Genomic DNA, 57,671 nt, shown 5'->3' on the forward strand with positions numbered 1-57,671 from the left:
CAGTCGGTGCAACCCTTTCCATGAAACGGGAGGTAACGCCCCCAGTGGCCGTCGACTGAATTGAGAAATATTTTCATTTGCACCATCTTCAGCCTTGTACACCCCTCCTAGGCTGATTAAGCTGTCACAAAATCATCATCTCAACGCTATCTACTGGCAGCAAAAGGACGCGGGAAACACGCAAGGAAGCCTCGAAGCGCTGATGAAAGGCCCGTTCAAGCAGTCGGGTCAGCATAAGGACAGGAATGAAACGTATTTTGCTCATCCTGGCCATCTTGGCCATTGCTGGATGCGCCGCTACAGCCAAGACCGAGGTGAAGCGGGGGAAAAAGGGTCTGCATATCAATTGCTCAGGCCTCTCCTCATCGTGGGAGAAGTGTTACAGCAAGGCTGCCGCATCGTGTGGCAGCAAAGGCTACAAGGTCATTGCTCGCTCTGGTGACAGTGACGAAGAGCCAGGGGATTATGTCTTCGGCATCAACCCCGCCGGCTATACCAGCCGCAGCATGATCGTGATCTGCAAGTAAACAGAAGGGCAGCCAATGGCTGCCCTTTTTCCTGATCGGTCACAGTGGCGCGGTACGTCGCTTCAACCAATCCAGCGCATCGCCCTGAAGCAATGGCGAGATACGCTCGCGGACCGTTTGGTGATAAGCGTTGAGCCAGGCGATGTCGTCCACCCCAAGCTGCTCCGGCAAGAGGCAACGGGTATCGATCGGACACAAGGTCAGCGTCTCGAACGCCAGGAAGTCACCGAACACACTGCTCCCCACCTCACGATTGACCACCAGGTTCTCGATACGCACGCCCCACTCGCCGGGGCGGTAGGTACCCGGTTCGATCGAACTGATCATCCCCGCCTGCATCGCCGTCTGTGGCGCGGTGGCCGCCTGGTAGGCGATGACTTGAGGACCTTCATGCACATTCATGAAGTAGCCCACCCCATGCCCGGTGCCATGACCGTAGTCGACCTGGTCCGCCCAGATCGGTGCCCGGGCAATGGCATCGAGCAGCGGGGAAAGAATGCCGCGCGGAAACTTCGCCCGTGACAGTGCGATCATGCCCTTGAGTACCCGCGTGCAATCCGCCTTCTGCTCCTGGCTGGGTTCACCGATGGGCACCATCCGGGTGATGTCGGTAGTGCCGCCCAAGTACTGTCCCCCCGAGTCGATCAGCAGTAATCCATTACCTTCGATCACCGCGTGAGACTCTTCGGTGGCCCGGTAGTGGGGCATCGCGCCGTTGGCGTTGTAGGCGGCGATGGTAGAGAAACTCAACGAGACAAAGCCTGGGCGTCGGGCACGAGCGGCACTCAGTTGCTCATCAATGGTCAGCTCGGTGATTCGCTCCTGGCCGAGGTGCTGTTCAAACCAGGTGAAGAACTCACACAGCGCCGCGCCGTCCTGCTCCATGGCCTGACGAATATGCTTGAGGTCGCCCTCTTCCTTGCGTGACTTGCTCAACGTGGTCGGGTTGATGCCCTCGACCAGACGCACCTGCTTGTTCAGATGCTCGAGCAGGCCACATGTGACCCGCGCCGGGTCCACCTGAAGGCTGCTGCCCGGAGAGATCGCCGCAAGGGCCGCGCTCACCTCGTCATAGTCACGGACTTCAATGCCATCGGCCGCGAGCACCTTGCGCAGGTGTTCATCGACTTTATCCTTGCCGACGAACAGGTAGGCCTTGTCCTGACTGATCAAGGCGAACGAGACGAACACCGGGTTGTAGGAGACGTCACTGCCACGAAGATTGAACAGCCAGGCGATATCGTCGAGGGTTGCGATGAAATGCCAGTCGGCACCTTTATCCTTCAATGACTGACGCAAGCCCTCGAGCTTGTGCGAGCGACTGACCGTGGCGTGGGGCGGCAGATGCTGGTACACCGGATTGCTTGGCAGCTCAGGACGATCCGCCCAGACCTCCTTGAGCAGGTCGCATTGGGTCTGCAAGCGGACACCACGGGCCTCCAGGCGCTCGCCCAGTTGCCTCGCCGAGGCCAACGCCATGACCGCTCCGTCGACGGCTACAGCGTCCTTGGCATGTTCGCCAAGCCACTCCAGCGCACCCGATTGCCCAGGCCGCAGTTTCATCAACTCGATGCCGCTGCCAGCCAGCTCCTTCTCGGCCTGCTCCCAATAACGGCTATCGACCCACACGCCGGCAAAATCTGCCGTCACCACCAGCGTGCCCACCGAACCGTGGAATCCGGACAACCATTGCCGCCCCTGCCAATACCCCGGCAGGTACTCGGACAGGTGCGGGTCGGCCGACGGTACCAGCAGGGCGCCCACACCCTCCCTGGCCATGGCCTCTCGCACACGTGCCAGACGCGCCGGCACGGTTTCCGGAAGGGGGGACTGACTGTTCATGCGCACTCCTGCGAATTTATCTCGACTGATCCAGGCCAAGGATAATGGTACAGCCCGCAGGCGCCCGCAATCTTCCCGGCGCATACAAGGCACGCTTTGCCCCATGTACCCTGTGACCGCATAGTCGAGCTTATCGCGCTACGGTCCCCACTTGGCAGTGCAGGCCGCCATCAACACCGCGCACCAGGCTGCGCAGGGTCTGGTAGGCGGCGAAGTTGACGCCACGTGCCTGGTGCTGGCTCAACAGCTCCAGAAAAGGCTCCTCGACAAAGCAATCCGCAGCGGCGGTCCACGCCTGGCGCGATTGCCACTGCAAGTACTGCAACACGCGGCAACCATCGTCACTGGCCTGGATGCTCACGCCCTGCAGCCCTTCGCAATGCTGCACCAGATGCTCGCTACGAACGACCAAGGCATGAGCCAACGCTTCCTGCCGCCCAGGCGGCACGTCATATTCGATCATTTGGGTGAACCACAGGGAAGGGGTATGAACCGCCATGGACTGTCTCCTTGATTCCGGCACTTGCAGCCAGTTGCCGCGGAGGGTAAAACCTCCAGTTAACTCAAGGTCAAGGATTTTCTGCATGAAGACGCCCCCTTCCCCGGAGCGACTGCTCAGCGTCGGTCAGCTGGCTGCGCGCAGTGGCGTGGCAGTGACCGCGCTGCACTTCTACGAAACCAAGGGCCTGATCCACAGTACCCGCAATGCCGGCAACCAGCGCCGTTACCCACGCGCCGTACTGCGCCGGGTGGCGGTGATCAAGATGGCGCAGCGCCTGGGCATCCCCCTGGTGGATATCGCCGAGGCATTGGCCACCCTGCCCCGCGACCATACGCCGACGGCTGCGGACTGGCAGCGCCTTTCCGCGCAATGGCGCTCCGATCTCGATCGGCGCATCGACCAGATGATACTGCTGCGCGACCAACTCGATGGCTGCATCGGCTGTGGCTGCATGTCATTGAAAGAGTGTCCGCTGCGCAATCATCACGATCATCTGGCGGAGGATGGACCTGGTCCGCACCCCTCGGCAGCGTGACAGGCTTGTCAGATCACCACATTGCGCACAAAGCGCACTGCCACGTCCCCATCGTTGCGATAGGCATAACGGCAATCGCTGGGGAACACGAAGAATTCACCCGTGTGCAGGCGCTGCTCATACCCCTCGATCACCAGGGTCAAACAACCTTCGGCGACGTAGATCTGCTCGCGCCAGCCCGCAGCATCCGCTTCACTGGCGTAACGCTCGCCGGGCGCCAGGGTCCACTCCCATAGTTCCACCTCGCGCCGCGCGGGACTGCTGCCAAGTAACACCGCCCTGCTGCCAGGGTGCTCACCGGCCCACGCCAACTCGTCGATACGACTGGGGTCGCGCTGGTCGGGCGCCTGGATCAGGGTGCTGAATGCCACGCCAAGGGCCTCGGCGATCAGGTCCAGAGTCGTCAGGCTGACATTCTTCTCGCCCGCCTCGATGGCCACCAGCATCCGCCGACTCACCCCGGAACGCTCCGAGAGGGCGGCCTGGCTCAAGCCTGCATCACTTCGCAAGCGGCGGACATTCTGGCTGACATGCTGCAACACCGACGCGCGGTGTTCGGAATCTTTGTGCACTATATTGCTCACTGATAGAGGTTGCGCAGTATACTGCCCACTTTGCGGCGGATTGTGCGCCGCCCCTTTCGAGCGCGCAAGACCATGAGCCAACCCCCCAGCCACAAACCTGCCGCCACCTTCCGCCTGAGCAAGGCCGAACTGGTGCTGGTGTTCATCACCATGCTTTGGGGTGGCACCTTCCTGATCGTGCACAACGTCATGACCGTCAGCGGCCCGATGTTCTTCGTCGGCCTGCGTTTCGCCGCCGCCGCGCTGTTCGTCGGGCTGGTCTCGGCACGCTCACTGCCGGGGTTGACCTTCACCGAATTGAAGGCCGGCGTGCTCATCGGCGTGTCGATCATGCTGGGTTACGGTCTGCAGACCATGGGCCTGCAAACCATCAGCAGCAGCCAGTCGGCGTTCATCACCGCGCTTTACGTGCCCTTCGTGCCCCTGCTGCAATGGCTGGTGCTGGGGCGCCGCCCAGGCCTGATGCCGAGCCTGGGCATCGCCCTGGCCTTCGCTGGCCTGATGCTGCTGGCCGGCCCCGAAGGCGGCGCGCTGCACTTCAGCGAGGGTGAACTGGTGACCCTGGTCAGTGCCGTGGCGATTGCCGGCGAGATCATCCTGATCAGCCGCTACGCCGGCAAGGTCGATGTGCGCCGGGTGACCGTGGTACAGCTGGCGACCGCCTCGGTGCTGGCATTCCTGATGATCGTCCCCACCCAGGAACGCCTTCCCGACTTTTCCTGGCTGCTATTGGTCAGCGCTGTGGGGCTGGGCGCGATGAGCGCAGTGATCCAGGTAGCGATGAACTGGGCCCAGAAGTCGGTATCGCCCACCCGCGCCACCCTGATCTACGCGGGAGAACCAGTGTGGGCAGGCATCGTCGGGCGTATCGCCGGCGAGCGCCTGCCTGGTGTGGCCCTGCTTGGCGGCTTGCTGATTGTCCTGGCGGTGGTGGTGAGCGAGCTGAAAATTCGCCGCGCGGACGAAGCCGCCATTAGCGAAGACGATGCGCAACGCCAGCGTGAAGCCGGGCTGTAAAGGCGCCAGCACCCGCTATGCTCTGAAAGAAACTGTTATAAAAAAACAGCTTGTCACAGCACATTTGTAGGATTCTGCAACTGCTCGCGTGTTGGTGATCAACGGCCCGGCACGTATGATCCTTGGCAAACTTCTCAGAACAGAACGCTATGTCATTGATTGTGCTATTGCTTCTGCCCTTTATAGGCAGTTGCCTGGCGGCGATCCTGCCGCACAACGCACGCAACGCCGAGTCCATTCTCGCCGGACTCGTGGCCCTGGTCGGCACTGTCCAGGTAGCGTTGCTGTACCCCCAGATCGCCGATGGCGGCGTGATTCGCGAGGAGCTGCTGTGGCTGCCGAGTCTGGGCCTGAACCTGGTCCTGCGCATGGACGGCTTCGCCTGGCTGTTCAGCCTGCTGGTACTCGGCATCGGCACCCTGGTGTCGCTGTATGCCCGCTACTACATGTCGCCACAAGACCCGGTGCCGCGCTTCTTCGCCTTCTTCCTGGCGTTCATGGGCGCCATGCTCGGCCTGGTGATCTCCGGCAACCTGATCCAACTGGTGTTCTTCTGGGAGCTCACCAGCCTGTTCTCGTTCCTGCTGATCGGCTACTGGCATCACCGCGCCGACGCCCGTCGCGGTGCCTACATGGCGCTGATGGTCACTGGCGCGGGGGGCTTGTGCCTGCTGGTCGGGGCCCTGCTGCTCGGCCATGTGGTCGGCAGCTACGACCTGGACAAGGTCCTGGCTGCCGGTAACATCATCCGCCAGCATGCGCTGTACCCGGTGCTGCTGCCTCTCATCCTTGTCGGCGCGCTGAGCAAGAGCGCACAGTTCCCCTTCCAGTTCTGGCTGCCCCACGCCATGGCGGCGCCCACCCCCGTATCGGCCTACCTGCACTCGGCGACCATGGTCAAGGCCGGGGTGTTCCTGCTGGCCCGGCTGTGGCCGGCGCTGTCGGGCAGCGAGGAATGGTTCTGGATCGTCGGCGGCGCCGGCGCCGCCACCCTGCTGCTCGGCGCCTTCGCCGCGATGTTCCAGAACGATCTCAAGGGCCTGCTAGCCTATTCGACCATCAGCCACCTGGGCCTGATCACCCTGCTGCTGGGCCTGAACAGCCCGCTGGCGGCGGTCGCCGCGGTGTTCCACATCCTCAACCACGCCACCTTCAAGGCTTCGCTGTTCATGGCCGCGGGGATCATCGACCATGAAAGCGGCACCCGTGACATCCGCCGCCTGAGCGGCCTGTTCCGCCTGGTGCCGTTCACCGCGACCCTGGCCATGGTCGCCAGTGCCTCGATGGCCGGCGTGCCGTTGATGAACGGCTTCCTATCGAAGGAGATGTTCTTCGCCGAGACCGTGTTCATCACCTCCAGCGCCTGGGTAGAAGCCGCCCTGCCGGTGATCGCCACCCTGGCCGGGACCTTCAGCGTGGCCTACGCGCTGCGCTTCACCGTCGACGTGTTCTTCGGCCCACCCGCCCAGGACCTGCCGCACACGCCCCACGAGCCGCCACGCTGGATGCGCGCGCCGGTCGAGCTGCTGGTGCTCACCTGCCTGGTGGTCGGTATTTTCCCGGCACAATCGGTCGGCCCGCTGCTGGCCGCCGCCGCCACACCGGTGGTAGGCGGCGTCCTGCCGGAATACAGCCTGGCCATCTGGCACGGTTGGAACGCGCCGCTGATGATGAGCCTGATCGCCATGACTGGCGGCATCGTCCTCTACCTGCTGCTGCGCAAGCAGCTGCAACGCGGTCGCTTCCCCTACCCGCCGCTGATCGAGCGCTTCAACGGCAAGCGCCTGTTCGAGCACGGCCTTGTGCGCCTGATGCTGCTGGCTCGGCGCGTCGAGCGCCTGCTGACCACCCGACGCCTGCAGGCCCAGCTGTTCATGCTGGTGCTGGCGGCGTTCGTCGCCGGCCTGGTACCGCTGCTGTACAGCGGCCTGAGCTGGGGTGACCGACCGAAGATCCCGGGCTCCGGAGTTTTCGTCGCACTCTGGCTGATCGCCATTGCCTGCGCCATCGGCGCCGCCTACCAGGCCAAGTACCACCGCCTGGCGGCATTGATCATGGTCGGCGTCTGCGGCCTGATGACCTGCATCACGTTCGTCTGGTTCTCCGCGCCTGACCTGGCACTGACCCAACTGGCGGTCGAAGTGGTCACCACCGTGCTGATCCTGCTTGGCCTGCGCTGGCTGCCACGGCGTATAGAGGGCGTGTCGCCGCTGCCCGGCAGTCAGGACCGCGCGCGCCTTCGGCGCCTGCGCGACCTGGTGCTGGCGGTGTTGGTCGGCGGCGGCATGGCGCTACTATCCTACGCGATGCTGACCCGCCCGACGCCCAACGACATCTCATCGTTCTACCTCAGCCGCGCCCTGCCTCAGGGCGGCGGCAGCAACGTGGTCAATGTGATGCTGGTGGACTTCCGCGGCTTCGACACCCTCGGCGAGGTCACCGTGCTGGTGGCCGTGGCGCTGACCGTGTTCGCCCTGCTGCGCCGCTTCCGCCCACCGAAGGAGAGCATGCAGTTGCCGGCCCAGCAGCGTCAGTTGGCGCCGGACGTGGTCACCGACCTGGTCAACCCGCGCCAAGCCACCGACACCGCGCTCGGGTTCATGATGGTGCCCGCCGCCCTGGTGCGCCTGCTGCTGCCGATTGCCCTGCTCGTGTCGATGTACCTGTTCATGCGCGGCCACAACCAGCCGGGTGGCGGCTTCGTCGCCGGCCTGGTGATGTCGGTGGCGTTCATCCTCCAGTACATGGTCGCCGGCACCCAGTGGGTGGAGGCGCAGATGAGCCTGCGTCCGCTGCGCTGGATGGGCACCGGCCTGCTCTGCGCCACCCTCACCGGCGCCGGGGCGATGCTGCTGGGCTACCCGTTCCTGACCACCCACACCGCGCACCTGCACCTGCCGCTGCTGGGTGACGTGCACGTGGCCAGCGCACTGTTCTTCGACATCGGCGTGTACACCGTGGTGGTCGGCTCGACCCTGCTCATCCTCACCGCCCTGGCCCACCAGTCGGTGCGTGCCTACCGCCCCGCCAAGTCCAGCCAAGCAGGAGCCGCCTGATGGAAGAAGTCATTGCAGTCGCCATCGGCGTCCTGGCCGCCTCCGGGGTCTGGCTGGTCCTGCGCCCACGCACCTACCAGGTGATCATGGGCCTGTGCCTGCTATCCTACGGGGTCAACCTGTTCATCTTCAGCATGGGCAGCCTGTTCATCGGCAAGGAGCCGATCATCAAGGACGGCGTGCCCCATGACCTGCTGCACTACACCGACCCACTGCCCCAGGCGCTGGTGCTCACCGCGATCGTCATCAGCTTCGCCATGACCGCACTGTTCCTGGTGGTGCTCCTGGCCTCCCGCGGGCTGACCGGGACCGACCACGTCGATGGCCGGGAGCGTGAAGAATGAGCGGGATGAACCAACTGATCATCGCACCGATCCTGCTGCCGCTGATCACCGCATCGTTGATGCTGCTGATCGGCGAAAAACACCGCTGGCTCAAGGCGCGCCTGAACCTGCTGTCCACCGCCCTCGGCCTGGGTATCGCCGTCACCCTGCTGATGTGGGTGCGCAGCCAGGGCCAGGCCGAGTCCATCGGCGTCTACCTGCCGGGCAACTGGCCAGCGCCGTTCGGCATCGCCCTGGTGGTCGATCACCTGTCGGCGCTGCTGCTGACCCTGACCGGCATCGTCGGCTTGAGCGCCCTGCTGTTCGCCCGAGCACGCTGGGACGGTGCCGGGGCCAGCTTCCACGCGCTGTTCCAGATCCAGCTGATGGGCCTTTACGGTGCCTTCCTCACCGCTGACCTGTTCAACCTGTTCGTGTTCTTCGAAGTGCTGCTGGCGGCCTCCTACGGCCTGCTGCTGCATGGCTCGGGGCGGGCACGAGTCAAGGCCGGGCTGCACTACATCGCCATCAACTTGTTCGCTTCGTCGCTGTTCCTGGTCGGCGCGGCCATGCTCTATGGCGTGACCGGCACCCTGAACATGGCTGACCTGGCGTTGAAAGTGCCGCTGGTGCCGGAAGCCGACCGCGGCCTGCTGCATGCCGGCGCGGCGATCCTGGCTATCGCCTTCCTGGCCAAGGCCGGGATGTGGCCGTTGAACTTCTGGCTGGTGCCGGCCTATTCGTCGGCCAGCGCGCCGGTGGCCGCGCTGTTCGCGATCATGACCAAGGTCGGCCTGTACGCCATCCTGCGCATGTGGACACTGCTGTTCTCCGGCCAGGCGGGCGCCTCGGCGTTCTTCGGTGGCGACTGGCTGGTGTACGGCGGCCTGGCGACCCTGGCCGTGGCGGCCATGTCGATCCTCGCCGCCCAACGCCTGGAGCGCCTGGCGGCCCTGAGCATCCTGATGTCCGCCGGCACGCTGCTGGCAGCCATCGGCTTCGGCCAGGCGATCCTGACCGGCGCCGCGTTGTTCTACCTGGCAAGCTCCACCCTGGCCCTGTGCGCACTGTTCCTGCTGGCCGAGCTGGTGGAGCGTTCGCGCTCGGCCAACGAAGCGCCGCTGGACGATGAAGAGGACGCAATGCCCTCGCCACTGGAGTCGCTGCATCCACCCAAGGGCATCAACCTGGACGACGAGCAGCAGGTGGTGATCGGCCAAATCATTCCCTGGACCATGGCCTTCCTGGGCCTGAGCTTCATCGCCTGCGCCCTGCTGATCATCGGCATGCCGCCGCTGTCGGGCTTCATCGGCAAACTCAACCTGATCAGCGCGCTGTTCAACCCGCAAGGCCTGGGCGTCGCCCCGGAGCAACCACTGGGCACTGCGGGCTGGACCTTGGTCACCCTGCTGGTACTGTCCGGCATGGCCTCGCTGATCGCCTTCGGCCGCGTCGGCATCCAACGCTTCTGGAAGCCCGAGGAGCGCCCCTCCCCGGTACTGCGCCGCTATGAGTGCGTACCCATCGTCATCCTCCTGGGCCTGTGCATCGTCCTCAGCCTCAAGGCCGAGCCGCTGCTGCGCTACACCCAGGACACCGCCGCCAGCCTGCGCACGCCGGAGGCCTACATCAAGGCGGTGATGGCGACGCGGCCAGTGCCCGGCCCGACCACCGCCAGCCTGGAGGCACAGCCATGAATCGACTGTTCCCCGCGCCGCTGCTGTCCGTTGCGCTGTTCGTGCTGTGGCTGCTGCTCAACCTCTCGGTCAGCCCGGGCAACCTGCTGCTGGGGGCCTTGCTGGGCATCCTCGCACCGATCCTGATGGCTCCGCTGCGCCCGCAACACGCCCATGTGCGTCGGCCCTGGGTGATTGCCAAGCTCATCTGCCGGGTCGGCCTTGACGTGATTCATTCCAACCTGCAGGTCGCCCGTGGCGTGCTGCGCACCAGCGGCAAGCCACCGCACTCGGCATTCGTGCACATCCCGCTGGACCTGCGCGACGCCCATGGCCTGGCGGCGCTGTCGATGATCACCACCGTGGTCCCAGGCACCATCTGGTCGGAGCTGGCCCTGGACCGCAGCGTACTGCTGCTGCACGTGTTCGATCTGGGCGATGAACCGGCGTTCATCGCGCATTTCAAACACACCTATGAACGCCCGCTGATGGAGATCTTCGAATGAGTGGCCTGCTCGCCAACGCCGTCCTCGCCAGCCTGTTCATCTTTGCCCTGGCCATGGGCCTGACGCTGATCCGGCTGTTCCGCGGCCCGTCCGCCCAGGACCGGGTGCTGGCCCTGGACTACCTGTACATCCTCGGCATGCTGATGATGCTGGTGCTGGGAATCCGCTATGCCAGCGATACCTACTTCGAAGGCGCCCTGCTGATCGCTCTGTTCGGCTTCGTCGGTTCGTTCGCCCTGGCCAAGTTCCTCCTGCGTGGCGAGGTGATCGAATGAACGAAACCATGGTATTGCCGTTCTGGCTGGAACTGATCACGGCTGCCCTGCTGCTCATCGGCAGCCTATTCGCCCTGATCGGCGCCATCGGCCTGGTGCGTCTGAAAGAGTACTTCCAGCGCATGCACCCGCCCGCGCTGGCCTCGACCATCGGCGCCTGGTGCGTGGCGCTGGCCTCGATCCTGTACTTCTCGGCGCTCAAGCAGAGCCCGGTGCTGCACGCCTGGCTGATCCCGATCCTGCTGTCGATCACCGTGCCGGTGACCACCCTGCTGCTGGCCAGGGCCGCGCTGTTTCGCAAGCGTAGCTCGGGCGAGGACGTGCCGGAAGAAGTCAGCAGCGGGCGTGATCGCGGGAACTGAAACGCGCACACTCCCACAGGGGGACGCGTAACTCCAATCGCCATGCGAACGCTGGAATTACCGGGCTGATCAGACCTGGCTCAGACGCTGCAACTCACGTCGCACCATGGCAACGAAAGGCGGCGGGCTCATCTGGTAGAGCTCGCTGGCCACCCAGGCCAGCCAGGCCCCCTGCAGGTCATTGCGGCGTGCCAGCAGGCGTTCGGCCTGCTCGACCGCACGGGCCTGATACTGACGATGGAAGTCGGCCCGCGAGGCGGGCGTGTCCTCGTCGCTCACTCGCTGGCCTTGAAGGTGGTCAGCTCGCCCTTGCGCCATTTGGCGACCTTGCCGGTCACCGCCTTGAGCAGTTTGCCCAGGCCTTCCTGGACCTGCTGCTGGGCCGCGAACACCAGCATCACGCCCTGCCCTTCACGGAACACGATGGCCTCGCCTTCCGGCACGGAAACAAAGGCATAGTCGCCCTGCCCGTATACATTGAACTTGATCTCGCGAAAACGCAGTTCGAGCTTGCCGCCTTCGCGGCTGGGCAGCACGGCGGCGCGGAAGTGGTCACCCACTTTCAGCTCCAGGCGCTGTTTGTCATCGACCACCAGGGCGTCGTCGGTATCGATCTCGGCCATGTACAGACCTTCGGGGTTCTGCTCGGTGACATACACGAAGCGCCCCTGGAACAACTTGACCAGCTTGGCGCGCAAATCGCCCAGGGCAAACAACGCATGGGTATCCAGAGTACTGACTGCCAATGAAAAGCTCCTCACATCAATTACAGCAGGCCGCACCGCGCACGCCGCTGGGCATGGGGTGACAGCCACTCAAAGTCGAAGTCCGCTGGACCATGGATTCGGTAAGCGAAGATCCACGCATACGAACGATACGCCAAGCAGGGAATACTTCCCCGCTGGAACATCCGGCGTGCTTCGGCAAACTATCCGCTAATAGGAAACGTAATACCTGACAGCTAAAGGGTCAGGAAAGATGCGACTACTGAGGGCGACACTTCAGCTCAAGTGTGCCCCAACCCTTCATCGCGCATTACAGGTACACGAATATGCACGAAAACACCGAATTCCGTCGAGAGGCACGTAACATTTCTTGTCACCCGGCCGTGCCCGGCACATCCCGATATTGCGTCGTGGCCGCGGGTATCGGTTTCTTCCACATCACTGAAACCCACTCGGGCAAAGTCCACGGATTCCGCCAACGCTACCAGGACGCCTGGGAGCTCGCGCGCCACCTGGAGGGCTGAAGCTTCACGCTGCATGGCTCCTGTCCAGTTGCTGTTGCCACGCAGCCTTGCATTCCAGGGCCTCGCCACGGCTGGCGAAGGCCGTGCCACGGCGCTCGCCGTCAACCAGCACCACCCAGCACGCCCTTTTGCCCAAGGCCTGCAAGGATTGTGGCACACCACTGCCGATCATCACGGCTACATCGACTCGGCTAGTCATCATTCCCTCCGGAATTTAATTAGCAACCTAACGATGTACGTATGATACGACCTGATCATGTCGCAAATAAAGCGCAACGCGGTACAGCAGTGTTGCGCTGCGGGCAACAAACCGCCTCAGTCGAGCCCGGGTTCCGGCCGATATCCCAGGCGCAGGCCGCCCCAGTGGCGCCCAGCGACGAAGATCGGCACCGACAGGTCGTGCATCAGTTCACCGGTGTCCCGCGTGTAGGTCTGCAGCAGCACCCGCTGCTGGTGGCTGCCACAGCGGGCGCCCGTACGGTCGTCGAACATGCGCTTGCTGCGGTTGTGTGCCGTGTCGTGGGCGATATCGCCGGTCAGCGGCTGGTTGAAGGCCTTGTTGTGGGTCGGCACATAGCCCTGCTGGGTGCAGGCGATGGCATACACCAGCCCGTCGTGCTGCAGCAACGGCTCCTGGAGCTGTGGCAGCACGGTATCGGTGTAGTGGTCGAAGCACGTGGTGAAACGCGGTGGCTGCATACCGGCTATCGGCCGGTACTGGCGGTCGAACAGATCGTCCAGGCCGATACGCCCCTGGGCGATGTCCGCCTCGAAACGCTCGCCAATCTGCCGTGCGCCTGCCTGCGCCAGTTCGAACACCCGCTGATGGTAGGCGTCCAGGCCGACCTCGGCCAGTCGTTCGCTGAGGCTTTCCACCTGGCCCTCCATCTGCACCGCCGCCTTGGCCAGGCGCCGGGTCTGCTGGTCGCTGACCTCCAGGTCAGCGCGCACCTGGGCCACGGCCTGAAACAGGGTATCAAGCTGGGCCTGGTTGACCTGGGTCCCTCCGGCGATCTCGCTCACCTGGCCCTCGACACTGGCCGCCAGGCTGGCGATCTGCGCCAGTTGCCCGCCAGCCTGCTCGACCTGGCCGACTCCCCTGCCCAGGTCCTCGGCCAGCGTCCGGATCTGCGCCACCACCTGGGCCGTGCACGCCTGAATGTCCGCGACCATCTGGCCGACCTCTTCAGTGGCGCTGGAGGTACGGCCGGCCAGGCCGCGCACCTCGTCGGCCACCACCGCGAAACCACGACCATGCTCACCGGCCCGCGCCGCTTCGATGGCGGCGTTGAGCGCCAGCAGGTTGGTCTGGCTGGCAATGCCCTGGATCACCAGGGTGACCCGGGCGATATCCTCGCTACGCTGATGCAGGGCCTCGATCAGCTCGCGGCTGGCCGAAGCGCGCGCACTCAGCTCGCGCATGCACAGGATGGACTCGGCCAGCACCTCGCTGCCGACCACGCTGCTGCCGTGGGCGGAACGAGCGGCTTCCAACGCCTGCTGGCTGAGTTGGGCAGCCTGCTCCTCGGTGGTGATCATGATCTCGGCGCTGCCGACGATCTCCTCGGCAGCCCCCAGCTGTGATTGCACCCGAGCCGCCAGTTGCTGCACAGAATGCGCCACCGCGGCGGCCGACAGGGCATTGTGGCTGGTGCCACGGGCCAGTTCCTGGAGCAGCGAGCCGTCCTGGGGCGGCGTCGCTGCCGGCTGCACGGCGGCCACCTTGCGGCCACGCGGCAGCCACAGCGCCAGAAGCGACAGCGGCAAGGCCAGGTACAAGGGCAGCCCGGCGAACGCCATGGCCAGCAACACCGCACACAGCGCGACGCCCTGCAGCAGGGCGACGGCGGCTCCTGCACGGGCTGGGTCGGCCTTTGCTACTTCGCTGGCCGGCAGAGATCCTTCTCGCATCATCGTCGTGGTCCATCCGCATGTCGTTATTGTGACGTCATTAAACGCCACTATAACGCCATTATCCATGATCCCATGGGCGCAAGGCGGTCACGCTTGATGCAAGGCAAGAAAACACGAAGGCCCCAGGGATCGCTCCGTGGGGCCTTGCGCAAGGCGCTGGATCAGATCTGCCGCTGGTGGCGGTCGAGCTGCTCGTGACGCTCCTGGGCTTCGATGCAGTACTTGGTGGTCGGGCTGATCAGCAGGCGCTTCAAGCCGATCGGCTCGCCGCTGTCGTCACACCAGCCGAAGCTTTCGTCAGCAATGCGGTCCAGGGCCATCTCCAACTGCGGCAGCAGGCGCTGGTCGCGGTCGATGGCGTTGACCAGCCAGGTGCGCTCTTCCTCGACCGAAGCCACGTCAGCCGGATCCGATGGGCTGTCCAAGCTTTCGATGGAGGTGCGGCTAAGTTCGATGCGCTCGTGGGTTTCGACTTTCATCGCCTGCAGCAGCGCGGTGAAAAACGCGAGCTGTTCAGCGTTCATGTAGTCATCGGCCGACATGGCCAGCAACTGTTCCTTGGTCATCGATTTCTCTATGAAAAAATGTGCATATGGGCGATTCGGGTGCCGCCGACGCTGCTGCGTCAGCGGCGGAATTCTTCAAGCGCCAAGTGGCACTCTTTTACAGGGGGCGGCAGTCTAAGGTGCCAAGCGGCAGTGGGCAACAGAAATGACAGCCAATTTGACCGAAAGCAGCAGGATTCCGCCCGCTGGTGTCGTATTTCCCCGGTGCTGCGCGCCTGATAGGCGCGAGTAGGCAATATGCCGCAACAAATGCCGCCTTGTCAGGCCAGCAATGGACCCCGTGGAGGCGGGGGTGGTAGTTGGCTAGCGCACGGCAGCGGGTGCAACCGGGCTTGATGGGGCTCCTTCACCCACAGGCCCCTGCCATGAACGACAACCTGCAACAACGCCTGGCACAATTCAGCCGTCTCGACTGCAAGGTCGCCAAGCGCTTCAACGATCGCCCGACCTTGCTGGAGACTGCCGAGTATCTCCTCCTCGACCAATGGCAACAACGCCACCTGAGCCGGCAGTACGATCCGCTCAGCCTGTTCCTGAAGACGCGCCTCCCGCAAACCGAAAACACCTACACCCGACCTCTGGCGCAAGTACTGGTCGAACGTTACTGCAGGCGTCGCACACTTAACCTGACAGTGGGTGCCGACGCCCTGATTGCCCGCCCGGGCGAAGATGCCACGCTGGAAATCGACCTGCACGAGGTCGAGTTGCTCATCAACGAGGCGGGGCCTGTGCTGCTCACCGTTCACCAACAGCAACTGACCAGGTATTGGAGCCTGTTCGACAGCAGCGGCGAAACCCCTTGGCAGTGGTACGCCAACGATCTGCGCCAACAACTGCAAACCGCCATCGATGCTCACCAAACGGCCGGTAGCTTGCCCACATTCGCCCTGGCGACCGCTAAGTTGGTGCATGCCTATCCAGACGCGGCCCAACGCAGTAAATGGCCCAACGCCAAGGGCCTGGTTGTCTCCGGCCTGAGGGTCGATTATGCGAACGACAGCAACCTCGACGTGGATCTGGCCAGTGCTGTGCTGATCGAGCTCGCTGATGGGGAGCCGGCGCGTAACCTGACCCTGCTCTACACCCTCAGCGGCAAACTGCTCAGCTTCGCTTCCCGCCAGGACTTGCTGAAAACCATCGCGCGTTACCACGCCAGCACTACCCGGCAAACCCCGCTGCGCATCGATATCACACCCGTCGCATCGTCAGTGTTCGAGGATCAGGCGCTGGGCCTGCTGAACCAGCAGTTGCGCGTAGTCGAAACCCTCGCCGGGCGCTATCACAGAGCACTCGATGCAATCACCCTGAACCTGGACATGGACCGTTTCACCTCCATGGTCGACTTGTGCAGCGATATCGAGGAGGCCCAGCGCCGCTCGCTCTCAGCGCACCTGCCCGACTGGTTGCGCAACGCTCCGAGCCGTCCCCTGATGCACTACAGCACCCTGCTGGTCGACGTCGCGCAACGCTATCACGAAGCCAAGGGGCGCTCCTGGCTGGACGGCGTGCCCACCGCCGAGACCTACGCCAACCAGCAACTGGCCCAACGCCTGACAGCCGATCATCCCAACGATGCCTGCAAACCGGAGCAGGTGCGTGTCACCAACTACCAGGTCGCCGCGGCCACCGCGCCGGTACAAGGCTCCGTCGTGACCAGTGGCGAGGTAACACCCGTCGAGTTCACCTTGGCACAGCTGGCCATCGGCAACCTGGGTCTGCTAAAGCCTGGGCGAATAACGCTCACGTCCACCACTACCGACCCCCTGCCCACGTGGATGACCGAGCACTACCTGCGCACGCTCATCAGCGAGCTGGATATCGCCACCACGTACCCTGACTTGCTGCGGCGCGAGCTGCTCGATGACATGACACAGCGCCAGCAGCGACAACAACGGCTCAAGGCACAGCTTGAGGCGCAACTGCCGGCGCTGGCGATGGAGTTGCACCTGCAAGGCAAGATCCCCGACAGGCAAATCGTCGACCATATCAGCCAGGTGTTCTCATCCTCCCCCTCGATGACGGATCCCAGGTGGGTCATGCGCCCACTGGGCTTCATCAAATCTGCTGGTGCCACAGTGGATCATCCGCGCAATACCTGGCTTATCGAGGCACAGGCCCCCAATGGCGAGGCTTGCCTGCTGTATCGGCCCCTGCATGAAGAGTCGCTGCTGTATTTCAGCGACCGCCTGGCGCTGTTCGTCGCCATCAGCACACCAGGGGCGTTGCAGGACGACCTGCTGCAGCGCCTGCCGAGCGAGGACCGGCGCTTCTACGCCCATGGTGGCTTCCTCGAGCCGCACCTGTTCGTGCCGCTGGACGACACCAGCGCCGTGCCCTTCGCTACACCTGCGCCGGTCAGCCTGGCACTGGAGCCTGCCGAGGATGACGTGGGCCAGGCGCTCTACCTGGCCTGTGTGAACGAATCCATCGCGCGCTTCGACGCGCAGGCCGTCAGCACCTCGCAAACCCGCTGGAACAGCTGGAAGGAACTCGGCTGGTTGTTGTTCAACACCTTGCTGCCGCTGGCCGGCAGTACCCTGGGCAAGGTCGCCTGGCTGGCACAGATGGAAATTGCCCTGGCTCGGTTCACCACATCCGACAGCGAGCGTGACCCCACCGAACATCGCCTGGCCATGGTCGACCTGCTGGTGAATATCGCCATGCTGCTGTTTTCCCATTCGCTCTTCCGGCTACAGCTGGAGCAGGCGCGAAGCCCTGCCCCCCTTGCGCCGCCTCAACGCCCCATGGCGTCCGACGTGGCTACCCCCGAGGTGACCACTGCCCACGCGACGCTCATAGACTTCAGTTGGTCCCGCCCCAACCGTACGCTCAGCCCAGCACAGCGCCAACAGCTAGAGCGACTCCAGGCCCCGATCCGGGCCGCGGACCTCGGTGCGCCGATACCCGCTGGCGAGCTCCAGGGGCTGTACCTGCACGGCGCCACGCTATACACGGTGTTCGAAGGCCACGTCTACGCAGTCGTGAAAGACCCGGCTCGCCAGCACCTGCGCATTGTCGGTGCAGATCAGACCTTCGGCCCCTGGCTACAGGTAAATGAAGTAGGGGCCTGGCAGCTCGATCTCAGGCTCGGTTTCAAGGGTGGCATGCCGCTGTCGGAGCAACTTCGCAAACTCCAGCTCGAAAAGCAGGACGCCCTGCGTGCCGCCAACGACGTGATCAAGGCCGAAGAAGCGCTCATCCCGGCCAAGCTCCGGGAAATGACCACCCTCGAGAACCTGACAAACGCCACGACCGATGACAGCGTACTGAGCACTTGCCAGGACCGCATCAGCGCGCTCTCCAGCTATTGGGAACATCACCTCGAACACCTGAAGACCCGTAATGCGCTACGGGCGGTCAAGGATTTCAGAAAGGTCCATGCCTACGCCGTGTATAACGTCAGTTTCTGCCAACGTGTCCTGCACAAGATCCTGTACCAGCGCTACCAGCCAAACCGTGCACAGTTGCTGCAGATTGCCCGACAACAGCAGCAAGGCCAGCCACTCAGCGCGGCGGATGTGCGCAGCGCCACGCAGCTCCTGGACAAGCTGGCCCCCCTGCTGGAGCGAATGATCGACAACAACAGGCTCCTGCGCCAATGCCAGGATGAACTGGGCAAGCTGGCTGGCCCGCGCTTTCCTGAGATTAGCCAATGGCGAGACCTGGCCGCGACGGTGACCGCCAATGCCGAGCGAGCACTGGTCCTGCGTTTTCTGCGCCTGGAGGGACTGCTCAATCGCATGACCCTGGTCCACGGCATGCAGGGCGACGCGCCCTACTGGCGCGGCCGGTTCTGGGACAACGTGCAGCTGGGGATCGCCCAGCGCGCCAAACTGTTCAGGTTGGCGCAACCGGACCCTGAGGTCAGCACGCGCCTGCTGCACAGTATCAAGGGGCACTTCGAGCTCGCCAACCGCCAACTGGGCAACCTCATCGACCTGACCGAAGGCGATGCCGCCCGGCAAACCGCCCAGCAGTTGCAAGGCGAACTGGATGAAATCCTCGCTGACGTCACGCGAGACCTGAAGGAGCTGCCGGACTACCCACCCGTGCGCACCTTGGCGCAACTGCGCAGCAAGGTGCCTGGGCTGATCGAAACTGCCGAACACGGGGTACTGCTGGCAGAACCCCGCGCAGAAGATGCCAATACCGTCGACCTGCCAGGCCCGGACAGCAAGAGCCTGACGCGAACCTATCATCTCAAGCAGGGCAATTGGGTGGAACTCAAACCCACCAAGGTCGCACCACCCTACAGCGAACGTAGCCTCAAACGCCTGTTGAGGGACAGCTCGGGGTTGATGAGCACGGCGCGCAAAGAGCTGGTGAAAGTCCAGCAAGCGGGCAACCGCTACCTGCCGGTGGAGATCGAAGAATCCATCCTCCATCAACAGGCTCGTTTGCTCGGGCAGGTGGAGGCCATCGAGACTCGCCTGACCAAGGATAATGCAACCGACGAAGGCGTCCAGGGCTTGGATGCCGAAGGTACCGCCAGAGCCTTGCGGGCCTTGGCCGAGGAGCTGCAGAGCAAGGCGAGCCAGCTGCGCATGGAGGCCGCTTTGGCACAGCGGCCTCGCATGAGCGAGGTGCAATTCTTGATCGAGCGAGGCCAGGTGCAACTGGCGAAGGTCGGGACCAGGGTACGCCTGGCCAGTGTCAAGGGGCGGCCCGCCGACTTCCTTGACGAATACAGCATCAGCCATGACGGCAAGGCGCTGTGGTATGCCCACTTCCATTACCCGAGCATGGAGGCTGCCAAGGTCGATTTCACCGCGGGGCACCTGAAGGCCATGGCTCAACGCCATGCCGCAGGCCAGCAGGTGACCGAGGCCAACGGCACGGTCACCGAGGTCTACCGCGCGCCGATCACCACGGCAGCCGCCAGCACCTACTTCTTCAACCTGTAAGCCCCAAGGGGCGCTGGCCTGCCAGCGCCCCGTCGGGCTCAACGGTCCTTGAACTGCGCCTCGCGCTTGGCGATGAACGCCGCCATCCCTTCCTTCTGATCTTCGGTGGCGAACGCGGCATGGAATACCCGACGCTCGAAGCGCACGCCTTCGCTCAAGGTCACCTCGAAGGCGCGGTTGACGCTCTCCTTGACCATCATGCTCACCGGGATCGACTTGCCGGCGATGGTCGCGGCCACCTTCAGTGCCTCCTCCACCAGCTCGGCCTGCGGCACGATCCGCGCCACCAGGCCTGCGCGCTCCGCCTCTTCAGCGCCCATCAGGCGACCGGTCAGGCACAGCTCCATGGCCTTGGCCTTGCCCACAGCGCGGGTCAGACGCTGGGTGCCGCCCATGCCCGGCAGCACGCCCAGGTTGATTTCCGGCTGGCCGAACTTGGCATTGTCGGCGGCGAGGATGAAATCGCACATCATCGCCAGCTCGCAGCCGCCGCCCAGGGCAAAACCGGACACCGCCGCGATGATCGGCTTGCGCCGGTTGGCGATGCGGTCGGCGTCGCTGAACAGGTCGTCGACGTAGATCTGCGGGTATTGCAACTCGGCCATTTCCTTGATGTCGGCGCCGGCGGCGAAGGCCTTGGCGGAACCGGTCAGCACCACGCAGCCGATGTTCGGGTCACGCTCGAGCTGGTCCAGGGCCTGATTGATCTCGCCGACAATCTGCGCGTTCAGGGCGTTCAGCGCCTGGGGGCGGTTGAGGGTGATCAGGCCGACCTTGCCGTGGATATCCAACAGAATGGTTTCGAATGCCATGCAGACTGCTCCTTCAAAGATTGCGCGCAATGACCATGCGCTGAATGTCGCTGGTGCCTTCGTAGATCTGGCAAACCCGCACATCGCGGTAGATCCGCTCCAGCGGGAAGTCGCTCAGATAGCCATAACCGCCCAGGGTCTGCAAGGCATCCGAGCAGACCTTTTCGGCCATTTCCGAGGCAAAAAGCTTGGCCATCGAGGCTTCCACCAACGCCGGACGCCCGGCATCGCGCAACGCCGCGGCGTGCAGCACCATCTGCCGGGCCACGGCGATCTTGGTCGCCATGTCGGCCAGGCGGAAGGCCACGGCCTGATGCTCGATCAGCGGCTTGCCGAAGCTCTGGCGCTCGTTGGCATAATCACGGGCCACCTCGAAAGCGGCGCGGGCCATGCCCACCGACTGCGAGGCGATGCCGATGCGCCCGCCTTCGAGGTTGGCCAGGGCGATCTTGTAGCCCTGCCCTTCTTCGCCCAGGCGATTGGCCACCGGCACCCGCACGTTGTCGAAGACGATCTGGCAAGTGTCGGAGGCGTGCTGGCCGAGCTTGTCCTCGACCCGCGCCACCTGGTAACCCGGTGCATCGGTGGGCACGATGAACGCTGTGATGCCACGCTTGCCGGCGTCCGGGTCGGTGACGGCGAAGACGATCACCACTGCGGCATTCTGCCCGGAAGTGATGAACTGCTTGCTGCCGTTGAGCACATAGTGGTCACCGTCCAGACGGGCACGGGTTTTCAGGCTGCTGGCGTCGGAGCCGGCCTGGGGCTCGGTCAGGGCGAACGCGCCGAGCATCGCGCCACTGGCCAGTGGCGCCAGGAACTGCTGCTTCTGCGCCTCAGTACCGAACTTGAGGATCGGCACGCAGCCCACCGAGTTGTGTACGCTCATGATGGTCGAGCATGCACCGTCGCCAGCGGCGATCTCTTCCAGGGCCATGGCATAGGCCACATAGCCGGTGTCGCTGCCGCCATACTGTTCTGGCACCAGCATGCCGAACAGGCCGAGTTCGGCCATCTCCTCGATGGCCTCCTTGGGGAAGCGATGCGCCTTGTCCCACTGCTCGGCGAACGGTTTCAGCCGTTCCTGAGCGAACGCCCGCACGGCATCGGCGATCTGTTGTTGCTCTTCAGTTACCAGCATGGTTCACCTCAGTACAGGCACTCGACCGCCATGGCGGTCGCTTCGCCACCGCCGATGCAGATGGCCGCCACGCCACGGCGCAGGTTGTTCTGGCGCAGGGCCGACAGCAGGGTCACGAGGATGCGCGCGCCGGAAGCGCCGATCGGGTGGCCCAGGGCACAGGCCCCCCCATGGATGTTCACCTTGTCGTGGGGCAGGTCGAGCTGCTTCATCGCCGCCAGGGTGACCACGGCGAACGCTTCGTTGATCTCGAACAGGTCCACCTCGGCCAAGCTCCAGCCGGTGCGCTTGAGCAGCTTGTCGATGGCACCGATCGGGGCGGTGGGGAACAGCGCCGGGGTGTCGGCGAAGGCTGCATGGCCATGGATCACAGCCAGCGGCTTGAGGCCACGCTTCTGGGCTTCGGAACGGCGCATCAGCACCAGCGCCGCAGCACCATCGGAAATGGAGCTGGAGTTGGCCGCCGTGACGGTGCCGCCTTCACGGAAGGCCGGCTTGAGCTGCGCAATCTTGTCCAGGCGCGCCTTGGGCGGTTGCTCGTCGTCCTTGATGACACGCGTCTCCTTGCCCTCGGTGACTTCTACCGGAACGATCTCGGCGGCGAAACGGCCACTTTTGATCGCCTCTTGGGCGCGAGTCAGCGAAGCGATGGCAAAAGCGTCCTGGGCTTCGCGGCTGAAGTCGCCCTTCTGCGCGCAATCCTCGGCGAAGGTGCCCATCAGGCGGCCCTTGTCGTAGGCGTCTTCCAAGCCGTCCATGAACATGTGGTCGATGATCTTGCCGTGGCCCATGCGGTAGCCGCCACGGGCCTTGTCCAGCAGGTACGGGGCGTTGGTCATGCTTTCCATGCCACCGGCGACGATCACGTCGGCGCTACCGGCCAGCAACTGGTCGTGGGCCATGATCGCGGCCTGCATGCCCGAGCCGCACATCTTGTTCAAGGTGGTACAGGTGGTGTGCTTGTCCAGGCCGGCACCCAGCGCAGCCTGGCGCGCCGGTGCCTGGCCCTGCCCGGCCGGCAGCACGCAGCCGAACAGCACCTGCTCGACACTGGCCGCATCGATGCCGGCGCGCTCGACGGCGGCGCGTATCGCCGCGCTGCCCAGTTGCGGCGCGGTCAGGCTCTTGAGGTCGCCCTGCAGGCCGCCCATGGGCGTGCGCACGGCGCTGACAATGACAATAGGATCGTGGTTCAGGCTCATGTTCGGTTCTCCTTACTTGGCAGCCATGCGCAGCGCGCCGTCGAGGCGGATCACCTCGCCGTTGAGCATGCTGTTCTCGATGATGTGGCGGGCCAGCGCCGCGTATTCCTGCGGGCGGCCCAGGCGTGGCGGGAACGGCACCCCGGCGGACAGCGAGGCACGTACTTCCTCGGTCATGCCAGCCATCATGGGGGTTTCGAAAATGCCGGGGGCGATGGTCATCACCCGAATGCCGAAGCGCGCCAGTTCACGGGCGGCCGGCAGGGTGAGGCTGGCGATGGCCCCCTTGGAAGCGGCATAGGCCGCCTGGCCGATCTGGCCATCGTAGGCGGCGATGGAGGCGGTATTGATGATCACGCCACGCTCGCCGCCCTCGTCCGCCTGGCCTTCGGCCATGGCCGCGGCAGCCAGGCGCAGCAGGTTGAAGCTGCCGATCAGGTTGACGTTGATGACCTTGGCGAAGCTGCCCAGGGCGTGCGGGCCGTTCTTGCCCAGGACCTTCTCGGCGCCGACGATGCCGGCGCAGTTGACCAGCCCGTGCAGGCTGCCGAAGGCGCTGACGGCAGCATCGACCGCCGCCTTGGCGGCCTGTTCGTCGCTGATGTCGGCCACGGCGAAGCGGGCGTTGACGCCCAGCTCGGCGGCCTTGGCCTCGACAGCGGCGGCATTGAGGTCGACCAGCATGACCTTGGCGCCGGCCTCGATGAGCATCTGCGCGGTAGCGGCGCCCAGGCCCGAGGCCGCGCCGCTGACGATGAAGTGTTTGTTTGCAATGTGCATGGCAGTCTTCCTTCAGGCGCCCGCAGCGATCGGCTGCGCGGCTTGTTGTCGGGCGATTTCCTGGTTGCGCAGGATGAAGCGTTGCAGCTTGCCGCTCGGGGTCTTGGGCAGCTCGCCGACGAATTCGATTTCACGTGGGTAGGCGTGGGCGTAAAGACGCTGGCGCACATGCTGGCGCAAAGCCTCTTCAAGCTCGACGCTGCCTTGGTAACCACCGGCCAATACCACGAAGGCCTTGATCAGCTCGGTGCGCTCTGGGTCCGGTTTGCCAATCACCGCCGCTTCGATCACCGCCGGGTGCTCGATCAGTGCGCTCTCCACGTCGAACGGGCCGACTCGGTAGCCTGAGGTGGTAATGACATCGTCGCTGCGGCCGACGAAGCTGATGCTGCCATCCTGGTTGAGCTCGACGGTATCGCCAGAGAGGTAGTACTTGCCGACGAAGGCCTTGGTCGGCAGCCCGTGGTAGCCGGCGAACCAGCACAGCGGCGACTGCTCGCGGTCCACCGCGAGGATGCCGGGCTGCCCGGCGGGTAGTTCGCAGCCCTGTTCGTCCACCACCACGATGCGGTGGCCGGGGATGGCGAAGCCGGCCGAACCCAGGTGTACCGGGTGCAACAGCGCATGGTGGTTGCACAGCACCATGCCCAGTTCGGTCTGGCCGTAATGGTCATGGATGGTGACCCCGAGCTCGTCGGCGAACCAGCGGATCACTTCGGGGTTGAGCGGTTCGCCGGCACTGCTGACCACTCGCAGTCGGCCCTTGATCGGCGTCGAGAATGCGCTCCCCGCGGCAATGAGCAGGCGATAGGCGGTCGGCGAACCCGCCAGGTTGGTGATGCCCAACTTGTCGATGACCCGCGCGCAACTTTCGACACTGAAAGGGCCGTCGTAGAAGGTGGTGGCATGACCCAGGGATAACGGCCCGGTGACCGCGTAGTAGAGGCCATAGGCCCAGCCCGGGTCGGCCAGGTTCCAGAAGTTGTCCTCCGGGCGCAGGTCGATGGCGTCACGCATGTAGCCCTGGAATGCGACGATGGCGCGCAGTGGCACTTCCAGCGGTTTGGCCGGCCCGGTGGTGCCGGAGGTGAACATCAACAAGAAGGGATCGTCGCCACGGCGCATGACCGGCGCGCAGACACTGTCCGCAGCACTCAATACCTGGTGGAAGTCGAGCCCTTCGGTGGCGTCGACGGTCACGATGGTCGGGCAGACCACCACCTCGCCGAGCTTGGGCCGGTTCATACGGTCGGTGACCACAACCTTGGCATGGGACTGTTCGAGGCGGTGCTCGATGGCCTTGGGCCCGAAGGCGGTGAACAGCGGCTGGTAGACCGCGCCCAAACGCCAGGTGGCAAGGATCGTCACCAGCAGTTCGGGGGTGCGCGGCATCAGCCCGGCGACCCGGTCGCCGGCCTCGACGCCCTGGGCCTTGAGCACGTTGGCAAAACGTGCGGCCATGGCTTGCAACTGGTCGAACGTGTAGCGCCCGCTACGGCCATCGCGGTCTTCCCAGACCAGGGCCGGCTTGCCGCTGCCGGTGTGGCGGTCGCAGCATTCGACACAGGCATTGAGGGCCTCGAGGTTGCCATGCAGCGCCGCGGCGGCGGCCCGGGCATGGTCGAACGAACGGGCGGCCTCGGCGTAATCACGCATCGTCAGACTCCTGGCTTCTTATTGTTGGAGTGCACCATTGGTCTGATGATGTTCGCGCCGGCCGTGTCATCCGGCAATGGCCAAAGCTGTCAATCGGCCTGAGCGGATTCGCCCGGATCAAGCAGCTCGCCAGCACCCACCCGGCCCAACGCGTCCTGGGTGAGCCGCAAGGCCAACGCGTCCTCGGCAGCTTCTCGCTCGCTCCGCAGCGCGTTCCAACGCTGCGAGTAATCATCGCTGGTCAGCACATCGACCTGCTCGTCCAGCGCCGTGCCCTGGCTGGCGTAATTCTCGGCAACCGCGGCGAACGCGGCGCTGTGCCGCTGCTCGAGGTAGGCACGCCAGAAGTCGCGGCGGCTGATACTGCGCGCCAGCGCGTCGGTCGCCTCGGCGGCCCGCACCACCGCCAGGGCAGCCTGCTCGCGCGCCTGGGTTATGTCCGCCAGACCATCGAACCTCAGGTACCTGGGCTGGTGAGGCAGGTCCAGGGCTGCGGCCAGCGCCGAGCGATAGCCCAGCACGACCTCCAGCACATCGATTTCAGGGGCACCCGCCAGCCTGCCGCGCTCCCTCTGGGCAGCGTCCTGGGCGGCATGCTCATCCAGCCGGTCCAGGCGGAACAGCTGACGCCCCAGTGTCAACAAGCGCTCCCCGTCCATGCCTTGCGTGCCAAGGCGACGGGCCCTGGCCGTCAGCAGGTGTATCTGCAGGCGGCTGAACCGCTCCGCATGGCTGTCATGACAGCCCCGGACCTCGTCGGCATGAAGGAATATCTCCTCGCGCAGCACCTCGTCCTCACCGATCGCTTCGAGCAAAGGCCAAAGCTGTGCGGACATGTAGTCGGGCGCCCTTCTGAAGTCCGGGATTTCGGTGACGTCGTCCAACAGTTGGAAAAGCCCCCGACTGCCTGGCAGCGCCTCAAGCCGCCTCCACAGCAGGGCATGGCTCTGCTCATCTTCGCCACTGATCGCCAGCCATCGAGCCATGGCCATTGCCCCCTGGTTACCCTCGCCAACTTGCCCCGCATCCTCGACCCTCACCGTCTCGTGCGCATCGACCCGATACAAGCGCTCCATCGACTGGCGCCCCAACGGGTTGCCGATCAGGTTCAACCGGCGCCTGAACGACCATGGCATGCGCGCCACGGACTCCGGCACGCTCTGAATGGAATTGCGGCTCAAGTCAGCCATGTTCAATAGCCCGCAATACTCGATGCCAGTAGGCATCTCCAGCAAACCGCACCGGTGCATGCTCAACTCTGACAGCTGGGGCACCTGATCGAAGCGCATGTTGATCCTGCTGATCGGGTTGAAATCGAGATTCAACGTTCTCAGGCCCGACAGCGTGGCCAGGATGCTCTGGTCCACCTCAGTCATGCGAATTCGATTCGACGTCAGCAGCAAGGTGCGCAGGTTTTCCAGATGCGTGACACCTGGAGGTAGAGCAACCAGCTGATTGTGATTGAGGTTCAGGACACGCAAGGACTCGAAGCAGCGAAGGAAATTGCCTCGCACCTCGGTCAATTCCATGTTGACCATCACCAGCTCGGTGACATGACTGAAATCAACCTCCGCCGGTAGATTCGGCAAGCGACCAATACGCCAACCGCTAACATCCAGGCGCATGCCGTCGACCTGCCTTTGCCCTCCATTGGCCACCTCACCTTCGTAACGCCAGATACCGCGCAGACGCTGGGCAAACTGGGCACGCCGCACCCTGACTTGCGCTTCTGAACCCTGGCTTACCCACTGCTGCAGGGCCTCGTCAAGTTGCCCATAGTTGTGTTCCTGCTCGAGCAGGGCGCCAATCGGCCAGGCGTGATCACGCTGCAAGCGTTGAACATACCACTCGACTTCGTCATCGCTGAAACCAGGGTACAGCGCCCGAACCCGACTTCTCAGTGTACTGTTGGAACTTCGGGAAACCTGCCCCCCAAGCGGGTAGCCGACCCGACCGTCAGGTAACCGTCGGCCTGGGTTGAACCAGGGGGTGGAAGCCCTCCAGCCGAGCCGAGCCAACACCCCGCTGCGTCGCGCCGGCAGCAGCGCTTGCAGGGCCGAGCGCAGTTGCTCCGCCAGATCACCGTCATCGAACTGCAGCGCCGCCCTGTCTGTTTCGCTCAGCAGCGCGGCAAGGGCCTGGAAGATCCCGCCCGGTTCGGCCACTTCCTCTTCCCGTTCAAGCCCCCGAGTGTCGTAAAGGCGGTACTGCCCATCACGCGCAAACAGCACAATCCTGGTACTGCTCGGCCCCTGCGGGTCAAGGACCGCCAGCAAAGGGCCATTTTCCGAACCTTCGCGCAGTTCCAGATTGAGTGCCGAGGGCCAGCCTGGCAGGCGTCCCAGCAGGGCCAAGACCAGTTCACCGGTTCCCTGTGCGTACGCCGTGCGCAGGTACAATCCTTCTATTGCGCGGTTCACGCGGGACAACCCCAGCAATGCTCGGGCCTTTTGCCCAAGCGAGTAAGGCAGGCGCGCCTCCAGCAACGCCTGTGCCCTGACCTCAGGCTCAACATCACGCAACAGCTCCTGGGCATACACCGACGCCAGCCCCGGGAAATCCCGCTGCACCAAGGCCAGCAACCCGTCGTCGGGCGCAACGGTACTCGACAAATGATCGAGCAAAGCCCCCTGTAGCCTGGCTTGCTGTTCGACCAACCGCTCGCCGATAGCTGCCTCGTCCAGCCCCTGCATGTCGGCCCTGCTTCTGCACCACTGGAGCACCTCGACATCCTCGAGTACCGCCCCCGGCAGGCGCAGACCTTGGAACAGTGCCGAGAGCCGGGCATCGGCGTCGAAGCGGCGCAGCGTGTCCCGCAGATTGACCGGAGCGGGCCGGTTCTCGACCAGCACGCCCCGCAGTTCGTCCTTCTCCACGCCCGCCACCTTGAGGATCCACTCGGCCTGTTCCGCTGTCAGAGGAGGATCATGGGGCCAGAGCCTGGCAAGCATCTCGCGGCTGTCATTCCATTCCAGTGGGTGCTCCAGGCGCAGACGCCAGAAGCGCTCACCGTTGTGCTCGACCAGCGGTTCGAAGGCGCCCTCGCCGCGTGGATGGCGCAAGCGCCACGCCAGGTTCTGTGCCGGGCGATACACTTCATAGTAGTGCTCGCCGATGCGCATCCAGCGCCGTTCCCCCACCGCGTACAGGCCGTTATCCTGCAGTTGTGGCCGGTCCGGCGTCGACTCATAGACACGCAGGTCATCGTTCCACAAGCGCGCTCCACGCCCCTGAACGGTCACCGGCTGCAATTCATCGACGAAGGCACTTCCCTGGAAGCTGCGCGCCACCGCACCGATGCCGACGACCGTCGCTGCCGTGACCGCCACGGTCTCGGCCACATTCAGCATATGCGCCATGGCCTCATGCTGGTGCGCTTCGGACCAGTCCACCACCCCTTCGTAGACTTCGCCGAGCGTGTCCAGGACCATCTTCCCAAACAGCACCACACCGACAGTGGGTACCGCCAGCCCGGCCAGGCCCAGCAAGCCCCAGCCGACTTGCTGCCAGCGGTTCAGGCGCTGCTCGGCGGCTCGGTGGTCGGCCTGTGCATTGGGCACCAGCATCAGCTGGCCATCACCCTTGTAGCGTTGCACCTGCGCGCGCGCCAGAGCCGTGAACACATCGACGTCGGCCACCGCCCCCTCCAGTTCGAGGTCTGGCTCATCGTCCTTCAGGCGCAGGTCCAGGGTATCGATGAACCGCGGACGGTCAGCCAGGCTGACCAGTTCGCGAAAGTGCCGATGCACATCGGCCTTGAACAGCTCACCGACCAGGTACGCGTTCATCTGCGCCAGCGAATCGAACCGCTGCAAGGGCGCTGTCGGCAGGCTCGGCAGGTAGAGCACAACGCCCCGTTCATCCCCTGAGGGGCCACGCAGTTGGATCTTCAGGCCATTGGCTACCGTGCAACCCAGGATGCGCAGTTCGCCAGCGTAGGCCTGCAAGTGGTCTTGCGCGGCTTTGTGCTCAGGGCCCAGCAGTTCGCTCAGTGCCACCTGCTCGTCAGCACCGATAAGGCCATTGAGCAGGCCCAGTTCACACGCCAGGGCGAACCCGGTGCGCTGGTGCGAGGCCAGCAGCGCCTCGGCCTGCGGGGTGAACAGCCGCGCCAGGTAAGCTTGATACTGCCCGCCTGCGTCCAGTGCACGAACATCCGCGACCAGCCTGTCCACATCGGCATGCAACAACTGTGTGCCAGCCACGGCGGTCAAGCCACTACCTGTGTAGAAGGTGGCATCGGACGAGAAACCCTGCATCAGGCGCAACAATGCCGGGAACCGCACGTAGTCAATTTTGTCCGTGGGCAAACCAATGCCATGCGGCGCGCTGAAGCGGCGCCGTACTTCCAGCCATTCCAGTGACGCCAACGGAGGGCAATCCGGAATCAGTGCACCCAACAGGGGGCCGAACTGCCGCACGGCAAAGCCTTGCGCCGACACCAGTTGATCGCTGAGGGTCGCCAGTGCCTGGCCGCTCGCCGCATGGGCCTTGAAACACCCGGCCAGTACCCGGATCCGGCTAGGCGCAGCGGCGCGCAACCAGCCGGGTAGTTGCCTGGCAATAAAGGTGTCGGTCATGGCTTCGGGCGTCATGACCGCCACAGCTGGGGTAGATGGGGTTTGCATGGTGTAGGCACCTTGTCATGTGGGGAACCCCACAGTGCCCACGCATTGCGCGCTGCCCCAACAGGAAATGGTGCCAGCTAAGCGGGCGCCGCGCCCTGCATGGCCAGGCTGCGGTAATGCCCAGGATTGCAGCCGAACCACTTGCGAAACGCCTTGTAGAACGAGCTGCTGTCGGCGAAACCCAGGCGCTCGGCGATATCCCCCAGGCCCAACTGCGCCTCGGCCAGCCAGGCAATGGCCAACTCACGGCGCACGCCATCCTTGATGCCCTGGTAATGCTGGCCCTCTTCCGACAAACGCCGGCGCAAGGTCGACACCGACATGTGCAGGGTTCCCGCCACCTGTTCGGCATCCGGCCACGCGCCGGGCGGCATGCCCAGCAGCACATGGCGGATATGCCGGGCCAGGCTCGCGGGGTCGCGGTACTTGACCAGGATATTGCCAGGGGCCTCGGCCAGGAAACGCTGCAACTCTTCGTCCGTGCGCCGCACTGGCAGCTCCAGGCACTCGGCGGCGATGATCATCCGCGTGCGCGGGCGCTCGAACTGCAGGTTTTCGGAAAACATCACCCGGTAGTCGTCGCAGAATGGCGGCTCGGCGCAGCGCAGGTCGATGGCCAGGATCGGGATGCGCCGCCCGGCCAACCAGCAGGCCACGCCGTGGACGATCATCCAGAAAGTGAAGTAGGTGAACGCCCGCCGCGGTGGGTCGCAAGGTTCGTGGATCACGATCTCGGCCAAGCTCTGCTGACGCACCAGGCCCGGTTGCAGGTCCTCGAGCATCAGCGACAGGAAACTCAACATGCTGTCGAGGGCGGCCCCCAACGTGGGCTGTGCCATGGCGGTACGGGCAATGAATGCCAGGCTGCCGCTGCGCAGGCCGCGCCGGTCCATGGCGAAGAATTCGTCGTTGCAGCGCCGCGCCAGCAGGCGCCAGAGTCGGGCGTAGGACTCGGCGCTCACCCGTGCCTCGGGCAGCTCGAGCTGGTCGGTGTCGATCCCTGCGCGCCCCAGCAGCGCGGCATCGGGCTCGCCCGCCGGGCAAGTCTGCAACAGGGCTTCGCGCACCAGCTGCATGGAAATGGTGTCCTTCTCGCTCATCGACAATCCAGTCTATGTGGTGGCGGCCATCTTAGGCCGCGACGGAGAAAACGTCAGCCGCCAATCACTGGCCGGCGGCCAGCCCCAGGAACGCCTGGATCAGACGCAGTTCACGGCGCCGCTCCAGGCAACCGACCAGGTGCTGGTTGACCAGGCCGGCACCGCCCAACGGCCGCGCCACCACCCGCGGGTCATGGGCCACCTCGGTGGACGACACCACGCCGATACCCAACTGCGCCGCCACCGCCTCGGTGACGGCCTCGCGGCTGTCCAGCTCCAGCAGCACCCGCGGCTGCACATGGGCATCGGCACAAGCCTTGTCGAAGGTACGCCGGGTGGTGGAACTGGGCTCGCGCAACACCATGATCTGCTTGTCCAACGCCATCAGCGGCAAGTCGTCAGTAGCGCTGGCCCAGGGGTGCCCCACCGGCAGCAAGGCACACAGGCGCGACTCGCACAGGCTTTGCAAGTGCAGGCCCTTGCGCGGCTCGATCTCGGTCAGCACCGCGACGTCGGCATGCTCCGACAGCAGCGCCGCCAGGGTTTCCTGAGCGTTGCCCAAGCGCAGGTTGACGGTGATGCCGGGGTAGCGTTCACGCAGCTGCGCCAACATCGGCATCACCCGGTGCGGGCCATCCGCCGCCACCTCCAGACGCCCGGTCAGCAACTGGCGATTGGCCTCGAGCATGGCCTGGGCCTCTTCGGCCAGGCCGAACATAGCCCGAGTGATGGCCGCCAGCCGCGTACCCTCCTCGGTCAACTCGACCCGCCTGGCGGTGCGGCGCAGCAAGGTGATCTGGTAGTGCTCCTCCAACGCCTTCACATGCCCGGTGACCGCCGGCTGGCTGATGAACAGCCGCTCGGCGGCGCGGGTGAAGCTGCCCTCACGGGCGACGGCATCGAAGGCGCGGAGCTGGAACAGGTTCATATCTATCGGTACCGCTTATGGCTGGCATATCTACAAACAATTTGATTGATAGCTTGGTGAATTGCAACCTAGCCCCACTAGTTTCCAGCCCACCGCAAGTGAGGAACCACGGAATGAGCAACGCCCCGATCCTGCTGACCCCCGGTCCACTGACCACTTCGATCCGCACCCGCCAGGCCATGCTCGTGGACTGGGGCTCCTGGGACCGCGACTTCAACCAGTTGACCGCCAGCGTGTGCGAGCAACTGCTGGCCATCATCGATGGCAGCGCCAGCCACCACTGCGTGCCCCTGCAGGGCAGCGGCACCTTCGCCGTCGAAGCCGCCATCGGCACCCTGGTGCCCCGCGACGGCAAGGTGCTGGTGCTGATCAACGGCGCCTACGGCCAACGCCTGGCCAGGATCTGCAAGGTGCTGGGCCGCAACTACAGCACCTTCGAAACCGCCGAAGACCAGCCGACCACCGCCGAGGACGTCGACCGCCTGCTGGTCGCCGACCCCACCGTGACTCACGTGGCGCTGATCCACTGCGAGACCAGCACCGGCATCCTCAACCCGCTGCCCGAGATCGCCCAGGTGATCAAGCGCCATGGCAAGCGGTTGGTCATCGACGCCATGAGCTCGTTCGGCGCGCTGCCGATCGATGCCCGCGAGGTCCCCTTCGAAGCGTTGATCGCCGCCTCCGGCAAGTGCCTTGAGGGCGTGCCAGGCATGGGCTTCGTGTTCGCCGAGAAAACCGCCCTGGCCGCCGCCGAAGGCAACGCCCACTCCCTGGCCATGGACTTGCAGGATCAACATGCCTACATGGCCAAGACCGGCCAATGGCGCTTCACCCCGCCAACCCACGTGGTCGCTGCCCTGCACGAAGCACTGCTGCAGTACAACGAGGAAGGTGGCCTGCCCGCCCGCCACCAACGCTACAAGGATAACTGCAAGACCCTGCTCGACGGCATGGCGAAGATCGGCCTGCACAGCTTCCTGCCCGCCGAGATCCAGGCGCCGATCATCGTCACCTTCCACGCGCCTGAAGACCCACGCTACCAGTTCAAGGACTTCTACGAGCGAGTCAAGGCCAAGGGGTTCATTCTCTACCCGGGCAAGCTGACCCAGGTCGAGACCTTCCGCGTCGGTTGCATCGGCGTGGTCGGCGCAGCCGGCATGCAGGCCGCCGTGAATGCCGTGGCCGAGGTGCTGCGGGAAATGGAAGTGCTGGACATCTGACCCCCTGCCCACCGTATTCAAGGAAAACGCGCACATGAACTACAGCAACCCCAACCAGCTGCAAGCCGCCATCCTCGACTGGGCCGGTACCGTGGTCGATTTCGGCTCCTTCGCCCCGACGCAGATCTTCGTCGAAGCCTTCGCCGAGTTCGACGTGCAGGTGTCCATCGAAGAGGCCCGAGGGCCGATGGGCATGGGCAAGTGGGACCATATCCGCACCCTGTGCGACGTGCCGCAGATCGCCGAGCGCTATCGCAAGGTGTTCGGCCGCACCCCGACCGATGACGACGTCACCGCCATCTACGAACGCTTCATGCCGCTGCAGATCGACAAGATCGCCGTGCACTCGGCGCTGATTCCCGGCGCCCTGGACACCCTGACCGGGCTGCGCAAGAGTGGCCTGAAGATCGGCTCCTGCTCGGGCTACCCGAAGGTGGTGATGGACAAGGTGGTCGAGCTGGCCGCGCAGAACGGCTATGTGGCCGACCACGTGGTGGCCACCGACGAAACCCCCAATGGCCGCCCCTGGCCGGCCCAGGCCCTGGCCAACGTGATCGCCCTGGGCATCGACGATGTGGCGGCGTGCGTGAAGGTCGACGACACCGTGCCAGGCATTCTCGAGGGGCGTCGCGCCGGCATGTGGACCGTGGCGCTGGTGTGTTCGGGCAACGCCCTGGGGCTGACCTGGGAAGGTTACCGGGCGCTGAGCGCGGAAAAACTGGAGAGCGAGCGCAAGCGTATCCATGGGATGTTCGCCGCATCGCGGCCGCACTACCTGATCGACACCATCAACGAGCTGCCCGAAGTGATCGCCGATATCAACCGGCGCCTGGCCAAGGGCGAGATGCCGCAGGCGTCCTGACGGATCGGCGTCGCCGTCTTCGCGGGTAAACCCGCTCCCACAGGAGTATCACCGCCTTTGACATCGGTGACATCCCTGTGGGGGGCGGGTTTACCCGCGAAGGCGTCAGCGCAGACAACCCAAAGCCATCAGACCGCCCGGTTCAGCTTCACCCACGACGCAAACTTGTCGATGAACGCTTGCAGGAACGGCCGGGTCTTGTCATTGAGCTTGCCGCTGTCGTCGAACAGCGTTGCCGCCCCACCGATATACGCTTCGGGCATCTGCATGCACGGCATGTCGAGAAACACCAGCGACTGACGCAGCGCATGGTTGGCGCCAAAGCCACCGATAGCCCCCGGCGAAACACTGGCCACCGCCGCCGGCTTGCCGCTCCAGGCGCTTTGCCCATAGGGCCGCGAACCCACGTCGATCGCGTTCTTCAGCCCTCCCGGTACCGACCGGTTGTATTCCGGCGTCACGAACAACACCGCATCGCTACGGCGGATTTCCTCGCGAAAGTGCTTCCACGCTTCCGGCGCCTCGGGCTCGACATCCTCGTTGTACAACGGCAGGTCGCCGATCTCGACGATCCGCAGGGCAAGGCTGGACGGCGCCAGCTCGGACAGTGCGCGGGCCACCTTGCGATTGTAGGAATCCTTGCGCAAGCTGCCGACGACGACCGCTACCGAATAGACCTGGCTCATGGCGATATGCTTCCTGTGCTGGGAAAGGGACGTAACTAGTTATAGATGACCGTTCCTCGGCCCCAGGATTTTTTTCCATCCGGCTGAAAACTTCCCACGCCTTTTGCTGGTCTATGGGTACAGACATTCCCTACACGTTTCCGAGGTTTCCACCCAAAATGGCAGCAGTAATGGTCGGCCAGTTCCACGCCCGCGACGCCGAAGGCCGTATCTACCCCGTGCACGAGTTCCAGGAGTCCACCCTCCAGGCCGACGGCAGCACCCTGGGCGAGCCCGTCACTACTTACCGCCTGGCTATCGGCGACCGCGTCAACCACTTGGGTGAGGACCGTTTCGAACTGGCCCAGACCGGTGTCGAGATCATCCGCATTCTCTGACACAGTCGACCGTGTACAGCGGCCCGTCATGCTGCAAGCCGTGCACGTCGGCGACGAAGCCCGGGAAGCCCTGGTCGAAGGCCCGGGCGAACGCCAGGTAGTCGAGGATCGAGCGGGTCGCCTCGGTGAAACGCTCGCCCGGCATGATCAGCGGGATCCCCGGCGGATAGGGCACCAGCATCACTGCTGAAACCCGCCCCAGCAGCTGTTCGATCGGCACCGCCTCCACGTCCCCCTTCACCATCCGGTCATAGGCCTGGGCCGGGCTCATGGCCACCTCGGGTAGCCGCGTGAACAGCCGTTTGAGTTGCTTGGCGGTAGCGTTGGTGCGGTAGCAAGCGTGCAACTGATCGCACAGGTCGCGCAGGCCCAGCCCCCGGTAGCGCGTCGGCTGCGCCGCCACCACGCAGGCCAGGCACTGGTCGAGCGGCGTGTTGCCATCATAATGGCGCTTGAACTCCAGCAATTCGGTGAGCAAGGTACTCCACTTGCCCTTGGTGATGCCCATCGAGAACAGCACCAGGAAGCTGTACAGGCCAGTCTTCTCCACCACCAGGCCGCGCTCCCAGAGGAACTTGCTGACCACCGCAGCCGGAATGCCCTGCTCGCCCAACTTGCCCCCGGCATCGAGCCCCGGCATCACCAGGGTCACCTTGAGCGGGTCAAGCAATACGTAGTCATCGGCCACCTCGCCGAAGCCATGCCAGTCCGCCCCCGGCTGCAACACCCAATCCGCTGCGGCCAGGCGCTCTGTGGCCGGCGGCTGCCAGATACTGAACCACCAGTCCTGCGCCGCAAGGTGCTGGCGAAGGTTGGCCAAAGCCCGGCGAAAGCTGAGGGCTTCATCGAACATCTCTTGCAGCAGCGAACGCCCGGCCGGCCCCTCCATCATGCTCGAGGCCACGTCCAGCGAGGCGAGGATGCTGTACTGCGGCGAGGTGGAGATATGCATCATGAACGCTTCGTTGAAACGGTCGCGGTCCAGCTGGCGGGTCGCGCCGTCCTGTACATGGATCATCGACGCCTGGCTGAACGCGGCCAGCAGCTTGTGGGTGGAGTGGGTGCTGAACAGCAGCGGATCGTCCGCCGCCCGCGGCGTGCCCATGGCATAGCGGCCCTCGAAGAAATCGTGGAAGGCGGCATAGGCGAACCAGGCCTCGTCGAAGTGCAGCACCTCGACACTGGCGCCCAGGGTCTGCTTGATCAGCCCGGCGTGGTAGCACAGGCCGTCGTAGGTAGAGTTGGTGACCACGGCCAGCTTGATCCTCGGCGCGCGCCCCTGGGCCAGCGGGTGAGCCTGGATCTTCGCCTCGATCGACGCCGGGCTGAACTCACTGAGCGGGATTGGCCCGATGATCCCCAGCTCGTTGCGCTCCGGGCACAGGTAGATCGGGATTGCCCCGGTCATGATGATCGCGTGCACCACCGACTTGTGGCAGTTGCGGTCCACCAATACCAGGTCGTCGCGCCCGACCATCGCGTGCCAGACGATCTTGTTGGCGGTGGAGGTGCCATTGATGACGAAGAACGTGTGGTCGGCACCGAAGTTACGTGCGGCGCGGGCTTCGGCTTCGGCCAAGGGGCCGGTGTGGTCGAGCAGCGAGCCCAGTTCAGGCACCGAAACCGACAGGTCGGAACGCAGAGTGTTCTCGCCGAAGAACTGATGGAACGCCTGCCCCACCGGGCTCTTGCGGTAGGCCACGCCACCGCCGTGGCCTGGCGTGTGCCAGGAATAGTTGGATTGCGCGGTGTGTTGCACCAACGCTTTGAAGAACGGCGGCAGCAGCCCGTCGAGGTAGTTGTGCGCGGCCCGTGCCACCTGGCGGGCGAGAAAGGGCACGGTGTCTTCGAACAGGTAGAGGATGCCGCGCAGTTGATTGAGCTCGCCCATGGCCTCGGCAGGGGCGTTTTCCAGGGTGACCTGCTCGCCCAGGGCGAAGATCGGCAGGTTGGGCGCACGCAGGCGGGCCAGGCGGATCAGCTCGGCCATGTTCTGCAGCAGGTGTGAGTTGTCGCCGGCGCCTTCGGCGGTGATCAGCATGCAGGCCAGGCCATGGTGGGTGGCGGCGACCAGGCGGGCCTCGGCCTGGTCGGCGGCGGCAAGGATGGCAAAGCCGTCCTGGGCCAGCTCATCGGCGATGCCGCGCACCCGCTCACCGGCGACGCTGTCGGCCTTGATGGCCCGGTGGACGATCAGGATGGGGAACTTGAGGTCCTTGTACATCGGGCAGCTACCTCTGCGGGGGCTTTCCCTCAGGGTAGTTGATCAAGCCCATTCGCCGGCTTGCCGGCGAATGGGCCGGTACTGCCGTCAAATCAACTGGCGGCCGGCTCGGTCAACACCTGCCACATCGCCGGCCCGCCCGCCGACTTGGTAATGGCTGCCAACCGCTCGGCGTGGGCTTCCAGCTCTTCTTCATTGGCCAGAATCACCCGCCCGGCCGCACGCCCCGTAATCCGGCGGATCTCACTGCCCGTGCCCCCCTGCCCGCCCTCACTCTGCGCACCATCACCCGCCAGCGACAGGCTGGTCTGCCCCCCGGTCATCGCCAGGTAGACATCAGCCAGCAGTTCCGAGTCGAGCAACGCGCCGTGCAGTTCACGGCCGGAGTTGTCGATACCGTAGCGTTTGCACAGCGCGTCCAGGCTGTTGCGCTGCCCCGGGTGGCGCGAGCGCGCCATCATCAGGGTGTCGAGGATGCTGCAGTGCTGCGAGATGTCGGCGCGGTCGTGCTGGCCCAGCAGGGCGAACTCGTTGTTGATGAAGCCAACGTCGAACGCCGCGTTGTGGATGACCAGGGTGGCGCCCTCGATGAACTCGAAGAACTCCTGGGCCACGTCACCGAAGCGTGGCTTGCCGACCAGGAAGGCGTCGGTGATGCCGTGGACGCCGATGGCGCCCTCGTCACTCTCGCGGTCCGGTTGCAGGTAGACGTGGAAGTGCCGCCCGGTCAGGCGCCGGCCCATGACCTCGACGCAACCGATCTCGATGATGCGGTGGCCATCGCCCACCGGCATACCGGTGGTTTCGGTATCGAGAATGACCAGCCGTTGATCTTGCTGCTGCTCCACGGGGTGACTCCAACTTGCGCTGCTTGAATTCGGGGCGGGAGTATATCGGAATCGGCGCCGCTTTGCGGCGCATCGCGGCTGAAGCCGCGCCTACCTGGATTTACACGACCCCTGTAGGAGCGGCTTCAGCCGCGATGGGCTGCACAGCAGCCCCAATCGGATCAACGCTGCGCCCGAACCTCGTCCACACCTCGGTTGGCCAGCTGGTCAGCCCGCTCGTTGCCCGGGTGGCCGATATGCCCACGCACCCACTTCCAGGTCACCTTGTGCCGGTTGACCTGCTCATCGAGGGCCATCCACAGGTCGGCGTTCTTCACCGGCTCCTTCGCGGCGGTCTTCCAGCCACGCTTCTTCCAGTTGACCATCCACTCGTTGATGCCCTTCATCACGTACTGGGAGTCGGTGGTCAGCACCACTTCGCACTCGCGCTTGAGCGCCTTCAGCCCCTCGATCGCGGCCATCAGCTCCATGCGGTTGTTGGTGGTCTCACGCTCGCCGCCCCACAGTTCCTTCTCGACGCCCTTGAAAACCATCAGCACACCCCAGCCACCCGGGCCAGGGTTGCCCTTGCAGGCACCATCGGTGTAGATCTCGACGCTATCGCTCATGTACCACTCATGTTCAGTGCTTGTCAGTATCGGGGTTGCTGGCCGTGCGGTTGACCTTGGCCAGCGGCAGCGGCAGCAACTTGCCCATGGGCTCGCGGCGCTCCAGGCGCAGGGGCCGCAGGCCGACCACCATCTTGCGCGCCACCAGCAGGTAGACGCCGCCACCGGCGCTCTGCCAGCCCCCGGCCACCCGCTCCCAACCGGCCAGGCGCTGCTGCCAGGCGGGCGAGGCAAGCGGCGGACGATAACACCCGAAACGGCGTTTCTCCAGCGCGAAGCCCAGCAGGTTGAGCCAGTCGCCGACCCGCGACGGCGAAATGCAACGGGCCTTGCGCAAGGCGCCATGGCTGAAGAGGTGGCGAATGCCCCAACCGCTCCAGGGGTTGATCCCGACGATCAGCAGGTGGCCGCCTGGACGCACGGCGCTGGCCGCCTCGCGCAGCAGGCCGTGGGGTGAAAGGCTGAAATCCAGGCCATGCTGCAGCACCACCACGTCGGCGGCGTGCTCCGAGAGCGGCCAGGCCTGCTCCTCGCAGACGATCTCCACCCCCGGCAACGGCGCCCCCAGGCGCACGTTGCGCTGCACCTGGGGCGCGCTGGGCGGGGGTTCGGCGCAAGGGCCATAGTGCACGAGGTAACCGCCGAAGAAGCGCCGCAGCTCTTCTTCGAGCAACTTTTCCTCTTCCTTGAGCATCAACTGCCCAAGAGGGCCCTCGAACCAGTCGCGGGCCAGGCTGATCAGTTCGACCCAGTCGGGGTCGGCCTGGGCGAAGGCTTGGTCGGTCATTGCGTTCTCCCTCGAAGGTTCTCCGGCCGCGCCATCGCGGCTAAGATGCCCTCAATGTCCAGGCTTGGCGAATCCGCACCATGATACAGATCGACGCCCTACCCGCTTTCTCCGACAACTACATCTGGTTGTTACAGGATACTGCCAATCGCCGCTGCGCGGTGGTCGACCCCGGCGACGCCGCCCCGGTGCTCGCCTGGCTGGGCGAGCATCCCGACTGGGTGCTGGAGGCGATCCTGGTCACCCACCATCACCACGACCACGTCGGTGGCGTCGAAGCCCTGAAGCAGACCACCGGCGCCCAGGTGTTCGGCCCGGCCAACGAGCGCATCCCGGCCCGCGACGTCGCCCTCGAGGACGGCGCGCAAGTGCACGTGCTGGGCCTGGCTTTCGACGTCCTGGCCATGCCCGGCCACACCCTCGGGCACATCGCCTATTACACTGCGCAATCGCCCACGCCGCTACTGTTCAGTGGCGACACCCTGTTCGCCGCCGGCTGCGGGCGCCTGTTCGAGGGCACCCCGGAGCAGATGCACCAGTCGCTGCAGCGCCTGGCCGCCCTGCCCGAGCAAACCCAGGTGTACTGCGCCCACGAGTACACCCTGAGCAACCTGCGCTTCGCCAAGGCCGTCGAGCCGCACAGCGAGCCTGTGCAAAAACGCCTCGAAGCGGTCACCCGACTGCGTGACGACAACCGCATCAGCCTGCCTTCGACCATCGGTATCGAGCGCCAGACGAATCCATTTCTTCGCACAGCTGAAACATCCGTTAAACAAAAAGCAGACGAATGGAAGGGGCATTCCAACCCCACCCAAGCCTCTGTTTTTGCTGCCTTGAGGTCTTGGAAAGACGCCTTTTGATAACCTCAAGATATATCGCGCCATAAGCGCAAAGGTTGACCAGGCCGGGGCCGGTTTTTAGAATCGCCGAACTTTTTTGCCCGGATACCCGTCCCAGCCGATGTCTTCCCGTAGCCGCAGAACCTCTCATTCGGTCGCTTTGACGCGACTGGCCCAGATCAGTGCACTGGCGCTGGCCGCCACCCTGGTCGGCTGCCAGAGCACCCGTCAGCTCGACGAAGCAGACAGCGTTCGCGCGCACAACTACCAGGCGCGGATCAAGCACAAGCCTGCGCCGTTGGTGGTCAAACCGAAGGAACAGGCCCCACCCCAGGACGTCTGGGAGCGCATGCGCCAGGGCTTCGCCCTGCAGGACGGCATCGACGTCAACCCGCGCATCGAACAGCAGCGCCTGTGGTTCGCCAGCAACCCGTCGTTCCTCGAGAACGCCGGCGAGCGCGGCAGCCTCTACCTGCACTACATCGTCGAGCGCCTCGAAGAACGCGACATGCCGCTGGAGCTCGCGCTGCTGCCGGCCATCGAGAGCGCCTACAACCCGATGGCCTACTCGCGCGCCCATGCCGCCGGCATGTGGCAGTTCATCCCGTCCACCGGGCGCCACTTCAACCTGCGCCAGACGAATTTCTACGACGGCCGCCGCGACATCACCGCATCTACGAACGCCGCGCTGGACTATCTGAACCGCCTGCACGACATGTTCAACGGCGACTGGCTGCTGGCCCTGGCCGCCTACAACGCCGGCGAAGGTACCGTCAGCCGCGCCATCGAGCGCAACGAGCGCCTGGGCCTACCAACCGACTACTGGAACCTGCCGCTGCCGCAGGAAACCCGCGACTACGTGCCCAAGCTGCTGGCCCTGTCGCAGGTGGTCAGCACACCAGATGCCTACGGTGTGAACCTCAACCCGATCGCCAACGAGCCCTACTTCGAAGCCGTCGCCATCAACGACCGCCTCGACCTGTCGCGCGTGGCAGCCTTCGCCGACATCGACGAAGACGAGCTGATCCAGCTCAACCCCGCCTTCAAGAAGCGCATGACCGTGGACGGCCCGCAGCAACTGCTGGTACCGACCGCCAAGGCGCAACTGCTGACCGACCGCATGTCCAACCTCAAGCCCGAGGAGCTGGTCAGCCTGCAACCGAACAAGGCCGTGTTCCAGGCCGCGCTGGCTGAGAACAAGGCACCGGCTTCGCGCAGCTACCGGGTCAAGCGTGGCGACAACCTGGGCAGTATCGCCAAGGCCAACCGCGTGGCGGTCAAGGATATCCAGCGTTGGAACCGCCTGTCCGGCAAAAGCGTGAAGGTTGGCCAGGTGCTGGCCCTGCGCGGCGGCAACGCCCCCAGCCCGGCGGCCAGCCGCAGCGCCGATTCGAAGCAGCGCGCCACCCAGTACAAGGTACGCCAGGGCGACTCTTACTACCTCGTCGCCAAGCGTTTCAACGTCGAGATGAAGCACCTCAAGCGCTGGAACCCGCGCAGCGGGCATGCCCTCAAGCCGGGGCAGACCCTGACCGTCTACCTGTCGCATTGATGCACAACCCCGAAGCCGCCGCTCCCCCCTGTGGGAGCGGGTTTACCCGCGAACACCGGCAAAGCCGGTGCCACACGCCGCAGAGACTGCTTCGCGGGTAAACCCGCCCCCACAACGGACTCCATTTGCGCCAAGGGCGGCTCTTTTTCGAGCCTGTACAAGCTGTTACTGTACCCCGACCAAGCCCAACGCCCTCTGGATCGGATGCCGACGTGATACGTCCCCTCCTGCTGTCACTCAGCCTGGCCTTGAGCTTCCCCGCCGTCGCGATGGTGAGCGAAAGCCACGGATACGCGCAGTTCGGCACGCTCAAGTACCCAGCCACCTTCACCCACTTCGACTGGGTCAACCCGCAAGCCCCGAAAGGCGGCACCTTGCGAGCCATGGCGTTCGGCACCTTCGACACGCTCAACCCCTACACCTTCAAGGGCTCGAGCCCGGTCACCACGCCCAATTTCCTGCAATACGGCATCAGCGAACTGAACGAGACGCTGATGGTCGGCACCGGCATGTACGACCCTTCGGGCGACGAGCCCACCTCCAGCTACGGCCTGATCGCCCGCTCCGTCGAGTACAGCGAGGACCGCAGCTGGGTGGTGTTCAACCTGCGCCCTGAAGCGCGCTTCCATGACGGCACGCCGATCACCTCGGCTGACGTGGCCTTCAGCTACCGCACCCTGCTCAAGGACGGCCACCCGATCTACCGCACCAACCTGCAGGAAGTGGCCCGGGTCGATATCCTCAACCCGCTGCGCATCCGCTTCGTCTTCAAGCGCGCCGGCAACCCGCTGCTGATCCTGCGCCTGGGCGAAATGCCGGTGCTGCCCAAGCACTACTGGGCCAAGCGCGACTTCAAGGCCACCACCTTCGAACCGCCACTGGGCAGCGGCCCCTACCGCATCACCGAGGTGCAGCCCGGCCGCAGCCTGGTGTTCGAGCGGGTCAAGGACTACTGGGGCAAGGACCTGGCCGTGAACCGCGGCAAATACAACTTCAACCGCGTCGAATACGAGTTCTACCGCGACGCCACCGTAGCCTTCGAAGCGTTCAAGGCCGGCGAGTTCGACATCTATATCGAGCACCAGGCGAAGAACTGGGCCAACGGCTACAACTTCCCCGCCGTGCGCCGGGGCGAGGTGATCAAGGCGCAGATCCCGCACCAGATCCCCACGCAAACCCAAGGCCTGTTCATGAACAGCCGCCGCGCCACCTTCAGCGACCCACGGGTACGCCAGGCGCTGGGCCTGATGCTCGACTTCGAGTGGACCAACCGCGCCCTGTTCAACGGCGCGTACCGGCGCGCCACCAGCTACTACCCCAACAGCGAGTTCAGCGCCAGCGGCCTGCCCACCGGCAAGGAGTGGCTGCTGCTCAAGCCGTTCCGCGACCAACTGCCAGAAAAACTGTTCACCCAGCCCTACCGGGTCAGCCACACCGACGGCAGCGGCATCAGCCGCCCGGCCCTGCGCCAGGCCCTCGGCCTGTTCGCCCAGGCCGGCTGGAAGCTCAACGGCCAGCGCCTGGTGGACAGCAAGGGCCAGCAGTTGCGCATGGAGCTGCTGCTGGTGAACCCCAACCTCGAACGCATCCTGCAACCTTATGTCGAAAATCTGGCCAGCATCGGCATCGATGCGCGCTTGCGCACCGTCGACCGCGCCCAGTACAAACAACGGCTCGACCAGTTCGACTTCGACATGATCCTGATGACCCTGAACCAGACCCTGAGCCCCGGCCTCGAGCAATGGTTGTACTTCCACTCCAGCCAAGCCGCCACCAAGGGCAGCAAGAACTATGCTGGCGTGAAGGACCCGGTGGTCGACCACCTGCTCGACACCCTGCTCGCCGCCCGCAGCCGCGATGACCAGATCGCCGCCGCGCGCGCCCTGGACCGCGTGCTCTCATGGCAGTACTACATGATCCCCAACTGGTACCTCGACAATCACCGCCTGGCCTACCGCAACCGGTTCGCCTTCGTCACCACGCCGCCCTACACCCTCGGGCTGAACAGCTGGTGGATCAAGAAGACTTCGGAGAAAGCCAAATGACGCCCACCCTGCGCCGCCTGGCCGCCAGCCTGCTGCTGGCCTGCCTCACGCTCCCGGCCGTGGCCGCCCCGCAACACGCCCTGACCCTGTACGGCGAAGCGCCGAAATACCCGGCCAACTTCCAGCACTTCGACTTCGTCAACCCCGACGCGCCCAAGGGCGGCACCTTCCGCCAGTCCAGCTTCGGCGGCTTCGACAGCCTCAACCCGTTCATCAACAAGGGCGTGCCCGCCGACAACGTCGGCAGCATCTACGACACCCTGATGCGCCAGAGCCTGGACGAGCCCTTCACCGAATACGGCCTGGTGGCCGGCAAGATCGAAAAGGCCCCCGACAACAGCTGGGTGCGCTTCTACCTGCGCCCCGAGGCGCGCTTCCACGACGGCCACCCAATGCGCGCCGAAGACGTGGTGTTCACCTTCAACGCCCTGATCAAGGACGGCGCGCCGCTGTACCGCCAGTACTACGCCGACGTCGCCGAAGTGGTCGCCGAAGACCCGCTCAAGGTGCTGTTCAAGTTCAAGCACAGCAACAACCGCGAGCTGCCGCTGATCCTCGGCCAACTGCCGGTGCTGCCCAAGCACTGGTATGCAAACCGCGACTTCAACCGTGGCAACCTGGAAATTCCGCTGGGCAGCGGCCCGTACAAGGTCGCCGAGGTGAAGGCCGGCCGCTCGATCCGCTACGAGCGCGTGAAGGACTACTGGGCCAAGGACCTGCCGATCAACCGCGGCTTCTACAACTTCGACGTGATGACCTTCGATTCCTACCGCGACAACACCGTCGCCCTCGAAGCGCTCAAGGCCGGGCAGTTCGACTACGCCCTGGAAGTCAGCGCGAAGAACTGGGCCACCGCCTACGACGTGCCCGCCGTGCGCGACGGCCGGCTGATCAAGGAAGAGATCCCCAACGGCAACCCGGTGGGCATGCAGGGCTTCATCTTCAACCTGCGCAAACCCATGTTCCAGGACGCCCGCGTGCGCCAGGCCATCAGCCTGCTGATGGACTTCGAATGGACCAACAAACAGCTGTTCAACGGCGCCTACACCCGCACCGGCAGCTACTTCGAGAACTCCGAGATGGCTGCCAGTGGCCTGCCCTCGCCCGCCGAGCTGAAGATCCTCGAACCGCTGCGCGGCAAGGTGCCCGACGCGGTGTTCAACAGCGCCTTCCACAACCCCGTCACCGACGGCAGCGGCATGATCCGCGACCAGCAGCGCCAGGCCTACAAGCTGCTGCAGGAAGCCGGCTGGAAGATCGTCGACGACAAGATGGTCGACAAGGACGGCAAGCCGCTGACCATCGAGTTCCTGCTGGCCCAGACCCAGTTCGAGCGCGTGCTGCTGCCGTTCAAGCGCAACCTCGCGGACCTGGGCATCAACCTCGAGATCCGCCGCGTGGACGTGTCGCAGTACATCACCCGCCTGCGCTCGCGGGACTACGACATGATCGTCGGCGGCTTCGCGCAATCGAACTCGCCCGGCAACGAGCAGCGCGAATACTGGAACAGCGCCGCCGCCGACAACCCCGGCAGCCGCAACTTCATCGGCCTGCGCGAGCCTGCCATCGACCAACTGGTGGAAGAGTTGATCAACGCCGATTCGCGCCAGAGCCTGGTCGACCACTGCCGCGCCCTGGATCGGGTGCTGCTGTGGGGCTACTACGTGATCCCCAACTGGCACATCAAGACCTCCCGCGTGGCCTACTGGAACCACATCGGCCACCCGGACAAGTCGCCCAAGTACGACATCGGCATCGACACCTGGTGGATCAAACCCAACGTCACGCCCGCCGTGACCGCAACCCCCGCCGTGGAAGAGGCCAACTGACATGCTGGCCTATATCCTGCGGCGCCTGCTGCTGATCATCCCGACCCTGTTCGGCATCCTCATCATCAACTTCATCATCGTCCAGGCCGCCCCCGGCGGCCCGGTGGAGCAAATGATCGCCAAGCTCGAAGGCTTCGACGGCGCCACCAGCCGCATCGCCGGTGGCGGCGCCGAAGTCTCGGTGGCCGGCTCCAACTACCGCGGCGCGCAAGGCCTGGATCCGGCACTGATCGCCGAGATCGAGCGCATGTACGGCTTCGACAAGTCGGCGCCCGAGCGGCTGTGGATCATGGTCAAGAACTACGCCCAGCTGGACTTTGGCAACAGCTTTTTCCGCGACGCCAAGGTCATCGACCTGATCGCCGAGAAGATGCCCGTGTCCATTTCGCTCGGGCTATGGAGCACGCTGATCATGTACCTGGTGTCGATCCCCCTGGGGATCGCCAAGGCCGTGCGCCACGGCAGCCATTTCGACGTGTGGACCAGCTCGGCGATCATCGTCGGCTACGCCATCCCCGCGTTCCTGTTCGCCATCCTGCTGATCGTGCTGTTCGCCGGCGGCAGCTACTTCGACTGGTTCCCGCTGCGCGGGCTGACCTCCAACAACTTCGACGAGCTCAGCACCACCGGCAAGGTACTCGACTACTTCTGGCACCTGGTGCTGCCCATCACCGCGCTGGTGATCGGCAACTTCGCCACCATGACCCTGCTGACCAAGAACAGCTTCCTCGACGAGATCAACAAACAGTACGTGGTCACCGCCAAGGCCAAGGGCCTGAGCCGCTCGCGGGTGCTGTACGGCCACGTGTTCCGCAACGCCATGCTGCTGGTGATCGCCGGCTTCCCCTCGGCGTTCATCGGCATCTTCTTCACCGGTTCCTTGTTGATCGAGGTGATCTTCAGCCTCGACGGCCTGGGCCTGATGAGTTTCGAAGCGGCGATCAACCGCGACTACCCGGTGGTGTTCGGCACCTTGTTCATCTTCACCCTGCTCGGGCTGGTGGTGAAGCTGATCGGCGACCTCACCTACACCCTGGTCGATCCGCGCATCGACTTCGCCAGCCGGGAGCACTGACATGGCCCTGTCCCCCCTCAATCGCCGGCGCTTCGAGCGCTTCAAGGCCAACCGCCGCGGCTGGTGGTCGCTGTGGATCTTCCTGGTGCTGTTCGTGCTAAGCCTGGGCGCCGAGTTCATCGCCAACGACAAACCGATTGCCTTGCGCTACGACGGCGAGTGGTACTTCCCCGCGTTCAAGCGCTACCCCGAGACGACGTTCGGCGGCGAGTTCCCGCTGGAGGCCAACTACAAGAGCCCGTACATCCGCGAGCTGCTGGAGAAGAAAGACGCCTTCGTGCTGTGGGCGCCGATCCCCTACAGCTACCAGAGCATCAACTACGACCTGAAGGTGCCCGCTCCCGCGCCACCCTCCACCGACAACCTGCTGGGCACCGACGACCAGGGGCGCGACGTGCTGGCCCGGGTGATCTATGGCTTTCGCATCTCGGTGCTGTTCGCCCTCACGCTGACCATCGCCAGCTCCATCGTCGGCGTGATCGCCGGCGCCTTGCAGGGTTTCTACGGCGGCTGGGTGGACCTGGCCGGCCAGCGCTTCCTGGAGATCTGGTCCGGCCTGCCGGTGCTGTACCTGCTGATCATCCTTGCCAGCTTCGTGCAGCCCAACTTCTGGTGGTTGCTGGGCATCATGCTGCTGTTCTCGTGGATGAGCCTGGTGGACGTGGTGCGCGCCGAGTTCCTCCGTGGGCGCAACCTCGAATACGTGCGCGCCGCCCGCGCGCTGGGCATGCGCAACGGCCCGATCATGTTCCGCCACATCCTGCCCAACGCCATGATCTCGACCATGACCTTCATGCCGTTCATCCTCACCGGCGCCATCGGCACCCTCACCGCCCTGGACTTCTTAGGCTTCGGCCTGCCCGCCGGTTCCCCGTCGCTGGGCGAGCTGGTCGCCCAGGGCAAGTCCAACCTGCAAGCTCCGTGGCTGGGCATCAGCGCCTTCGCCGTGCTGGCGGTGATGCTGAGCCTGCTGGTATTCATCGGCGAATCCGCCCGCGACGCCTTCGACCCGAGGAAATGACATGAGCCAAGACACCCTGATCGAAGTCCGCGACCTGGCGGTGGAGTTCGTTACTGGCGAGCAGGTCAACCGCGTGGTCGACGGCATCAGCTTCGACATCCGCAAAGGCGAGACCCTGGCCCTGGTCGGCGAAAGCGGCTCGGGCAAGTCGGTGACTGCGCATTCGATTTTGCGCCTGTTGCCCTACCCGCTGGCCCGGCATCCCTCCGGTACCATCCAGTACGGCGGCAAGGACCTGCTGCACCTGGGCGAGAAGCCCATGCAGCGCATTCGCGGCAACCGCATCGCGATGATCTTCCAGGAGCCGATGACCTCGCTGAACCCGCTGCACAGCATCGAGAAGCAGATCAACGAGATCCTGTTGCTGCACAAGGGCCTGACCGGCAAGGCGGCCACTGCGCGCACGCTGGAGCTGCTGGAGCTGGTGGGTATTCCCGAGCCCAAGAAGCGCCTGAAAGCCCTGCCCCACGAGCTGTCCGGTGGCCAGCGGCAGCGGGTGATGATCGCCATGGCCCTGGCCAACGAGCCCGAGCTGCTGATCGCCGACGAGCCCACCACGGCGCTCGACGTGACCGTGCAGTTGAAGATCCTCGACCTGCTCAAGGAGCTGCAGGCGCGCCTCGGCATGGCCCTGCTGCTGATTAGCCACGACCTCAACCTGGTGCGCCGCATCGCCCACCGCGTGTGCGTGATGCAGAGCGGCAAGATCGTCGAGCAGGCTGATTGCACCACGCTGTTCAGCAAGCCGCAGCATCCGTATACGCAGATGCTGATCAACGCCGAGCCCAGCGGGGCGCCTGCCGCGAACGCCGAAGGGGCGCCGTTGCTGGAGGTGAAGGACCTGAAGGTGTGGTTCCCGATCAAGAAGGGGCTGCTGCGCCGGACCGTGGACCATGTAAAGGCGGTGGATGGGGTGAACTTCAGCCTGCCCCAGGGGCAGACGCTGGGGATCGTTGGCGAGAGTGGGTCGGGCAAGTCCACCTTGGGGTTGGCGATCTTGCGGTTGATTTCCAGCCAGGGTGGCATTCGCTTCCATGGGCAGAATCTTGAAGGGCTGAACCAGAAGGCCGTGCGGCCGCTGCGGCGGGAGATGCAGGTGGTGTTTCAGGATCCCTTCGGCAGCCTGAGCCCGCGTATGTGCGTGGCGGATATCGTTGGCGAGGGGTTACGGATTCACAAGATCGGCACGCCGGCTGAGCAGGAAGCGGCGATTATTGCGGCGTTGGAGGAAGTGGGGCTGGATCCGAGGACGCGGCATCGGTATCCCCATGAGTTTTCTGGGGGGCAGCGGCAGCGGATTGCGATTGCCCGGGCGTTGGTGTTGAAGCCTGCGTTGATTTTGCTGGATGAGCCGACCTCGGCGCTGGATCGGACGGTGCAGCGGCAGGTGGTGGAGCTTTTGCGGAATTTGCAGGTTAAGTACAACCTGACTTATCTGTTCATCAGTCATGACCTGGCGGTGGTCAAGGCGTTGAGTCATCAGTTGATGGTGATCAAGCATGGGCAGGTGGTGGAACAAGGGGATGCGGGGGCTATATTTCATGAGCCGAAGCATGGGTATACGAGGCAGTTGTTGGAGGCGGCGTTTTTGGAAGTCGAACGGCATCGTATATGACATAGAGGTTTGACATAGGTTTAGGCTACCTCTCATGGCACCCCAAAAATCACCTCCTAAGCGCCTAGGCGATTAGTCTCGCGCTACTACTGACTCAAGTTCACTCAAAGGAGGCTCAGTATCGTAGATGGTTCTGCCAAGCTATTCGGACCTGCAGCACTACACCTCTGAAAGCAATAGACTTCGCAGTGGCTACAGGCTATTTTCCTATAAAGCTCGAACTCATGACATGGAGTGATCAAAACGATGGATATCGACATCCTAGTAACAAGCGACAGAATAAATAGCGACCCACTAGCCCGAGACTTCATTACTCATATTCGCACACACACCGCAGAGCTCAACCTCGAAGACGCAGCCCTTTACTACGACTTCCCAAGCTATTCCGATTACGAAACCATTACTCATAAGCCAGACGCATTACTAATCAGTAAAAACCACGGAATAATTGCCTTCCGCTTTATAACCGGAAATCAAGCAGAGCGACTTCCAGTCCCACAAATAGAAGAAACAACTGAGTCACTCAATCAATTCTGTAGCATTCTCTTCGGCAGACTCCTAAAGAGTAAAGCTCTACGACAAAATCGAAACTCTCTAGCATTAGAAATTGTACCAGTAATCTATTGTGACTCATCTAGCGCCGACCGTATTTTCGAAGGAGGCGAATGTGAAATAGTCAACTCAACCTCCGCATTCCGAGAGCTACTAGAAGGTCTACTCACAGATCAGCCATTGAGCTCTGAGCAATTACAGGAAACCAGATCCGTAATAGAAGGCGCCAAAGCACTCACACGAAGTAACAGCCGAACTGTTGACGACCCAGAACAGCATCGCGAAGCATACGCCCTTTCCAACTTAGAAGCCGAAATCGCCAACTTTGATCAAAAGCAAAGACGAGCTGCACTGGTAACTGTAAACGGCCCTCAAAGAATCAGAGGACTAGCTGGGTCTGGGAAGACTGTAATTTTAGCCATGAAAGCTGCCCATTTACATATGAGCAGACCTGAGGATACGATTCTAGTCACCTTTTTCACTAAAAGCCTACGCTCTCCAATCAAAAATTTAATCACAAAATTCTTTAGACACTTTACCGAGGTTGATCCAGACTGGAGCAAAATCAACATTCGTCACGGCTGGGGAGGCTCCAACATACATGGAACCTACTACGATGCCTGCAAGAGAGCTGGAAAAATCCCTCTCAACTTTGGAACGGCACGATCTTCCGCACCAACTGGAGTCGAACCATTCCAGCATGCATGCACAGAACTAATATCAAGCGGCTTAGTCCAACCATACTACGATCACATCCTGATTGATGAAGGCCAAGACTTCCCTACCGCATTCTATCAACTGTGCTATCTACTAACAAAAGGTGATAGAGACAAGAAGAACATCGTCTGGGCATATGACGAACTACAGAATATTCTCAATGTTAAAATGCCTTCTTCAGAGGAACTCTTTGGCATTGATGAACAAGGAGAACCTTGCATATCTCTTGATCGGGCCGCATCGAGCCTTCCACCTGGAGCAGTTAACGATACTGTTTTAAGCAAATGCTATAGAAACCAAAGAGAAGTTTTATTAACCGCACATGCGCTGGGCTTCGGCCTTTATTCTGAAATAGTTCAATTACTAGAAAGCCCAGACCACTGGAGAGATGTGGGCTATGAAGTGGAGGCCGAAGCCTTTCAAACTGGTGAAAGAGTTGACATTGTAAGGCCAGAGCGTAACAGCCCTGTATCACTGCAGGGAGAACATTTACCACGATTAATTGATTACCACTCCGCTTCAACCTTTGAAGACGAGATAAATTGGGTTGTGAATGACGCCAAAGCATTTCTCCAAGGCGGGCTTTCTGCCGAAGACATCATCGTAATCGCTCTCGACGACAGGAACGCAAGGGCATACTTTAAGCGATTATCAGCCAGCTTTGCCGAGGCAGGAATATCCACTAACAATATTCACGCCGACCCTTATTCAGAGCCACCCTTTACCATAAAGAACAAGATCACACTATCTACAGTTTATAGAGCCAAGGGTAACGAAGCAGCCGTCGTATATATCGTCGGAGCTGACGCTATTTCATTACGCCATAGAAGTGAGCGAAATAAGCTTTTTGTAGCTTTCACTCGAACAAAAGCATGGCTTCGTGTAACTGGATGTCAAGGATCGACCATAGAAATAGGAAGAGAAATTGACCTTGCGTCGGAAAACTTCCCTCACCTCCGCTTTACAATGCCAGATCTATCCCAAATGAATCTCATCCAACGAGATATGAGTGAGAAGGCTGTAAGAGCCAGAGTTATACGAATGGAATTTATTTCCAGATTGCGCGAAGAAGGCTTTGCAGACGACGAAATCGAGGAACTACTGACAGTCCAGGAAAACAAAAATGACTAGGGAAGATGTCATCACAGGAATAGCAAATGCTTGGCGAATAGCAGAGAAATTAACTATATCAGAGATATTCTCAAACCCTGCGCCGCTGCCCATCAACCACGAATTTCGCGACATCATTCTATCCCCTCAAGCAACATACATTGACGTCTACAACAAGGCATTGAAACTCTCACACTACAACATCTTACTCTCGGACTATTCATTCTTCCAGTTCAGCATCGAGGGTGAGAACAATGTCCGATACGCATTTTATCCCAACCCTTACGTATCTAATGGAGATGAGTACCACAACTGGTTTGAAAGCCGCCAAGAGATGGTGCAGGCAGGAATGCTAGGTCACGAAGAGTTCCTATCATTATTATCAGACAAAGTTGGAATAGGTTCAGTGCCACTCTTACGATATGAAAACGCACCAGCTCAGAGAACCAAATTCCATCATCCTTGCTCACATTTTCACATTGGATTTCATTCAGAAAACAGGTGGGCCGTTAGACGCTTACTTACACCAAGTGCTTTCGCGCTTCTAGTCTACAAACATTATTATGGAGCAAATTGGCGCACAGCTGGCGATGATGATGACGCGCATGTCAGCAACTCCCTTGAACGCATCCTTATTGATGAAAAAACTCGATGCAACATCATTCATGACGATTTATTCGACGCCATTGAGGAAAGAACCTTTTACTTCGGGTAACCCAAACGACCATCTCTAAAGAGCAGTAATAAATCGTATTTATTCTAACGGACGCCTCCACAGGCCTAGAGCCATGTGGAGGCAAACTGGAAGGATAAAATGGCAACAAATCAGATTCTCCCTCTTCCTTGTAGTCCATTTCCCAAATATCCTCCTACAGTCACATTTCCGTTGCGGCTGCTTCGACATGAATCTAGTCTCGGTAAGTCGCTGAAATCAGCGATCGGCTTTGACAGGCCGCCACGGTTAATTGCATGCAGCAAGCCCTTATGGCTGCTGTACGTGCGGGCACGCTTGCGTGCGCCGGAGCTTGCAATTTCCGCCGGTCTGTCAACCCACGTACAGCAGCCACCCTTCTGTTTGACAGCAGGCAGGTGGCCGCACCACCAAAGGGAAGTTGCTATGTTAAAGATCGTTCCAGATCCACCCCACAACCACCACTCCCTCGAAGACACCATCATCCAGGCCACCGAGTACGCCCTCTGCGCGCAGACCGTGGCGCATCAGGCTGTTCTGCTGCATCCCAAGTCGCCCGTGTCGATTCTGGTCATGGCCGCGATGCATGAAATGGAGGCGCTGCGGGTGCTGCTCGAATCGGCGTTGATTCAGGTGCAGATGCCGCAGGTGGAGCCTCGGACGTTGCATTAAGGTGTTAGCCATAGGTTGCCTGGGCTGGCCTCATCGCCGGCAAGCCGGCTCCCACAGGGGATCGGCGTGGCTGCGCGGCAGATGCTGTGTAGCTGATTGCTGGACTACCTGCTCGCCCAGGCACCGATCATTTCAGGGAGATTGAGCCATGAGCACAGACGACACCACGCCCCACACCACCGTGGGCAAGACCAAGTTCTACCAGGGTGAAAAGCATACCGACCCGCTGTTCTGCATCGAACCCGGCATCCCTTGCCAGCACGCACGGGAACAGGCTTCGGAGTTGATGGGCTGCGTGTGCGACCTGACCATCACCGGGATCATGGAGGAAAAGCCTCAGCTGATCTGGGCATCGTATTACCTGAGCGCGCTGGCCAAGGCGCTGATGGATGATGCGGAGTTGGGGATGAAGCATTAAGGGGTTGTTCTTTCGAGGGGTTTGACGAAAGAGTCGCAGCGCCTCGGAGATCAAGCGCCGCCCGCGCGGCGCATCGCGGATGAATCCGCTCCTACATTCGTTGCAACGTGCCGCATCTGTCAGACCATGGCTGCCTGCCTTGGCGCCAGCCGAAATACCGCGTCGTACAAACAAGGCGAACAACCATGGCCTATCAGGCATGGCCACGTTGCAACAGATGTAGGAGCGGATTCATCCGCGATGCGCCGCGCGGGCGGCGCTCGATCTGATGGGCGCCACAAGGCTATTGGCAGGCGAGCCTACTCCTGAAAGGCCGCATCGGGCTTTACTGCATTCAGTCCGAGCTTTTCGTTTATTGCGATTTTCGATTATTTCGAATATACATTCGACTCAGGCTATCGCCCCCTTGTACAGCCCCTACCCTCGATACCCCTCCGGAGAAGACAATGACTACCGCCGACCTTTCTCACAAGCTGCTGCCTGACGAGCATGAGATTGCCGCAGCCGTCGAATCCAGCCGCACCCTGGCCGCCTTTCTTTCGACAGCCTCGCAAACTCAACGGATCGAGCTGCTCAACGAAGACAACCAGCGCCAGGTCGTCGAGGTGCCTACCTTTGCACTGCGTCTGTTCGGAGAAATCCTCAGCGAGCTGGCACTGGGCAACGCTGTCAAAGTCGTGCCAATCCACGCCGAGCTAACCACCCAGGAAGCGGCCGACCTGCTCAACGTATCGCGTCCGCACCTGGTGAAACTGCTGGACGATGGCTTGATTCCTCACACCAAGACGGGCCGTCATCGCCGGGTCAAATTCGCAGATCTGGTGGGTTACAAGGACAAGCGCGACGAGGCGAGCCGTGCGGCGATGGACGAACTGGCGGCCCAAGCCCAGGCGTTAAGGATGGGCTACGAATGAAGCACTCTTCCTTCACAGCCCTGTACGACGCCAATGTCCTCTACCCCGCAATACTGCGCGACCTCCTCATGAACCTTGCGCTAACCGGCGTGTACCGCGCTCGCTGGTCGGCCAGGATTCATGACGAATGGAAGCGCAATCTGCTACTGAATCGCCCGGACCTTACCCAAGAGCAACTGGATCGCACCTCTGGCCTGATGGATGCAGCAGTACCCGACGCACTGGTCAGCGATTACGAAGCACTGGTGAGCGGTCTGGACCTACCGGATGAAGACGACCGCCATGTCCTTGCTGCCGCCATCAAAGGTAACGCTTCGGTGATCGTCACCTTCAACCTCAAAGACTTTCCTGACACTGCGCTTCGTGGTTTCGATATCGAAGCGCTGCATCCCGATGATTTCATCGCCGACCTGTGGGACCTGGACAAGGCAGCGGTACTTGAAGCCGTCCAGCGACAACGGCAGTCGTTGAAGGATCCACCTCAAAGCGTCCAGATGTATCTGGACAAGCTGCTCCAGCAGAAGCTGCCTGAAGCGGTAAAACTGCTTTCCGGGTTCAAGTTCCTGCTCTGATGCACAAGGGCTGCGCAGCAGCCCCGGCAAGGGTACATGATGCTGAAATCTGGGGTCGCGTTGTAGCCGGACATGTCGTCCGGCAATGTGAGCAATTCAAAGTCGACCTTCATCGGTGTTCGCCTGCCCTGAACGTCTATCAGCGCTTGCCCAGCATCGCCTGGCGCTCCCGCCAGATCTCCTGCACGAACGGATCGGTCACGCCATACAGGCCATGCCCCCGGCGAATGATCAGGTTCGCCGCCAGCAACTCATTGGCCACCGGCTGGATCTCCTCCACTCGCACTTCACGCCCCACGAACGTCGAATACTCGCCCGCCGCCTCGCTGGAAAACACGCCCCGCGTCTCGCCATCCACGGAGGCGATCCGGGCGAAAATGGCCTGGGCCAGCACGCCCAGTTCCTCGACCTTCATCAGTTCCAGGTCGGCCGCCGCCGAGCGCAGCGTGGCCGCGATCACCGGCAGCACCACATCCGCCCCGGAACCGAGGCTGGGCGAGTGAATCAACTGCCGCAGGGCACGGATGAACTCTTCAGGCCGGCTGCCCAGTGTCTTGAACGCCTCGGTCGCCACCTCCAGCGAGGGCAGGTTGTCGAGGCCATCTGCGGCGAGCCGCTGGAGCCAGAACGCGACATAGCCCTCGTCAAGCACCGGATAGGCCACGTTGGTGGCGCCGGCAAACGCCTGGTTACGCCGGGCGGTCAGCTCGTTGACCATGGCCCGGTGCGAGCCGGTGCCGATGAACAGGAAATGCCCAGGCGTCGCGGGCCTTGGGTTGATGGCGTCACGCGCAGCCTTCAGGGCCAGCATCATCTGCTGCCCGTCTTCTGTGGTGATGGCATGCTGCACTTCGTCGACGATCAGCACGACAGTCGCCTTGGCTTGGTCCACCGCTTCGCTCAGCGCTTCGGCGAGTGTCACGCCGCCTGCTTCACCCAGGGTATCGAGGTTGAAGCCGAACTTGAAACCGGCCATCTCCACCTCGGCGCCACGCACGCGCTTGAGACGCTGCATGAACGACGAGGTCGGTGTCTGCAGTTCGAGCAGGGCTTTGCGCACGGCAGCCAGAACAAGCTTCACCGGGCTTGTCTGGGTGTCGCTCCACAGGTCGACGTAGATCACCAGTGCGCCCTGTGCCTCCAGGGCCGGGATCAGATCGTTCTTGAGGAAGGTAGTCTTGCCCGTCCGGCGCAGGCCTGACAGGAACAACCCGGAACGCAGGCCGATATCCAGTGCCGAGGGCTTGAGCAGTTGCCTGGCCATATCGGCCGCCAGTTCCGGACGCAGGAAAATGTCAGCCATGGGTTTATCCTGAATTATTAGATTCCAATAATTATTGGCCTGGAATAATTCCGTGTAAAGCCACAGTGGCTTGCGCATCACCTCAAGACTCAACTTCCATCAACCCCGGCGTGGGCTTGCTGAACCCCGCCGTCAGCCACATCAAGTACAACCCACCACACACCAGCCAAGCCACCCCGGCCAGTATCACCACCGTGCTCAACAGCGACAGCAGATACAGGTTCACCCCAATCGCCAGCAGCGGAAACACCACGAACCCCACCCCACTCAACCGCTGCTTGCGCCGCTCACGCCGGTAGTACGCAATCACGCAGACATTCACCGCCGCAAACGCCAGGAACGCGCCGAAGTTGATCAGCGAAGCGGCCGAGCTCACATCCGCGCCGACCCCGATCAAGCCCAGCCCGGCAATCAGCAGCAGGTTGAACACCGGCGTGCGCGCCGTGCCCTGCAGCTTGGCGAAGTAACGCGGCGGCAGCACGCCTTCGCGGCCCATGAAGTACAGCAAGCGGCTGGCGCTGACCTGCACCGCCAGGCACGAGGCGAAGCCGGCAACGATGCCGCCGAGGTTGACGAAGTCGGCGAAGAACTGCCCGCCCACCTCGATCGACAGCGCGTAGGTCGCAGTCTCTGGGTCGGCGAACTGGCCGCCGGGGTGGCTCAGTTGCATCAGGTAGGCCACCGCCGTGAACAGCAGCCCGCCCAGGCTGATCACCAGCAACACCGCCCGGGGGATATCGCGCTTGGGCTGCTCGGCCTCCTCGGCCAGGGTGGTCACAGCGTCGAAACCGAGGAACGAATAAGCGGCGATGGCCGCAGCGGCGGTGAGGCCCGTGAGGGTGCTGTGCTCGTTCCAAACGGCGTGGGTGAAGCCGACCTGGGGCTGGCCGGCCAGGTAGCGCAGGCAGTAGCCGAGGAACAGCAGCACCAGGGCCACGCTCAGGACCGTGAGCACTTTGTTCAGGCGGTCGGTCAGGGCCATGCCGCTGACGGTCACCGCCGTGGTCAGACCGATGTTGATCAGCAGCCAGCCCCAAGTGGGCACCTGC

General features: G+C 63.2%; 50 protein-coding genes (2 of these 50 running past the window's edge). 27 read left to right on the plus strand and 23 right to left on the minus strand.

Features of this window, described 5'->3' with window-relative positions:
- Together rhtA and JYG34_RS16855 are read left to right on the plus strand one after the other, a co-directional pair.
- A protein-coding gene (gene rhtA, locus JYG34_RS16850) for a threonine/homoserine exporter RhtA (RefSeq protein ID WP_213657513.1) crosses the window boundary here: on the plus strand, positions 1-59 show its final stretch. The gene continues 829 nt to the left of window position 1, outside the view; 59 of the gene's 888 nt are visible here — the last part of the coding sequence; its start codon lies beyond the left edge, outside the window; it ends in the stop codon at positions 57-59.
- A 186-nt stretch (positions 60-245) separates the two neighbouring features.
- On the plus strand, positions 246-527 hold the full coding sequence (locus JYG34_RS16855; protein ID WP_213657514.1) for a hypothetical protein: 282 nt from the start codon (positions 246-248) through the stop codon (positions 525-527).
- Between the two features lie 39 nt (positions 528-566).
- On the opposite strand, the gene JYG34_RS16860 is transcribed toward JYG34_RS16855, so the two are convergent.
- Positions 567-2,369, minus strand: coding sequence for an aminopeptidase P family protein (locus tag JYG34_RS16860; RefSeq protein WP_213657515.1), 1,803 nt, complete (start codon positions 2,367-2,369; stop codon positions 567-569).
- A gap of 130 nt (positions 2,370-2,499) precedes the next feature.
- Positions 2,500-2,868, minus strand: coding sequence for an antibiotic biosynthesis monooxygenase (locus JYG34_RS16865; protein WP_213657516.1), 369 nt, complete (start codon positions 2,866-2,868; stop codon positions 2,500-2,502).
- An 85-nt stretch (positions 2,869-2,953) separates the two neighbouring features.
- Between JYG34_RS16865 and soxR the strand changes: the two genes are divergently transcribed.
- On the plus strand, positions 2,954-3,406 hold the full coding sequence (gene soxR, locus JYG34_RS16870; protein WP_213657517.1) for a redox-sensitive transcriptional activator SoxR: 453 nt from the start codon (positions 2,954-2,956) through the stop codon (positions 3,404-3,406).
- A gap of 8 nt (positions 3,407-3,414) precedes the next feature.
- Here soxR and JYG34_RS16875 read toward each other — a convergent pair whose 3' ends face one another.
- On the minus strand, positions 3,415-3,978 hold the full coding sequence (locus JYG34_RS16875) for a helix-turn-helix domain-containing protein (RefSeq protein WP_213657518.1): 564 nt from the start codon (positions 3,976-3,978) through the stop codon (positions 3,415-3,417).
- An 84-nt stretch (positions 3,979-4,062) separates the two neighbouring features.
- Between JYG34_RS16875 and JYG34_RS16880 the strand changes: the two genes are divergently transcribed.
- The 7 genes from JYG34_RS16880 (at position 4,063) to JYG34_RS16910 (ending at position 11,205) form a co-directional block, all read left to right on the plus strand.
- Entirely contained in the window at positions 4,063-5,007 is a 945-nt protein-coding gene (locus JYG34_RS16880; RefSeq protein WP_213657519.1) for a DMT family transporter, read from the plus strand.
- 149 nt (positions 5,008-5,156) lie between these two features.
- Positions 5,157-8,063, plus strand: a complete 2,907-nt coding sequence (locus JYG34_RS16885; protein WP_213657520.1) for a monovalent cation/H+ antiporter subunit A — start codon at positions 5,157-5,159, stop codon at positions 8,061-8,063.
- Positions 8,063-8,407: a Na+/H+ antiporter subunit C gene (locus JYG34_RS16890; protein WP_028690551.1), complete on the plus strand. Its 345-nt coding sequence runs from the start codon at positions 8,063-8,065 to the stop codon at positions 8,405-8,407. Before JYG34_RS16885 ends, JYG34_RS16890 begins: the two co-directional genes overlap by 1 nt.
- Positions 8,404-10,083 (plus strand): monovalent cation/H+ antiporter subunit D, encoded by a 1,680-nt coding sequence (locus JYG34_RS16895; protein WP_213657521.1) that lies wholly within the window; start codon positions 8,404-8,406, stop codon positions 10,081-10,083. The genes JYG34_RS16890 and JYG34_RS16895 overlap by 4 nt, the downstream gene beginning before the upstream one ends.
- Entirely contained in the window at positions 10,080-10,568 is a 489-nt protein-coding gene (locus JYG34_RS16900; protein WP_213657522.1) for a Na+/H+ antiporter subunit E, read from the plus strand. Before JYG34_RS16895 ends, JYG34_RS16900 begins: the two co-directional genes overlap by 4 nt.
- Positions 10,565-10,843, plus strand: a complete 279-nt coding sequence (locus JYG34_RS16905; protein ID WP_011534656.1) for a K+/H+ antiporter subunit F — start codon at positions 10,565-10,567, stop codon at positions 10,841-10,843. The genes JYG34_RS16900 and JYG34_RS16905 overlap by 4 nt, the downstream gene beginning before the upstream one ends.
- The gene (locus JYG34_RS16910; protein ID WP_213657523.1) at positions 10,840-11,205 is read left to right on the plus strand and encodes a Na+/H+ antiporter subunit G; all 366 of its coding nucleotides are present in this window, start codon (positions 10,840-10,842) and stop codon (positions 11,203-11,205) included. The genes JYG34_RS16905 and JYG34_RS16910 overlap by 4 nt, the downstream gene beginning before the upstream one ends.
- Positions 11,206-11,274: 69 nt before the next feature.
- Here the strand turns inward: JYG34_RS16910 and JYG34_RS16915 are convergent, their stop codons facing one another.
- From JYG34_RS16915 to JYG34_RS16935, 5 genes are all read right to left on the minus strand, one after another.
- A complete protein-coding gene (locus tag JYG34_RS16915; RefSeq protein ID WP_249746179.1) occupies positions 11,275-11,484 on the minus strand; it encodes a hypothetical protein in 210 nt (69 codons plus the stop codon).
- Positions 11,481-11,951: a hypothetical protein gene (locus tag JYG34_RS16920; RefSeq protein WP_213657525.1), complete on the minus strand. Its 471-nt coding sequence runs from the start codon at positions 11,949-11,951 to the stop codon at positions 11,481-11,483. The genes JYG34_RS16915 and JYG34_RS16920 overlap by 4 nt, the downstream gene beginning before the upstream one ends.
- Before the next feature lie 507 nt (positions 11,952-12,458).
- Complete coding sequence (locus tag JYG34_RS16925) at positions 12,459-12,653, minus strand: hypothetical protein (protein ID WP_213657526.1); 195 nt, start codon at positions 12,651-12,653, stop codon at positions 12,459-12,461.
- A gap of 116 nt (positions 12,654-12,769) precedes the next feature.
- Entirely contained in the window at positions 12,770-14,365 is a 1,596-nt protein-coding gene (locus JYG34_RS16930; protein ID WP_434011130.1) for a methyl-accepting chemotaxis protein, read from the minus strand.
- A gap of 164 nt (positions 14,366-14,529) precedes the next feature.
- A complete protein-coding gene (locus tag JYG34_RS16935) occupies positions 14,530-14,934 on the minus strand; it encodes a TraR/DksA family transcriptional regulator (protein WP_213657528.1) in 405 nt (134 codons plus the stop codon).
- A 365-nt stretch (positions 14,935-15,299) separates the two neighbouring features.
- Here JYG34_RS16935 and JYG34_RS16940 point away from each other — a divergent pair, with 365 nt between their 5' ends.
- Positions 15,300-19,838: a hypothetical protein gene (locus JYG34_RS16940; RefSeq protein WP_213657529.1), complete on the plus strand. Its 4,539-nt coding sequence runs from the start codon at positions 15,300-15,302 to the stop codon at positions 19,836-19,838.
- A gap of 38 nt (positions 19,839-19,876) precedes the next feature.
- Here the strand turns inward: JYG34_RS16940 and JYG34_RS16945 are convergent, their stop codons facing one another.
- From JYG34_RS16945 to JYG34_RS16980, 8 genes are all read right to left on the minus strand, one after another.
- Entirely contained in the window at positions 19,877-20,650 is a 774-nt protein-coding gene (locus tag JYG34_RS16945; protein ID WP_186660474.1) for an enoyl-CoA hydratase, read from the minus strand.
- 13 nt (positions 20,651-20,663) lie between these two features.
- Entirely contained in the window at positions 20,664-21,791 is a 1,128-nt protein-coding gene (locus JYG34_RS16950) for an acyl-CoA dehydrogenase (RefSeq protein ID WP_213657530.1), read from the minus strand.
- Between the two features lie 8 nt (positions 21,792-21,799).
- Positions 21,800-22,993 (minus strand): acetyl-CoA C-acyltransferase, encoded by a 1,194-nt coding sequence (locus tag JYG34_RS16955; protein WP_213657531.1) that lies wholly within the window; start codon positions 22,991-22,993, stop codon positions 21,800-21,802.
- Positions 22,994-23,005: 12 nt separating this feature from the next.
- Positions 23,006-23,773 carry an SDR family NAD(P)-dependent oxidoreductase gene (locus JYG34_RS16960; protein WP_213657532.1) on the minus strand — a complete coding sequence of 256 codons (768 nt, stop codon included), beginning with the start codon at positions 23,771-23,773 and terminating at the stop codon, positions 23,006-23,008.
- A 12-nt stretch (positions 23,774-23,785) separates the two neighbouring features.
- Entirely contained in the window at positions 23,786-25,429 is a 1,644-nt protein-coding gene (locus JYG34_RS16965) for an AMP-binding protein (protein ID WP_213657533.1), read from the minus strand.
- A gap of 89 nt (positions 25,430-25,518) precedes the next feature.
- Positions 25,519-30,057 (minus strand): NEL-type E3 ubiquitin ligase domain-containing protein, encoded by a 4,539-nt coding sequence (locus tag JYG34_RS16970; RefSeq protein ID WP_213657534.1) that lies wholly within the window; start codon positions 30,055-30,057, stop codon positions 25,519-25,521.
- Between the two features lie 77 nt (positions 30,058-30,134).
- Positions 30,135-31,157 carry an AraC family transcriptional regulator gene (locus JYG34_RS16975; RefSeq protein WP_213657535.1) on the minus strand — a complete coding sequence of 341 codons (1,023 nt, stop codon included), beginning with the start codon at positions 31,155-31,157 and terminating at the stop codon, positions 30,135-30,137.
- 64 nt (positions 31,158-31,221) lie between these two features.
- Positions 31,222-32,085, minus strand: coding sequence for a LysR substrate-binding domain-containing protein (locus tag JYG34_RS16980; protein WP_213657536.1), 864 nt, complete (start codon positions 32,083-32,085; stop codon positions 31,222-31,224).
- 113 nt (positions 32,086-32,198) lie between these two features.
- Between JYG34_RS16980 and JYG34_RS16985 the strand changes: the two genes are divergently transcribed.
- Both JYG34_RS16985 and phnX read left to right on the plus strand, forming a co-directional pair.
- Positions 32,199-33,305 (plus strand): 2-aminoethylphosphonate--pyruvate transaminase, encoded by a 1,107-nt coding sequence (locus JYG34_RS16985; RefSeq protein WP_213657537.1) that lies wholly within the window; start codon positions 32,199-32,201, stop codon positions 33,303-33,305.
- A 34-nt stretch (positions 33,306-33,339) separates the two neighbouring features.
- On the plus strand, positions 33,340-34,167 hold the full coding sequence (gene phnX, locus JYG34_RS16990) for a phosphonoacetaldehyde hydrolase (protein ID WP_213657538.1): 828 nt from the start codon (positions 33,340-33,342) through the stop codon (positions 34,165-34,167).
- Between the two features lie 128 nt (positions 34,168-34,295).
- Here phnX and JYG34_RS16995 read toward each other — a convergent pair whose 3' ends face one another.
- Positions 34,296-34,853 carry an NADPH-dependent FMN reductase gene (locus JYG34_RS16995; protein ID WP_213657539.1) on the minus strand — a complete coding sequence of 186 codons (558 nt, stop codon included), beginning with the start codon at positions 34,851-34,853 and terminating at the stop codon, positions 34,296-34,298.
- 158 nt (positions 34,854-35,011) lie between these two features.
- Between JYG34_RS16995 and JYG34_RS17000 the strand changes: the two genes are divergently transcribed.
- On the plus strand, positions 35,012-35,230 hold the full coding sequence (locus JYG34_RS17000) for a hypothetical protein (RefSeq protein WP_213657540.1): 219 nt from the start codon (positions 35,012-35,014) through the stop codon (positions 35,228-35,230).
- On the opposite strand, the gene JYG34_RS17005 is transcribed toward JYG34_RS17000, so the two are convergent.
- The 4 genes from JYG34_RS17005 to JYG34_RS17020 form a co-directional block, all read right to left on the minus strand.
- Positions 35,214-37,454 (minus strand): Orn/Lys/Arg decarboxylase N-terminal domain-containing protein, encoded by a 2,241-nt coding sequence (locus tag JYG34_RS17005; RefSeq protein WP_213657541.1) that lies wholly within the window; start codon positions 37,452-37,454, stop codon positions 35,214-35,216. The genes JYG34_RS17000 and JYG34_RS17005 overlap by 17 nt on opposite strands.
- 92 nt (positions 37,455-37,546) lie before the next feature.
- Positions 37,547-38,302, minus strand: a complete 756-nt coding sequence (gene dnaQ, locus JYG34_RS17010) for a DNA polymerase III subunit epsilon (RefSeq protein WP_213657542.1) — start codon at positions 38,300-38,302, stop codon at positions 37,547-37,549.
- A 161-nt stretch (positions 38,303-38,463) separates the two neighbouring features.
- A complete protein-coding gene (rnhA, locus tag JYG34_RS17015) occupies positions 38,464-38,910 on the minus strand; it encodes a ribonuclease HI (RefSeq protein WP_011534678.1) in 447 nt (148 codons plus the stop codon).
- 13 nt (positions 38,911-38,923) lie between these two features.
- Complete coding sequence (locus tag JYG34_RS17020; RefSeq protein ID WP_213657543.1) at positions 38,924-39,697, minus strand: class I SAM-dependent methyltransferase; 774 nt, start codon at positions 39,695-39,697, stop codon at positions 38,924-38,926.
- Positions 39,698-39,777: 80 nt separating this feature from the next.
- On the opposite strand from JYG34_RS17020, the gene gloB reads away from it, so the two are divergent.
- The 13 genes from gloB (at position 39,778) to JYG34_RS17085 (ending at position 55,319) form a co-directional block, all read left to right on the plus strand.
- Positions 39,778-40,557, plus strand: a complete 780-nt coding sequence (gene gloB, locus JYG34_RS17025) for a hydroxyacylglutathione hydrolase (protein WP_213657544.1) — start codon at positions 39,778-39,780, stop codon at positions 40,555-40,557.
- A gap of 100 nt (positions 40,558-40,657) precedes the next feature.
- Positions 40,658-42,088 carry a lytic transglycosylase domain-containing protein gene (locus tag JYG34_RS17030; RefSeq protein WP_213657545.1) on the plus strand — a complete coding sequence of 477 codons (1,431 nt, stop codon included), beginning with the start codon at positions 40,658-40,660 and terminating at the stop codon, positions 42,086-42,088.
- 212 nt (positions 42,089-42,300) lie between these two features.
- Positions 42,301-44,133 (plus strand): extracellular solute-binding protein, encoded by a 1,833-nt coding sequence (locus tag JYG34_RS17035; RefSeq protein WP_213657546.1) that lies wholly within the window; start codon positions 42,301-42,303, stop codon positions 44,131-44,133.
- A complete protein-coding gene (locus JYG34_RS17040) occupies positions 44,130-45,962 on the plus strand; it encodes an extracellular solute-binding protein (protein ID WP_213657547.1) in 1,833 nt (610 codons plus the stop codon). The genes JYG34_RS17035 and JYG34_RS17040 overlap by 4 nt, the downstream gene beginning before the upstream one ends.
- Position 45,963: 1 nt before the next feature.
- Positions 45,964-47,037 (plus strand): microcin C ABC transporter permease YejB, encoded by a 1,074-nt coding sequence (locus tag JYG34_RS17045; RefSeq protein WP_011534684.1) that lies wholly within the window; start codon positions 45,964-45,966, stop codon positions 47,035-47,037.
- Between the two features lies 1 nt (position 47,038).
- Positions 47,039-48,058 carry an ABC transporter permease gene (locus JYG34_RS17050; RefSeq protein ID WP_213657548.1) on the plus strand — a complete coding sequence of 340 codons (1,020 nt, stop codon included), beginning with the start codon at positions 47,039-47,041 and terminating at the stop codon, positions 48,056-48,058.
- A gap of 1 nt (position 48,059) precedes the next feature.
- On the plus strand, positions 48,060-49,673 hold the full coding sequence (locus tag JYG34_RS17055) for an ABC transporter ATP-binding protein (RefSeq protein WP_213657549.1): 1,614 nt from the start codon (positions 48,060-48,062) through the stop codon (positions 49,671-49,673).
- A 246-nt stretch (positions 49,674-49,919) separates the two neighbouring features.
- Positions 49,920-52,073 (plus strand): DEAD/DEAH box helicase, encoded by a 2,154-nt coding sequence (locus tag JYG34_RS17060; protein WP_213657550.1) that lies wholly within the window; start codon positions 49,920-49,922, stop codon positions 52,071-52,073.
- Complete coding sequence (locus JYG34_RS17065; protein WP_213657551.1) at positions 52,066-52,767, plus strand: DUF2290 domain-containing protein; 702 nt, start codon at positions 52,066-52,068, stop codon at positions 52,765-52,767. Before JYG34_RS17060 ends, JYG34_RS17065 begins: the two co-directional genes overlap by 8 nt.
- A gap of 402 nt (positions 52,768-53,169) precedes the next feature.
- Positions 53,170-53,415, plus strand: a complete 246-nt coding sequence (locus JYG34_RS17070) for a hypothetical protein (RefSeq protein ID WP_011534689.1) — start codon at positions 53,170-53,172, stop codon at positions 53,413-53,415.
- 148 nt (positions 53,416-53,563) lie between these two features.
- Entirely contained in the window at positions 53,564-53,833 is a 270-nt protein-coding gene (locus tag JYG34_RS17075; RefSeq protein ID WP_011534690.1) for a DUF3077 domain-containing protein, read from the plus strand.
- 446 nt (positions 53,834-54,279) lie between these two features.
- A complete protein-coding gene (locus JYG34_RS17080; RefSeq protein ID WP_213657552.1) occupies positions 54,280-54,747 on the plus strand; it encodes a helix-turn-helix domain-containing protein in 468 nt (155 codons plus the stop codon).
- Entirely contained in the window at positions 54,744-55,319 is a 576-nt protein-coding gene (locus tag JYG34_RS17085) for a PIN domain-containing protein (RefSeq protein ID WP_213657553.1), read from the plus strand. The genes JYG34_RS17080 and JYG34_RS17085 overlap by 4 nt, the downstream gene beginning before the upstream one ends.
- Before the next feature lie 139 nt (positions 55,320-55,458).
- On the opposite strand, the gene JYG34_RS17090 is transcribed toward JYG34_RS17085, so the two are convergent.
- Together JYG34_RS17090 and JYG34_RS17095 are read right to left on the minus strand one after the other, a co-directional pair.
- Positions 55,459-56,622 carry an AAA family ATPase gene (locus JYG34_RS17090; protein ID WP_213657554.1) on the minus strand — a complete coding sequence of 388 codons (1,164 nt, stop codon included), beginning with the start codon at positions 56,620-56,622 and terminating at the stop codon, positions 55,459-55,461.
- Positions 56,623-56,704: 82 nt separating this feature from the next.
- Positions 56,705-57,671, minus strand: the 3' portion of a protein-coding gene (locus JYG34_RS17095; RefSeq protein ID WP_213657555.1) for an APC family permease. The gene runs 350 nt beyond the window's last position; only the last 967 of its 1,317 coding nucleotides appear in the window; the start codon falls outside the window, past its right edge; it ends in the stop codon at positions 56,705-56,707.

It is taken from the genome of Pseudomonas entomophila, from assembly GCF_018417595.1.
GTDB lineage: Bacteria > Pseudomonadota > Gammaproteobacteria > Pseudomonadales > Pseudomonadaceae > Aquipseudomonas > Aquipseudomonas entomophila_C.

What these genes read in the sequence shown, in the direction of transcription:
- JYG34_RS16855 (WP_213657514.1), top strand. Translation starts at nt 246, where the DNA reads ATGAAACGTATTTTGCTCATCCTGGCCATCTTGGCCATTGCTGGATGC.
- JYG34_RS16860 (WP_213657515.1), bottom strand. Translation starts at nt 2,369, where the DNA reads ATGAACAGTCAGTCCCCCCTTCCGGAAACCGTGCCGGCGCGTCTGGCA.
- JYG34_RS16865 (WP_213657516.1), bottom strand. Translation starts at nt 2,868, where the DNA reads ATGGCGGTTCATACCCCTTCCCTGTGGTTCACCCAAATGATCGAATAT.
- soxR (WP_213657517.1), top strand. Translation starts at nt 2,954, where the DNA reads ATGAAGACGCCCCCTTCCCCGGAGCGACTGCTCAGCGTCGGTCAGCTG.
- JYG34_RS16880 (WP_213657519.1), top strand. Translation starts at nt 4,063, where the DNA reads ATGAGCCAACCCCCCAGCCACAAACCTGCCGCCACCTTCCGCCTGAGC.
- JYG34_RS16885 (WP_213657520.1), top strand. Translation starts at nt 5,157, where the DNA reads ATGTCATTGATTGTGCTATTGCTTCTGCCCTTTATAGGCAGTTGCCTG.
- JYG34_RS16890 (WP_028690551.1), top strand. Translation starts at nt 8,063, where the DNA reads ATGGAAGAAGTCATTGCAGTCGCCATCGGCGTCCTGGCCGCCTCCGGG.
- JYG34_RS16895 (WP_213657521.1), top strand. Translation starts at nt 8,404, where the DNA reads ATGAGCGGGATGAACCAACTGATCATCGCACCGATCCTGCTGCCGCTG.
- JYG34_RS16900 (WP_213657522.1), top strand. Translation starts at nt 10,080, where the DNA reads ATGAATCGACTGTTCCCCGCGCCGCTGCTGTCCGTTGCGCTGTTCGTG.
- JYG34_RS16905 (WP_011534656.1), top strand. Translation starts at nt 10,565, where the DNA reads ATGAGTGGCCTGCTCGCCAACGCCGTCCTCGCCAGCCTGTTCATCTTT.
- JYG34_RS16910 (WP_213657523.1), top strand. Translation starts at nt 10,840, where the DNA reads ATGAACGAAACCATGGTATTGCCGTTCTGGCTGGAACTGATCACGGCT.
- JYG34_RS16925 (WP_213657526.1), bottom strand. Translation starts at nt 12,653, where the DNA reads ATGACTAGCCGAGTCGATGTAGCCGTGATGATCGGCAGTGGTGTGCCA.
- JYG34_RS16930 (WP_434011130.1), bottom strand. Translation starts at nt 14,365, where the DNA reads ATGCGAGAAGGATCTCTGCCGGCCAGCGAAGTAGCAAAGGCCGACCCA.
- JYG34_RS16935 (WP_213657528.1), bottom strand. Translation starts at nt 14,934, where the DNA reads ATGACCAAGGAACAGTTGCTGGCCATGTCGGCCGATGACTACATGAAC.
- JYG34_RS16940 (WP_213657529.1), top strand. Translation starts at nt 15,300, where the DNA reads ATGAACGACAACCTGCAACAACGCCTGGCACAATTCAGCCGTCTCGAC.
- JYG34_RS16945 (WP_186660474.1), bottom strand. Translation starts at nt 20,650, where the DNA reads ATGGCATTCGAAACCATTCTGTTGGATATCCACGGCAAGGTCGGCCTG.
- JYG34_RS16950 (WP_213657530.1), bottom strand. Translation starts at nt 21,791, where the DNA reads ATGCTGGTAACTGAAGAGCAACAACAGATCGCCGATGCCGTGCGGGCG.
- JYG34_RS16955 (WP_213657531.1), bottom strand. Translation starts at nt 22,993, where the DNA reads ATGAGCCTGAACCACGATCCTATTGTCATTGTCAGCGCCGTGCGCACG.
- JYG34_RS16960 (WP_213657532.1), bottom strand. Translation starts at nt 23,773, where the DNA reads ATGCACATTGCAAACAAACACTTCATCGTCAGCGGCGCGGCCTCGGGC.
- JYG34_RS16965 (WP_213657533.1), bottom strand. Translation starts at nt 25,429, where the DNA reads ATGCGTGATTACGCCGAGGCCGCCCGTTCGTTCGACCATGCCCGGGCC.
- JYG34_RS16970 (WP_213657534.1), bottom strand. Translation starts at nt 30,057, where the DNA reads ATGCAAACCCCATCTACCCCAGCTGTGGCGGTCATGACGCCCGAAGCC.
- JYG34_RS16975 (WP_213657535.1), bottom strand. Translation starts at nt 31,157, where the DNA reads ATGAGCGAGAAGGACACCATTTCCATGCAGCTGGTGCGCGAAGCCCTG.
- JYG34_RS16980 (WP_213657536.1), bottom strand. Translation starts at nt 32,085, where the DNA reads ATGAACCTGTTCCAGCTCCGCGCCTTCGATGCCGTCGCCCGTGAGGGC.
- JYG34_RS16985 (WP_213657537.1), top strand. Translation starts at nt 32,199, where the DNA reads ATGAGCAACGCCCCGATCCTGCTGACCCCCGGTCCACTGACCACTTCG.
- phnX (WP_213657538.1), top strand. Translation starts at nt 33,340, where the DNA reads ATGAACTACAGCAACCCCAACCAGCTGCAAGCCGCCATCCTCGACTGG.
- JYG34_RS16995 (WP_213657539.1), bottom strand. Translation starts at nt 34,853, where the DNA reads ATGAGCCAGGTCTATTCGGTAGCGGTCGTCGTCGGCAGCTTGCGCAAG.
- JYG34_RS17000 (WP_213657540.1), top strand. Translation starts at nt 35,012, where the DNA reads ATGGCAGCAGTAATGGTCGGCCAGTTCCACGCCCGCGACGCCGAAGGC.
- JYG34_RS17005 (WP_213657541.1), bottom strand. Translation starts at nt 37,454, where the DNA reads ATGTACAAGGACCTCAAGTTCCCCATCCTGATCGTCCACCGGGCCATC.
- rnhA (WP_011534678.1), bottom strand. Translation starts at nt 38,910, where the DNA reads ATGAGCGATAGCGTCGAGATCTACACCGATGGTGCCTGCAAGGGCAAC.
- JYG34_RS17020 (WP_213657543.1), bottom strand. Translation starts at nt 39,697, where the DNA reads ATGACCGACCAAGCCTTCGCCCAGGCCGACCCCGACTGGGTCGAACTG.
- gloB (WP_213657544.1), top strand. Translation starts at nt 39,778, where the DNA reads ATGATACAGATCGACGCCCTACCCGCTTTCTCCGACAACTACATCTGG.
- JYG34_RS17030 (WP_213657545.1), top strand. Translation starts at nt 40,658, where the DNA reads ATGTCTTCCCGTAGCCGCAGAACCTCTCATTCGGTCGCTTTGACGCGA.
- JYG34_RS17040 (WP_213657547.1), top strand. Translation starts at nt 44,130, where the DNA reads ATGACGCCCACCCTGCGCCGCCTGGCCGCCAGCCTGCTGCTGGCCTGC.
- JYG34_RS17045 (WP_011534684.1), top strand. Translation starts at nt 45,964, where the DNA reads ATGCTGGCCTATATCCTGCGGCGCCTGCTGCTGATCATCCCGACCCTG.
- JYG34_RS17050 (WP_213657548.1), top strand. Translation starts at nt 47,039, where the DNA reads ATGGCCCTGTCCCCCCTCAATCGCCGGCGCTTCGAGCGCTTCAAGGCC.
- JYG34_RS17055 (WP_213657549.1), top strand. Translation starts at nt 48,060, where the DNA reads ATGAGCCAAGACACCCTGATCGAAGTCCGCGACCTGGCGGTGGAGTTC.
- JYG34_RS17060 (WP_213657550.1), top strand. Translation starts at nt 49,920, where the DNA reads ATGGATATCGACATCCTAGTAACAAGCGACAGAATAAATAGCGACCCA.
- JYG34_RS17065 (WP_213657551.1), top strand. Translation starts at nt 52,066, where the DNA reads ATGACTAGGGAAGATGTCATCACAGGAATAGCAAATGCTTGGCGAATA.
- JYG34_RS17070 (WP_011534689.1), top strand. Translation starts at nt 53,170, where the DNA reads ATGTTAAAGATCGTTCCAGATCCACCCCACAACCACCACTCCCTCGAA.
- JYG34_RS17075 (WP_011534690.1), top strand. Translation starts at nt 53,564, where the DNA reads ATGAGCACAGACGACACCACGCCCCACACCACCGTGGGCAAGACCAAG.
- JYG34_RS17080 (WP_213657552.1), top strand. Translation starts at nt 54,280, where the DNA reads ATGACTACCGCCGACCTTTCTCACAAGCTGCTGCCTGACGAGCATGAG.
- JYG34_RS17085 (WP_213657553.1), top strand. Translation starts at nt 54,744, where the DNA reads ATGAAGCACTCTTCCTTCACAGCCCTGTACGACGCCAATGTCCTCTAC.
- JYG34_RS17090 (WP_213657554.1), bottom strand. Translation starts at nt 56,622, where the DNA reads ATGGCTGACATTTTCCTGCGTCCGGAACTGGCGGCCGATATGGCCAGG.